This is a genomic window from Brevundimonas kwangchunensis (assembly GCF_039523815.1).
In the GTDB taxonomy this organism is placed as follows: Bacteria; Pseudomonadota; Alphaproteobacteria; order Caulobacterales; family Caulobacteraceae; genus Brevundimonas; species Brevundimonas kwangchunensis.
Window position 1 is genome coordinate 600,858 of record NZ_BAAAGA010000001.1, and the last position, 57,514, is coordinate 658,371.

46 protein-coding genes (1 of these 46 running past the window's edge) are annotated in these 57,514 nt (G+C 68.8%); 20 read left to right on the forward strand and 26 right to left on the reverse strand.

Features of this window, described 5'->3' with window-relative positions:
- Positions 1-181: 181 nt before the first annotated feature.
- The gene (locus ABDZ95_RS02935; protein WP_343790115.1) at positions 182-2,086 is read left to right on the forward strand and encodes a hypothetical protein; all 1,905 of its coding nucleotides are present in this window, start codon (positions 182-184) and stop codon (positions 2,084-2,086) included.
- 18 nt (positions 2,087-2,104) lie between these two features.
- On the opposite strand, the gene ABDZ95_RS02940 is transcribed toward ABDZ95_RS02935, so the two are convergent.
- Complete coding sequence (locus tag ABDZ95_RS02940; RefSeq protein WP_343790118.1) at positions 2,105-4,429, reverse strand: sensor histidine kinase; 2,325 nt, start codon at positions 4,427-4,429, stop codon at positions 2,105-2,107.
- Between the two features lie 173 nt (positions 4,430-4,602).
- On the opposite strand from ABDZ95_RS02940, the gene ABDZ95_RS02945 reads away from it, so the two are divergent.
- Positions 4,603-5,004, forward strand: a complete 402-nt coding sequence (locus tag ABDZ95_RS02945) for a metallopeptidase family protein (RefSeq protein WP_343790121.1) — start codon at positions 4,603-4,605, stop codon at positions 5,002-5,004.
- Between the two features lie 74 nt (positions 5,005-5,078).
- Positions 5,079-6,236, forward strand: coding sequence for a dual-specificity RNA methyltransferase RlmN (gene rlmN, locus ABDZ95_RS02950; protein WP_343790124.1), 1,158 nt, complete (start codon positions 5,079-5,081; stop codon positions 6,234-6,236).
- Here the strand turns inward: rlmN and ABDZ95_RS02955 are convergent.
- From ABDZ95_RS02955 to ABDZ95_RS02965, 3 genes are read right to left on the reverse strand one after another with little or no spacing between them, the layout of a single operon-like run.
- A complete protein-coding gene (locus tag ABDZ95_RS02955) occupies positions 6,193-6,657 on the reverse strand; it encodes a hypothetical protein (RefSeq protein WP_343790127.1) in 465 nt (154 codons plus the stop codon). The two genes, rlmN and ABDZ95_RS02955, sit on opposite strands and share 44 nt — an antisense overlap.
- The gene (locus ABDZ95_RS02960; protein ID WP_343790130.1) at positions 6,657-7,571 is read right to left on the reverse strand and encodes an acyl-CoA desaturase; all 915 of its coding nucleotides are present in this window, start codon (positions 7,569-7,571) and stop codon (positions 6,657-6,659) included. The genes ABDZ95_RS02955 and ABDZ95_RS02960 overlap by 1 nt, the downstream gene beginning before the upstream one ends.
- Positions 7,555-7,989 carry a hypothetical protein gene (locus ABDZ95_RS02965; protein WP_343790133.1) on the reverse strand — a complete coding sequence of 145 codons (435 nt, stop codon included), beginning with the start codon at positions 7,987-7,989 and terminating at the stop codon, positions 7,555-7,557. The genes ABDZ95_RS02960 and ABDZ95_RS02965 overlap by 17 nt, the downstream gene beginning before the upstream one ends.
- Positions 7,990-8,084: 95 nt before the next feature.
- Here ABDZ95_RS02965 and ABDZ95_RS02970 point away from each other — a divergent pair, with 95 nt between their 5' ends.
- From ABDZ95_RS02970 to ABDZ95_RS02980, 3 genes are all read left to right on the forward strand, one after another.
- Positions 8,085-8,399, forward strand: a complete 315-nt coding sequence (locus ABDZ95_RS02970; RefSeq protein WP_343790136.1) for a metalloregulator ArsR/SmtB family transcription factor — start codon at positions 8,085-8,087, stop codon at positions 8,397-8,399.
- Between the two features lie 96 nt (positions 8,400-8,495).
- Complete coding sequence (locus tag ABDZ95_RS02975; protein WP_343790138.1) at positions 8,496-8,939, forward strand: DUF350 domain-containing protein; 444 nt, start codon at positions 8,496-8,498, stop codon at positions 8,937-8,939.
- Positions 8,940-8,943: 4 nt separating this feature from the next.
- Complete coding sequence (locus tag ABDZ95_RS02980) at positions 8,944-9,768, forward strand: S1 family peptidase (RefSeq protein ID WP_343790140.1); 825 nt, start codon at positions 8,944-8,946, stop codon at positions 9,766-9,768.
- A 54-nt stretch (positions 9,769-9,822) separates the two neighbouring features.
- Here the strand turns inward: ABDZ95_RS02980 and ABDZ95_RS02985 are convergent, their stop codons facing one another.
- The 4 genes from ABDZ95_RS02985 to ABDZ95_RS03000 form a co-directional block, all read right to left on the reverse strand.
- Complete coding sequence (locus ABDZ95_RS02985) at positions 9,823-12,669, reverse strand: M16 family metallopeptidase (RefSeq protein WP_343790143.1); 2,847 nt, start codon at positions 12,667-12,669, stop codon at positions 9,823-9,825.
- A 93-nt stretch (positions 12,670-12,762) separates the two neighbouring features.
- Positions 12,763-13,650, reverse strand: a complete 888-nt coding sequence (locus tag ABDZ95_RS02990; protein WP_343791222.1) for a hydrogen peroxide-inducible genes activator — start codon at positions 13,648-13,650, stop codon at positions 12,763-12,765.
- 208 nt (positions 13,651-13,858) lie between these two features.
- The gene (gene katG, locus ABDZ95_RS02995) at positions 13,859-16,072 is read right to left on the reverse strand and encodes a catalase/peroxidase HPI (protein WP_343790146.1); all 2,214 of its coding nucleotides are present in this window, start codon (positions 16,070-16,072) and stop codon (positions 13,859-13,861) included.
- 91 nt (positions 16,073-16,163) lie between these two features.
- Entirely contained in the window at positions 16,164-16,964 is an 801-nt protein-coding gene (locus tag ABDZ95_RS03000; protein WP_343790149.1) for an EcsC family protein, read from the reverse strand.
- A gap of 108 nt (positions 16,965-17,072) precedes the next feature.
- Here ABDZ95_RS03000 and mdh point away from each other — a divergent pair, with 108 nt between their 5' ends.
- Positions 17,073-18,035, forward strand: coding sequence for a malate dehydrogenase (gene mdh / locus ABDZ95_RS03005; protein ID WP_343790152.1), 963 nt, complete (start codon positions 17,073-17,075; stop codon positions 18,033-18,035).
- A gap of 131 nt (positions 18,036-18,166) precedes the next feature.
- On the opposite strand, the gene ABDZ95_RS03010 is transcribed toward mdh, so the two are convergent.
- Positions 18,167-18,685 carry a type III secretion system chaperone family protein gene (locus ABDZ95_RS03010; RefSeq protein ID WP_343790155.1) on the reverse strand — a complete coding sequence of 173 codons (519 nt, stop codon included), beginning with the start codon at positions 18,683-18,685 and terminating at the stop codon, positions 18,167-18,169.
- Between the two features lie 53 nt (positions 18,686-18,738).
- Positions 18,739-19,845 (reverse strand): cell division protein ZapE, encoded by a 1,107-nt coding sequence (gene zapE, locus ABDZ95_RS03015; protein ID WP_343790158.1) that lies wholly within the window; start codon positions 19,843-19,845, stop codon positions 18,739-18,741.
- A 184-nt stretch (positions 19,846-20,029) separates the two neighbouring features.
- On the opposite strand from zapE, the gene ABDZ95_RS03020 reads away from it, so the two are divergent.
- Positions 20,030-21,076: an aspartate-semialdehyde dehydrogenase gene (locus ABDZ95_RS03020; protein WP_343790161.1), complete on the forward strand. Its 1,047-nt coding sequence runs from the start codon at positions 20,030-20,032 to the stop codon at positions 21,074-21,076.
- Positions 21,077-21,119: 43 nt separating this feature from the next.
- Positions 21,120-22,049, forward strand: coding sequence for an EamA family transporter RarD (rarD, locus tag ABDZ95_RS03025; RefSeq protein WP_343790164.1), 930 nt, complete (start codon positions 21,120-21,122; stop codon positions 22,047-22,049).
- Here rarD and ABDZ95_RS03030 read toward each other — a convergent pair whose 3' ends face one another.
- Positions 22,050-23,186 carry a serine hydrolase domain-containing protein gene (locus ABDZ95_RS03030; RefSeq protein WP_343790167.1) on the reverse strand — a complete coding sequence of 379 codons (1,137 nt, stop codon included), beginning with the start codon at positions 23,184-23,186 and terminating at the stop codon, positions 22,050-22,052. It lies immediately after the preceding gene.
- Between the two features lie 38 nt (positions 23,187-23,224).
- Positions 23,225-24,442: a serine hydrolase domain-containing protein gene (locus ABDZ95_RS03035; protein ID WP_343790170.1), complete on the reverse strand. Its 1,218-nt coding sequence runs from the start codon at positions 24,440-24,442 to the stop codon at positions 23,225-23,227.
- Between the two features lie 77 nt (positions 24,443-24,519).
- On the opposite strand from ABDZ95_RS03035, the gene ABDZ95_RS03040 reads away from it, so the two are divergent.
- Positions 24,520-25,128 (forward strand): TetR/AcrR family transcriptional regulator, encoded by a 609-nt coding sequence (locus tag ABDZ95_RS03040; protein WP_343790174.1) that lies wholly within the window; start codon positions 24,520-24,522, stop codon positions 25,126-25,128.
- Here the strand turns inward: ABDZ95_RS03040 and ABDZ95_RS03045 are convergent.
- Together ABDZ95_RS03045 and ABDZ95_RS03050 are read right to left on the reverse strand one after the other, a co-directional pair.
- Entirely contained in the window at positions 25,125-26,756 is a 1,632-nt protein-coding gene (locus tag ABDZ95_RS03045; RefSeq protein WP_343790177.1) for a M20/M25/M40 family metallo-hydrolase, read from the reverse strand. The two genes, ABDZ95_RS03040 and ABDZ95_RS03045, sit on opposite strands and share 4 nt — an antisense overlap.
- A 42-nt stretch (positions 26,757-26,798) precedes the next feature.
- The gene (locus ABDZ95_RS03050) at positions 26,799-28,004 is read right to left on the reverse strand and encodes a BaiN/RdsA family NAD(P)/FAD-dependent oxidoreductase (RefSeq protein ID WP_343790180.1); all 1,206 of its coding nucleotides are present in this window, start codon (positions 28,002-28,004) and stop codon (positions 26,799-26,801) included.
- Positions 28,005-28,053: 49 nt separating this feature from the next.
- Between ABDZ95_RS03050 and greA the strand changes: the two genes are divergently transcribed.
- From greA to ABDZ95_RS03065, 3 genes are all read left to right on the forward strand, one after another.
- Positions 28,054-28,530 (forward strand): transcription elongation factor GreA, encoded by a 477-nt coding sequence (gene greA / locus ABDZ95_RS03055; RefSeq protein ID WP_343790183.1) that lies wholly within the window; start codon positions 28,054-28,056, stop codon positions 28,528-28,530.
- Between the two features lie 55 nt (positions 28,531-28,585).
- On the forward strand, positions 28,586-28,735 hold the full coding sequence (locus ABDZ95_RS03060) for a hypothetical protein (protein ID WP_343790186.1): 150 nt from the start codon (positions 28,586-28,588) through the stop codon (positions 28,733-28,735).
- A gap of 224 nt (positions 28,736-28,959) precedes the next feature.
- A complete protein-coding gene (locus ABDZ95_RS03065; protein ID WP_343790189.1) occupies positions 28,960-32,265 on the forward strand; it encodes an amidohydrolase family protein in 3,306 nt (1,101 codons plus the stop codon).
- Between the two features lie 45 nt (positions 32,266-32,310).
- On the opposite strand, the gene ABDZ95_RS03070 is transcribed toward ABDZ95_RS03065, so the two are convergent.
- Both ABDZ95_RS03070 and ABDZ95_RS03075 read right to left on the reverse strand, forming a co-directional pair.
- On the reverse strand, positions 32,311-33,585 hold the full coding sequence (locus tag ABDZ95_RS03070; RefSeq protein WP_343790193.1) for an MFS transporter: 1,275 nt from the start codon (positions 33,583-33,585) through the stop codon (positions 32,311-32,313).
- Positions 33,582-34,499 carry an oxidoreductase gene (locus tag ABDZ95_RS03075; RefSeq protein ID WP_343790196.1) on the reverse strand — a complete coding sequence of 306 codons (918 nt, stop codon included), beginning with the start codon at positions 34,497-34,499 and terminating at the stop codon, positions 33,582-33,584. Before ABDZ95_RS03075 ends, ABDZ95_RS03070 begins: the two co-directional genes overlap by 4 nt.
- A gap of 165 nt (positions 34,500-34,664) precedes the next feature.
- Between ABDZ95_RS03075 and ABDZ95_RS03080 the strand changes: the two genes are divergently transcribed.
- On the forward strand, positions 34,665-35,573 hold the full coding sequence (locus ABDZ95_RS03080; RefSeq protein WP_343790199.1) for an AraC family transcriptional regulator: 909 nt from the start codon (positions 34,665-34,667) through the stop codon (positions 35,571-35,573).
- A 128-nt stretch (positions 35,574-35,701) separates the two neighbouring features.
- Positions 35,702-38,242 (forward strand): DNA ligase D, encoded by a 2,541-nt coding sequence (ligD, locus tag ABDZ95_RS03085; RefSeq protein ID WP_343790203.1) that lies wholly within the window; start codon positions 35,702-35,704, stop codon positions 38,240-38,242.
- Here ligD and ku read toward each other — a convergent pair.
- Positions 38,239-39,123 (reverse strand): non-homologous end joining protein Ku, encoded by an 885-nt coding sequence (gene ku / locus ABDZ95_RS03090; RefSeq protein ID WP_343790206.1) that lies wholly within the window; start codon positions 39,121-39,123, stop codon positions 38,239-38,241. The two genes, ligD and ku, sit on opposite strands and share 4 nt — an antisense overlap.
- Positions 39,124-39,190: 67 nt before the next feature.
- Complete coding sequence (locus ABDZ95_RS03095) at positions 39,191-41,257, reverse strand: TonB-dependent siderophore receptor (protein ID WP_343790209.1); 2,067 nt, start codon at positions 41,255-41,257, stop codon at positions 39,191-39,193.
- 49 nt (positions 41,258-41,306) lie between these two features.
- Between ABDZ95_RS03095 and ABDZ95_RS03100 the strand changes: the two genes are divergently transcribed.
- The gene (locus ABDZ95_RS03100; protein ID WP_343790211.1) at positions 41,307-42,479 is read left to right on the forward strand and encodes an acetyltransferase domain-containing protein; all 1,173 of its coding nucleotides are present in this window, start codon (positions 41,307-41,309) and stop codon (positions 42,477-42,479) included.
- A 9-nt stretch (positions 42,480-42,488) separates the two neighbouring features.
- On the opposite strand, the gene ABDZ95_RS03105 is transcribed toward ABDZ95_RS03100, so the two are convergent.
- The 5 genes from ABDZ95_RS03105 to ABDZ95_RS03125 all read right to left on the reverse strand — a co-directional run bounded on the left by ABDZ95_RS03105 (position 42,489) and on the right by ABDZ95_RS03125 (position 50,499).
- Positions 42,489-42,980 (reverse strand): hypothetical protein, encoded by a 492-nt coding sequence (locus tag ABDZ95_RS03105; RefSeq protein WP_343790214.1) that lies wholly within the window; start codon positions 42,978-42,980, stop codon positions 42,489-42,491.
- 203 nt (positions 42,981-43,183) lie between these two features.
- On the reverse strand, positions 43,184-46,528 hold the full coding sequence (locus ABDZ95_RS03110) for a S8 family serine peptidase (protein ID WP_343790217.1): 3,345 nt from the start codon (positions 46,526-46,528) through the stop codon (positions 43,184-43,186).
- Positions 46,529-46,859: 331 nt separating this feature from the next.
- A complete protein-coding gene (groL, locus tag ABDZ95_RS03115) occupies positions 46,860-48,506 on the reverse strand; it encodes a chaperonin GroEL (protein ID WP_343790219.1) in 1,647 nt (548 codons plus the stop codon).
- Between the two features lie 121 nt (positions 48,507-48,627).
- Complete coding sequence (gene groES / locus ABDZ95_RS03120; protein WP_123288102.1) at positions 48,628-48,915, reverse strand: co-chaperone GroES; 288 nt, start codon at positions 48,913-48,915, stop codon at positions 48,628-48,630.
- A 144-nt stretch (positions 48,916-49,059) separates the two neighbouring features.
- Positions 49,060-50,499: a tetratricopeptide repeat protein gene (locus tag ABDZ95_RS03125; RefSeq protein ID WP_343790222.1), complete on the reverse strand. Its 1,440-nt coding sequence runs from the start codon at positions 50,497-50,499 to the stop codon at positions 49,060-49,062.
- Between the two features lie 163 nt (positions 50,500-50,662).
- Between ABDZ95_RS03125 and ABDZ95_RS03130 the strand changes: the two genes are divergently transcribed.
- Both ABDZ95_RS03130 and ABDZ95_RS03135 read left to right on the forward strand, forming a co-directional pair.
- Positions 50,663-51,088, forward strand: coding sequence for a hypothetical protein (locus tag ABDZ95_RS03130; RefSeq protein ID WP_343790225.1), 426 nt, complete (start codon positions 50,663-50,665; stop codon positions 51,086-51,088).
- A gap of 276 nt (positions 51,089-51,364) precedes the next feature.
- Entirely contained in the window at positions 51,365-51,592 is a 228-nt protein-coding gene (locus tag ABDZ95_RS03135) for a hypothetical protein (RefSeq protein WP_343790228.1), read from the forward strand.
- Positions 51,593-51,671: 79 nt separating this feature from the next.
- Here the strand turns inward: ABDZ95_RS03135 and pgi are convergent, their stop codons facing one another.
- Positions 51,672-53,297, reverse strand: coding sequence for a glucose-6-phosphate isomerase (pgi, locus tag ABDZ95_RS03140; RefSeq protein ID WP_343790231.1), 1,626 nt, complete (start codon positions 53,295-53,297; stop codon positions 51,672-51,674).
- Between the two features lie 114 nt (positions 53,298-53,411).
- Here pgi and ABDZ95_RS03145 point away from each other — a divergent pair, with 114 nt between their 5' ends.
- Together ABDZ95_RS03145 and ABDZ95_RS03150 are read left to right on the forward strand one after the other, a co-directional pair.
- Positions 53,412-53,888: a hypothetical protein gene (locus ABDZ95_RS03145; RefSeq protein ID WP_343790236.1), complete on the forward strand. Its 477-nt coding sequence runs from the start codon at positions 53,412-53,414 to the stop codon at positions 53,886-53,888.
- 199 nt (positions 53,889-54,087) lie between these two features.
- Positions 54,088-54,480 (forward strand): GIY-YIG nuclease family protein, encoded by a 393-nt coding sequence (locus ABDZ95_RS03150; RefSeq protein WP_343790240.1) that lies wholly within the window; start codon positions 54,088-54,090, stop codon positions 54,478-54,480.
- Positions 54,481-54,859: 379 nt separating this feature from the next.
- Here the strand turns inward: ABDZ95_RS03150 and ABDZ95_RS03155 are convergent, their stop codons facing one another.
- Both ABDZ95_RS03155 and ABDZ95_RS03160 read right to left on the reverse strand, forming a co-directional pair.
- Entirely contained in the window at positions 54,860-55,546 is a 687-nt protein-coding gene (locus ABDZ95_RS03155) for a redoxin domain-containing protein (protein WP_343790243.1), read from the reverse strand.
- 24 nt (positions 55,547-55,570) lie between these two features.
- A protein-coding gene (locus ABDZ95_RS03160; protein WP_343790246.1) for a protein-disulfide reductase DsbD family protein crosses the window boundary here: on the reverse strand, positions 55,571-57,514 show its 3' portion. Its footprint extends 240 nt past the window's final position; only the last 1,944 of its 2,184 coding nucleotides appear in the window; its start codon lies off the right edge, out of view — the gene reads right to left on this strand; its stop codon occupies positions 55,571-55,573.

Sequence of the window (57,514 nt, forward strand, 5' to 3'; positions counted from 1 at the left end):
ACCGCCGCCTCCACCTGCGCCGATGGCGCCTCCACCCCCTCCGCCTCCGCCTCCGCCTCCTCCGCCGCCGCCGCCTCCCCCACCACCACCACCACCGCCTCCGCCCCCGCCACCTCCTCCTCCGCCGCCGCCGCCGCCCGGAGGCGCGCGTATTCAGCCGTTGGGAACGCCGCGGATTCTGGTGTCAGACAGCGCCACGATGGCCGGCGTGCGGGATCGCGTGGCCCGGAACACGACCTCCGCAACACGCTTCAAGGCGGTCGCCGACGCCTATGTGAACAACCCCAACATGTCCGGCATGAACCCGTGGCTTCTGGCGTTCATGGCACAGGCCAGCGGATCACCGGCGACGTCGAACTATTGCAGCGTCGCCGTCGCCCGGACCGATGCCTTCGTGCGGGAAGAAGAAACCCGGATCCTGGAGAACACCAACCCGCAGATCGCCGCGAACAGCTATCTGTACATCTCCGAAATCCTCGGCAGCGCCATGATGGTCTACGACTGGTGTCGCAGCCACATGACGCCAGCCCAGCGCGAGCGCTGGAAGAACTGGGGCAACCAGGCGGTTTTCAATGTCTGGAACCCGACCCAGGCGCGCTGGGGTAACCGGAGCGCCACCTGGTCAGGCTGGTCGATCAACAACCCGGGCAACAATTATTACTACTCGTTTATCGATGCGACGATGATGCTGGGTCTCGCCACCTATGGCGAGAACGACATGGCGCCTCAGTGGCTGGAGAAGTTCCGCATCGAGAAGGTCGAAAACCAGATGCTGCCGCACTTCAACAACCAGCTGGTTGGTGGCGGGTCGCGAGAGGGCACCGGGTACGGGACCGCCCTGATGAACCTGTGGCGCACCTACGACTGGTGGCAACGATCGACGGAGGAGCCGCTGGCGAACCGGACGCCGCACTCGCTGGCGTCGATGGCATGGATGCTTCATGCGATCGTGCCGACGGGCGACCGGATCCTGCCGACCGGCGACCACTCGCGGGACTCGGAGGCGCTCTTCTTCGACTATCACCGCACCTACCTGCTGGAGCTGATGAGTCTGAACCCCGGCGAACGACTGTCGGGCGTGGCGAAGACCATGCTCGGCCAGGTGTCGATCCGGGAGATGGGATACCATCCGCAGAAGGTCTTCGATCTGCTCTACGACGTTACCCCGATCGCCGCGCGACCGCTGAACTCCCTTTCGACCGCCTACTGGGCCAGCGGCACGGGCAGCTACTCGATGCGCAACGACTGGACCACCACCTCGGCCTACGCCAACTTCATCTGCGGCCCGATCGACGAGAGCCACGCCCACAACGACCAGGGCAGCTTCGTGCTCTTCAAGGGCAGCTGGATGGCCTATGACGCCAATATCGACGGTCATTCGGGCATCCTGCAGGAGCAGCGCTACCACAACTCGGTCCGCTTCCAGCTCGGGACGACCCATCTCGAACCTCGCCGATCGGGTTCCTGCAACATGGGAGGGCTGGCGAACACAACAAACTGGGCCTACGCCATGGCGCGGATCACGCCGATGTACGCTGCATCGGCAGGCATCCTGAAATCCGAGCGTGAGTTCGTGTTCATCAAGCCCTCGACGTTCGTGGTCTATGATCGAACGCAAGCCCAGAACGCCGGCATCCAGCGCATCTTTACGATGAACTTCCCGAGCGCGCCGACGATCAGTGGCGATACGGTCACTCTGGTCCGTGGGTCCAACCGGTTCGATATGACCCGGATCCTGCCTGCGGCCGCCGACTCCTCGGTCACCCTCTGGCGAAACGCAAACAGCGCCGACTTCTTCGCCGACGACACCGCTGCGCGCCTCGACGTCGTCGGCCGCGGCTTCGACTCGACCACCGAATTCCTGCACGTCATCGGCCTGGACGGCTCCGTGGCGGGCGCCGTCGCCTCCAACGCCGCCGGCCAGTCCGGTGTCGACATCAGCCTGGCGGACGGTCGCAGAGCCATCGTCCGGTTCAGCCAGAACGGAACCGGGGGGACCGTCGAAATCCGGTCGTCGAACGGCGCGGTGATCGAGACGACTGCCCTGCCGACCTCGATCCAGGCGCCGCCGCTGTTCGTGAACTGATTCCGGAGGCCGGGAGCGTCAACCCAGCCTGAGTTCCGGCGGGGCGGCGGCGCTCTCGGCTTCCAGCGGCAGGTGCAGGATGAAGGCGGCGCCCTTGCCGGGCTCGCTCTCGACCTCGGCCCAGCCGCCGTGCAGCTCGACCAGCGCCTTGACCAAGGCCAGGCCGACGCCCGGCCCGCCGCGCTCGCGCCGGACGAACCGGTCGAAGACGTGGGCCTGCAGGTGGTAGGGGATGCCGCGCCCGGTGTCCTCGACCCGGATGCGCACCTCGGCCGGACCGGCCTCGGCCGTCAGGGTCACCACACCCTCCTCGGCCACCGCGCGGGTGGCGTTGTCCAGCAGATGATCCAGCATCTGGCCGACGCGCTGGGCGTCGGCGCGGATGGGTTTGAGGTTGGTCGGGCAGGTGACCGTCAGGGTCGCACCGCGCCCCTCGATCCGTGCACGGACCTTGTCCGCCGCGGTGTCCAGAAGATCGCAGACGCGCACGTCGCCCAGCGTCAGTTCCATCTCGCCGGCGTCGATCTGGGCCATGTCCAGCACGTCGTCGATCGAGCTGGCCAGCTGGCTGGCGGCGATGCGGATGGCGCCGGCGTGCTGGCGGCTGCGCTCGGGCAGGTCGCCCTGGATCTCCAGCAGTTCGGAGTAGCCGACGATGGTCGTCAGCGGCGTCCGCAGCTCATAGGACACGCTGCCCACGAACTCGCGCTTCAGCGCCGTGCTCTCCTCCAGCGCCGCCGCCTTGGCGGCCAGCGCCTGCTCCAGCTCGCGCCGCGCGGTCACGTCGGAGAAGGCGACCAAGGTTGCGCCGTCCGGCAGCGGACGCGTCTGCCACGAGGCGATACGACCATCGGCGGTTCGGCCCTCGCCGGAGATCGGCACACGGCTTTCCGGGTCCGGATCGGCGACCCGCGCCTTCAGGCCCAGCCACAGGCTGGGATCCGGCAGGGTGGCCTGACACAGGGCCGAGATGGCGTCGAAGTCTCCGGCCGCGCGCAGCTGGTCGCCGCTGACACCCCAGAAGGCCTCGAACGCCTCGTTGTGCAGGCGGATGCGTCCATCCGAACCGAACACCGCAACCGCATCGTTCAGCTTGTCCAGCGTCGCCATCTGCACCTGCAGCTGGGCGTTGAACCGGCTGCGGAGCTTCAGTTCGTCGGTGATATCCGACAGCAGCAACAGCATGCCGCCCAGCGGGTGCGGCTGGCGCACGACGCGCAGGGTCCGGCCATCGGGCAGGGACCAGCTGTCATCCGGCGAGGCATGGGTGGAGCCGTAGAAGTCCAGCTCCTTCGCCTTCCAGCCGGCATAGTCGATCACCTCGGGCAGCAGGCGGCGCTGGCGCAGCTTGTCCAGCAGCTCGGCATGAGTCGGCCGCTCGTCAAGCCAGGCCGGGTCGATGCTGAACAGGGTCTGGAAGGCGGTGTTGTGGAAGGCCAGCCGTTTGGACGGACCGAAGATGGCGACCGCGTCGGCCAGATGGTTCAGCGTCTCGTCGTGGGCCTCGACGTGGCGGCGCAGGGTGTCCCGCGTCTCCTCGGCCTCGGTCATGTCCAGGGCGAAGGCCAACACCGCGCCCGCGCCGCCCGGGGCCGGCTCGGCCACGATCCGCCACGCGCGGCGACGCCCGCCGCCGGTGGTCCAGCGGAAGCCCTCCTGCGGCTGATGCAGCCGTCCGGCCTCGGCGACGATGGCGTCCGCGCCGCGGTCGAAGCTGAGCCCCTTCTCGCGGGCGACCTCGACGCTCTCGACCTTCATTTCGGCCAGCCAGGCGCGGTTGGCCCAGGCAAGACGACCTGCGGAATCGGTCACCCAGGTCGGCGCCGGCCAGGCGTCGGCCAGCAGGCCCAGTCCGCTCTCCGCCGCCGTGCCCACCAGACCCAGCCGCGACAGACGCAGCCAGGCGGCGCCGGCGGAGGACCGGCCCTCGACCGTCCACGCCCCGCCCGCGCCTTCCAGCACGGCGTCGAAACTCTCGCCCCGGTCCATCAGCGCATCGAGGCGCGGCCCGGCGACGCCGCGCACGGCGTCCAGCACCACAAGACCCGGATCGCCTGCCGGCGCGTCATGACTGGTCAGATCACGTACGATTGCATCCCACGTCGCCGGCGCGCCCAGCCGGACGGTGCGCCCGCCCGGTGTCAGCGCCAGTCGCACATCCTCGAAGGCCGCCAGCGCGCCATCCCGTTCGGCCCGGTCCACATCGGCGGCGGCCAGCGCAGCCTCCAGCGCCGTGTTGCGGACAGCCAGCTTCGCGCGCATCCGCGCCGCCCAGGCGCTGAGCGCCAGGGCCAGTCCCGCCGCCCCCGCGGTCGCGACATAGGCGATGTCGGCCTCGGCCATATCCGCTGACAGCTCCCGCGCTCCGATTCGGTAACCATACCTGATGGGGGGCGGGGGGCTAGGGATTAGGGATTGGGGAAGAGGGATTGGGAGGCGGGACGCACTGTCGCGGGCATAGGTCGCGGCGCCGGCGACTTCCCAACCCAATCCCCAATCCCTAATCCCTAACCCCCATGTGGAAAGACCAGCTCGCCCCCTCGCTCGACGACTTCGCCCGACTGGCGCGCGAGGCCTTCGACGCCCTGCCCGATCCATTCCGCTCGCTGGCGGGCGACGTGGTTATCCGCGTCGACGACTTCGCCGACGATGAAGTGCTGGCCGGGTTCGGCATGGAAGACCCGTTCGAGCTGACGGGCCTGTATCACGGCGTCGACATCGGCCTGCGCGACAGCATGGGTCCGGCCGCCGACCCCTCGCGCATCTTCCTGTACCGCCGCCCGATCCTCGACGAATGGTGCGAGCGCGGCGACGTGGGTCTCAGCGAGATCATCGCCCACGTCCTCATCCACGAGATCGGCCACCACTTCGGCCTCGACGACGACCAGATCCATCACATCGAGGATGAGGCGGACTGACGTTCGGCGGCCCGCCTTAAATCCAGCGCGATCTGTGGTATAAGGCCGGCTTCCCGTCATTCAGGATCACAGCCTTGAGCCTCACGCTCGACCTTTCGCGCACGACCGCCGACAAGCCTGCCGCCCCCGTCAACCTGTCCGGTCTGACGCGTGAGGGCCTGCGGCAGGCGCTGATCGACGCGGGCGTCTGCGATCCGGCCAAGGCGAAGATGCGCGCCAGCCAGATCTGGGGCTGGATCCACCACTACGGCGTCACCGACTTCGCCCTGATGAGCAATGTCGCCAGGGACATGCAGGCCAGGCTGGCCGAGCATTTCACCCTCGCCCGTCCCGAGATCGTCGAGCGTCAGGTGTCCAAGGACGGCACCCGCAAATGGCTGATCCGCACCGCGCCGGGCATCGAGGTCGAGGCGGTCTACATCCCCGATGTCGGCCGCGCCGGCGCCCTGTGCGTCTCATCCCAGGTCGGCTGCACGCTCAACTGCACCTTCTGCCACACCGGCACCCAGAAGCTGGTCCGCAACCTGACCACGGCCGAGATCGTGGCCCAGGTCCAGGTCGCCCGCGACGATCTCGGCGAATGGCCGTCGCCCAAGGAAGACCGCCGCCTGTCGAACATCGTGTTCATGGGCATGGGCGAGCCGCTCTACAATCTCGACCACGTCTCCGACGCCATCGACATCATCTCGGACAACGAGGGCATCGCCCTGTCGCGTCGCCGGATCACGGTCTCGACCTCCGGCGTGGTGCCGCAACTCCAGGCGCTGGGCGACCGCACGGCCGCCATGCTGGCCATCAGCCTGCACGCCACCAACGACGCCCTGCGCGACGTGCTGGTGCCGCTGAACAAGAAGTATCCTCTGGACCAGCTGATGGCCGCCATCCGCGCCTATCCCGGCCTGTCCAACGCGCGTCGCGTGACCTTCGAGTATGTGATGCTGAAGGGCGTCAACGACAGCCCGGAAGAGGCCCGCGCCCTGCTGAAGCTGATCGAGGGCATCCCGGCCAAGGTGAACCTGATCCCGTTCAACCCCTGGCCCGGCACCGACTACCAGTGCTCGGACTGGAAGACGATCGAACGCTTCGCCGCCATCCTGAACAAGGCAGGCTACGCCTCGCCCATCCGCACCCCCCGCGGCCGCGACATCCTAGCCGCCTGCGGCCAGCTGAAGTCGGAGAGCGAGAAGGTCAGGGCGTCGGCGTTGCGGAAGGCGGAGCAGGCGGCGGCTTAAGGCCGGCATCCAGCGTGCGTCGGAAGACCAGACCTCCCACCGCGCCTGAGATTCCGACCGCCAGCACGATCACTGCGTCGCCACGGTCTGTCATCGGTTCATGCAGAAGACCTGCCGCCAATGCGCTCGCCAAGCCAGCCGTCAGCATAGCGACCCCGTCGTTGGCGAGGCGGAGAGCCTTCGCCCCGAAGTAGGTTAGCGGACCCGCGCTAATCGCGCCGAAGAAGAAGCAGATCGAAATGAACGGCGTCATGATTAGAATTATGGCTCCCATGAATATCGCCTCGCCAACGGACGCGACGCGCATGCCTTGGGGCTGAACAACGGCGAGACACGTCAGAAGAACGGGAAGCAGCGTGGCGACCGAAATGCCCGTCGCCGCTGCCGCAGCAAGCATTGTCGCGCTGAACGACGGCTTCATCATCCCGCCTCCTGCAATGCCGTCCGCCGCTCCCCCATACCCTCCGGCGTCCGCACGTCCCACGCCAGTCCGAGCCGCTCCAGCAGCTGGATGAACCGGAAGCCCCAGTCGCTCTGGCCGGGATAGAGGCCGATCCGCGCCGAGCCGGGGAAGGCGTGATGGTTGTTGTGCCAGGCCTCGCCCATGGTCGGGATCGCCGCCCACGGCACATCGTGCGCCTGCACCCCCGCCTCCTTCACCAGCCAGGTCTGCGGCCCGCGCCGGTGCGCCAGATGGCCGACGAACCAGTGGCCGGTGACCGAGGCAGTGATCCGCGCGCAGACGCCCCAGACCACGAAACCCCAGCCGCCCATCAGATACAGGACGCCGGCGATCGGCAGCTGCTGCAGCATCCATGTCCGTTCGAGGAACCGGTAGAACCGGTCGCGCCCGACCTTGCCCAGGTCGAAGGCCGGCGGGCGATCCAGCTCCAGCCGGCAATGCATCTGCCAGATGGCGTCGATCAGCATGGGCCGCCGGTGCGCCAGATAGTCGTGACAGTCGGACCGCCGCTGGGCCCAGTCGCGCAGGTCGTGGGTCCGGATCACCCAGAACGGCCCGCTCATGCCCACGGCCGTGCCGATCCAGACCAGCATATGCTCCAGCCAGAGCGGGCATTTGAAGCTGCCGTGGATCAGCCGGCGGTGGAAACCGACCGAGTGGCCCAGCAACAGGGCGCCGCCCGTCCCGACCACGAAGATCGCCATCGCGCCCCAGCTTGCCGTCAGAGGCGCGAGCATCAGCGTCGCCGCCATCATCGATCCGTTCCACAGCGAATGAACCGGATCCCATCGCACCCGCCCCTCCACCGGACTGCATCCCGGCGTCTCGATCAGGCTGTTCACCGCGCAGGGGTCGTCATGCGTGTGCGACATCGACCCCTCCCCGGGCCCGGTTTCCGTAGGCCAGCTTCCACAGGATGTAGCCGGCCAGAAGTCCCGGCCCCGCCGCGATCACGAACGTCGTCGGGGTCCAGACGTCCGACAGATTGATCGCCCTCCCGGACGCGATGGCCAGCGGCAGGTGCGCCGCAAGCGGAGCGGCGATCCCGGAGACCAGCCCGCCGGACAGGATAAAGTCCTGCCGGCTCCTCATCCCCCGCACATGCATGAACCGCCAGACCGGCGCCGCCCCCAGCATCGCGCCCAGCATCCAGAACGGGAAGGCGAAGACGCCGAGCAACAGCCCCCAGAACCCGCCGATGAGCATGAACAGCAGGAAGCCGGTCGCAGCCGCCAGTCCGGTCGCCATCAGGATCAGCATGACCCTTACGCCGCTCCACACTCGTTTCATCGCCGCCCTCCATCACTGATTAGTATTTAAGACATCACTTAATCTCTTAAATCCCAGACTGGCAAGTGGTTCGCAAATCACTTAAATGTCGCACCATGCAACGCGTCTTCGAAGCCCTCTCCAGCCCCATCCGGCGAAAGATCCTCGCCTACCTCGCCCACACCGACCTGACGGCGGGCGAGATCGCGGCGCGTTTCGAGATCTCAAAGCCCGCCGTCTCCCAGCATCTGACCGTGCTGGAGAACGCCGGCCTCGTGACCAGCGAGAAGAAGGGCCAGTACGTCCACTACAGCCTGGCGCCGGAGAACCTGACCAACACCCTGAACAGCTATGTTCAGGAGGTCTGTCCGGTGGCCAAACCGCTGAAGAACGAGAGCGCGGCCATCCGGCGGAAACGCGCGCCGGACTGATCCAGAAACAATTGCTCACCAACTGTGGCGCCGGGACGCTTGCGGATTGGGGCGGAAAGCGGGCAATCCTCGGTGGTATCGGATCCCCGGAGCCCCATGGACTCGTCGTCCCTTTCCCGCGTGCTTGAAAGCGCCGAGGTGCAGGCCTTCGCGACCGGCTTCCCCACGACCATGGCCCATCTGGGCATCACCCTGGCGCTGATGATCGCCGGGGCCGTGATCTACGCCCTGTTCACGCCGTGGAAGGAGATCGCCCTGATCCGCGAGGGCAACTCGGCCGCGGCCGTGGCCTTCGCCGGGGTGCTGGTCGGTCTGGCCATTCCGCTGGCGGTCAGCCTCAGCGTCTCGACCTCGATCAAGGACATCACCCTGTGGGGCTTCGCCACCGTGGTGCTGCAGCTGCTGGCCTTCCGGATCGTCGACATCCTGCTGACCGGTCTGCCGCAGCGGATCAAGGAAGGCGAGGTCTCCGCCGCCGTCCTGCTGGTCGGCGCCAAGCTGTCGACGGCGCTGATCCTCGCCGCGGCCCTGACGGGCTGACGGCATGGGCTTTCGTCCGCCCGACTGGCTGATCTACTCGGCCGTGCTGGGTGCGCTTCTCGTGGCTTCACTGAACCGTCGTGAGAACGCCGACGCGCCGCCCGCGCCGCCGCCGCCCGATCCCATGGAGGGCGCCCTGTTGGGGCCGGTGACGCCTTTCGACCCGGCCGTGACGGTCCATGCGCCGGACATCCCCTTCCAGCCGAGTTCCGGCACCGCCTTCTCCATCGCCCGCGAAGGGACCTGGGTCACCGCCCGGCACGTCGTCGAAGGCTGCCGCAAGCCGGCGATCATGGTCGGCGGCGGACGCGCCGTGGCGGCCGACGTGCGGCTGGCGCCGCGAGCCGATATCGCGGTCCTGCTGACCGCTGGCGGGCCGTCGGCCATTCCCGTCAGCTCCGATGACCTGCGCGAGGGTCAGCGCGCCTTCCATCCCGGCTATCCGCAGGCGCGGGCGGGCGAGGTGACCTCGCGTCTGCTGGGTCGCGAGACGCTGAAGGTGCGCGGCCGCGGCGCACGTGAGGAGCCGGTGCTGGCCTGGGCCGAGGTCGGACGCACCGCGCGACTAGGCGGCACCCTCGCGGGCCTGTCCGGCGCGCCCGTGCTGGATCGTCAGGGCCGCGCCATCGGCGTGACCATCGCCGAGAGCCCCCGACGCGGCCGTATCTACACCACCGCGCCCGAAACCTTCGCCCCGGCCATCCGCGGCATCCAGAAGGCCGACGAGCCGCTGGCCGGCCGCATCATCACCGTCGACAACTACGGCCTCGTCGCCGACGACCTGCGTCGCGAACTCCGGGTCGCGCAGGTGGTCTGCCTGTCGGCCTGACACTAAGCCGAAATCCGGGCCCGGCTGGATTGCGTCCAACCGGGCCGATTTCGCCTATCGCAGCGCCGCCGAGTCGAGGTCCAGATCCGACAGCGGGATCACCTCGACGTTCGGGTGTTTCGCCCGGATCGCGTCGATGAACTGGGCGGAGTCGCCGACGATCACCAGGCTGGCGTTGGCCGCCGGCAGGTGTTCGGCGAAGGCCGACTGGACCTGATCCGGCGTGATGGCCTCGACCCGGCCGACATAGGCCGCCAGATCGCTCATCGGCAGGTCGTAGAGGGCCAGGCCCGCGACCGTGCTGGCCAGTCCGTCCACCGTCTCCAGACCGCTGCCGAAGCCGCCGGACAGGATGGCCTGACGGGTGGTCATCTCGCTCGCGGTCGGCTGGGTGTCCGACAGGCGCGAGAGCTCGGCCAGCACCAGCTCGGCCACCTCGGCGGCGGCGTCGTTGCGGGTCTGGGCCGAGGCGATGAAGGCGCCCATGTCCTGACGCACGCCCAGGTTCGAGCGCGTGCCGTAGCTCAGGCCGCGCTTGATGCGGATTTCCTGGTTCAGACGCGAGGTGAAGCTGCCGCCCAGCAGGGTGTTGCCCAGCGTCAGGGGGAAGAAGTCCTCGTTGCTGCGGGCGATGCTGCGCATGGCGACATAGACGGCGGCCTGACCGGCGCCCGGCTGGTCGATGACCACCACGCGCGGGGCCACGGCCTCACCGGCCGGATTCACGCGCGGCGCCGGAGCCGGCCCCGTGGCGCGCCAGTCGCCGAAGGCCTGCTCGGCCAGGGCGCGGGCCTGCTCGACCGTGATGTCGCCCGAGAAGACCAGGCGCGCGGTCTCGGGGCGATAGCGCGAGGCGTGGAAGGCCACGACGTCCTCGCGGGTCAGGCCCGGCAGGGAGGTCAGGGTGCCGCTGCCCGGCGCGCCATAGGCGGCGTCGCCATAGACCACGCGGCCGGCGGCCATGGCGGCGACCGGACCGGGCGAGCTGAGCGAGACGCGCAGGCCGTCCAGCGACTGGTCGCGCTGGCGCTCGACTTCCTCGGCGGCGAAGTCCGGACGGCGAACCAGATCGGCCATCAGGCTCATGGCGCGCGAGAAGACGTCCGACGGCGCATTGACAACGACGTTCGAGAAATCCGTGCCCGACGAGGCGCCGATCTGGGCGCCCAGCTGTTCGATCTCGGCGGCGATCTGCGGCGCCGAGCGACCGGCGGCGCCCTGGGTCAGAAGGCCGGCGGTCAGCACCGACAGGCCTGTCTTGTCGCCGTCGTCGGCCGAGCCGGCGATCAGGCCCAGACGCGCCGACACCAGCGGCATGCCCGGCTTGCGCGCGACATAGACGTTCAGGCCGTTCGACAGGGTGAAGGTCTCGACCGCCGGGGTGGCGACCTCGACCGGCGCGCCGGCCTCCGGGATCGGCGTCCGCTGCGCCTCGGGCAGCAGTTCGAACACGCGGCCGACCGGCGCCAGGTCGGCGACCTTCACCGGGGCGTCTACGTCGACGTTCTGCGCCGAGACCGGGTTGGCGTCGTCCGCCTTCAGATAGCGGATCGCGATGCTGCGCTCGTCGGTCAGATAGCGGCGGGCGACACGCTGGATATCGGCGATGGTCACCGCCTGCAGCGCCGCGACCTCGTTGTCGGCCGAGGCCGCGCCGCCGGTGTTGATCAGCGACCAGCCCAGGGCGCTGGCGCGGTCCTCGATGGTCTCGCGATCGCGCAGGGCGGCGGCGACCAGCTCGTTTTTCGCCTCGGTCAGTTCGGCTTCGGTGACCGGCGCATCGCGCAGGCGGGCAGCCTCGGCGCGCAGCGAGGCGAGACCGGCTTCGGGCGTCTCACCCTCGGCCATGATGGCGTAGGTCAGAACCGCGCCGGCCTGCTGGCTGGCGTCCAGGCTCGAGCTGGCCTGGGTGGCGATCTTCTGATCGTAGACCAGCGAGCGATACAGGCGCGAGCTCTCGCCGGTCGACAGGATGCCGTCCAGCACGGTCAGGGCCGCGCGGTCCGGATTGTCATAGCGCACGGCCGGCCAGGCCAGCACCACCGCCGGCAACGGCACGTTCGGGGCGTAATAGGTCGCCTCGCGCGGCCCGGTCGGCTCGGGCTCGCGCACGTCGTTGACCGGCAGCGGGCGGTCCGGATTGGTCAGCGGGCCGAAATACTGGTCGATCCAGCCGTCCAGCTGGGCCTGATCGAAATTGCCCGCCACGATCAGATAGGCGTTGTCCGGGCGATAGTAGGTGGCGTGGAAACGGCGCACGTCCTCGATGGTCGCGGCGTCCAGGTTCTCGATCGAACCGATGGTCGTGCGGCGATAGGGATGCTCCTGATAGATCGTCTCAGGCACGAAGACGCTGAACAGGCGGCCGTAGGGGCTGGCCAGCACGCCCTGCCGGTACTCCTCCTTAACGACGTCGCGCTCGCTCTCGAACACCGACTCGTTGACGACCAGCGAGCCCAGACGGTCGGCCTCGGCGAAGATCAGACGCTGGAGATGATTGGCCGGAACCGTCTCGTGATAGGCCGTCACATCGTCCGAGGTGAAGGCATTGTTGTTGCCGCCCACGTCCTCGGTCAGACGGTCGAAGGTCTCGTCCGGGAAGTTCTGCGTCGCCTTGAACATCAGGTGTTCGAACAGGTGCGCGAAGCCCGAGCGATCCTCCGGATCGTCCTTGGAGCCGACGCGGTACCAGACCTGCACGGTCACGTTCGAGGTCGAGGTGTCGCGCGCCGTGTAGATCTTCAAGCCGTTCGGCAGGGTCCGCTCCTGGAAGCCCAGCGGCGGAACGGTGATCCCCTGCGCAGCGGCGGCCGGGGCGGTCTGGGCCAGCGCGGGCGCGGCGGCCGGCAGGCCGAGAAGCAGCGCCGAGGCGGCGACGGTGAGGATCAGGCGGGACTTCATGGGACGGCGGCTCCGGACGCCCGGACCACCGGGCGGGCAGACCCTATCAGGGCCGGTTCGGGGCGCACCTTACAGAGTAGTAATGAAGCCGCGTCAGTCCAGCCGCAGCGCATCCGCAAGCAGCTGCGCCTCGCCTGCCCGGCTGGAGCCCGTGCGCCAGGCGACGACGATCTCGCGTCGGGGCGCCTTGGCCGCGATCGGACGGACCACCACGCCCGGCATGTCCGCCAGCCCGGCGCGCACCGCCATCTCGGGCAGGAAGCTGACGCCCAGCCCGGACGAAACCATCTGCACCAGGGTATGCAGGCTGGTGGCGGCGAAGACGTCGTCGCCTTTCGGCGCCTCGATGTCGAAGGCAGCCAAGGCCTGATCGCGCAGACAGTGGCCGTCCTCCAGCAGGATCAGGTCCTCGGCCTTCAGCGACCCCGGCGCGATCGGACCCGGCCCGGCCAGGGCGTGGCCCAGCGGGGCCGCCGCCAGAATCTCGTCGTCGCCGATCCGGGCATGGTCGATGCCGGCGGCGGTGTAGGGCAGGGCGATCACTGCGGCGTCCAGGTGGCCGCTCTTCAGCGCAGCGACCAGCCGGGGCGTCAGGTCCTCGCGAATGAACAGCCGCAGGCTCGGATAGTCCTGCTTGATGTCCGGCAGGCGGGCGGGCAGCAGGAAGGGCGCGACCGTCGGGATGACGCCCAGCCGGAACCGACCCGACAGCGGCTTGCCGGCATTGCGCGCCGCCTCGACCAGATCCTCGGTACGCGCCAGCACGTCCTCGGCCCGCCGCACCGCCTCGGCGCCGACCGCGGTCAGCTGCACATTGCCGCGCGTCCGCTCGACCACCGGCGCGCCGAGAATCTTCTCCAGCTCCTGCACCCCCGCCGACAGCGCCGGCTGGCTGACGTGCGCCGCCTCCGCCGCCCGACTGAACGAGGCGTGCTCGGCGAGCAGACGCAGGTACTGAAGCTGGCGAAGGGTGGGGAGCATGGAAGCGGACATAGGCGCTCCCTATGGTTTGAGTAAAGAGTATCGAGAATTCTGTTCCTCCCCCAACGGGGGAGGGGGACCATGCGCAGCATGGTGGAGGGGCGGCTGACCCGGTCTCGATTTAGCCAAGCCAGACCGGGTGCGCTGACACGCCCCTCCACCGCCGTACCGGCGGTCCCCCTCCCCCGAAGGGGAGGAACTTACTGCGCTACTTCAGATCGAACCGGTCCGCGTTCATCACCTTCACCCAGGCCTTCACGAAGTCCGTCACGAATTTCTGGCCCGCATCCGCCGAGGCATAGACCTCGGACAGGGCCCGCAGCTGGGAGTTGGAGCCGAACACCAGATCGGTGCGGGTGGCGGTCCAGAGTTCCTCGCCGGTCACCCGGTCGGTGCCGACGAAGGTCTCGTCGCCCTCGCCGTCGACCTTCTTCCAGCCGGTCTTCATGTCCAGCAGGTTGACGAAGAAGTCGTTGGTCAGCTGGCCCGGACGGGCGGTGAAGACGCCGTGCTTCGATCCGCCGTGGTTGGCGCCCAGCACCCGCAGGCCGCCGACCAGCACCGTCATCTCCGGCGCCGTCAGGCCCAGCAGCTGGGCGCGGTCGACCAGCAACTCCTCGGTCGGTACGTTGAACCGGACCTGCAGATAGTTGCGGAAGCCCTCGGCGCGCGGCTCCAGCACCGCGAAGCCCTCGACGTCGGTCTGCTCGGCCGAGGCGTCGGTACGGCCGGGCGTGAACGCAACCTCGATCGACTGGCCCGCCGCCTTTGCCGCCTGCTCGATCCCGACGGAGCCCCCCAGCACGATCAGGTCGGCGATCGAGACATTGAGACCCGACGACGCCTTCAGGTCCTCATAGACCTTGAGCACCTTCGCCAGGGACTTCGGATCATTGACGTCCCAGTCCTTCTGCGGCGCCAGACGGATGCGGCCGCCATTGGCGCCGCCGCGATGGTCCGAGCCGCGGTAGGTCGAGGCCGACGCCCAGGCCGTCGTCACCAATTCGGCGATCGACAGACCCGACGCCGCAATCTTCTCCTTCAGCGCCCGGATGTCGGCGTCGCCGATCACAGGACCCTGATGCGCCGGGATCGGGTCCTGCCAGATCAGGTCCTCGGCCGGCACCTCCGGTCCGAGATAGCGAACCTTCGGACCCATGTCGCGGTGGCACAGCTTGAACCAGGCGCGGGCGAAGGCGTCACCGAAATAGGCCGGGTCGGCCCGGAACTTCTCCATGATCTTCCGGTATTCCGGGTCGACCTTGAAGGCCATGTCGGCCGTGGTCATCATGGTCGGGACCTTCTTGCCGGGCGTGTGCGCGGCCGGGGCGAGGGTCTCGGGCGGATTGCCGACCGGCTGCCACTGCTTGGCGCCCGCGGGCGAGCGGACCAGCTCATACTCATGGTCCAGCAGCATGTCGAAATAGGTCATGTCCCAGGTGATGGGGGTCGGCGTCCACGCGCCCTCGATCCCGGACGTGATGGTGTGGTCGCCGATGCCGCTCTCGTGGCCCGACTGCCAGCCCATGCCCTGCTGGGCGATGTCCGCCCCCTCGGGCGAGGCCCCGACCTTGGACGCATCGCCCGCGCCGTGAGCCTTGCCAAAGGTGTGGCCGCCGGCGGTCAGGGCCGCGGTCTCCTCGTCGTTCATGCCCATGCGGGCGAAGGTCTCGCGGATGTCGCGGGCCGACTGCAGGGCCTCCGGCACGCCGCCGGGACCTTCCGGGTTCACATAGATCAGACCCATCTGGATCGCCGCCAGCGGAGCCTCCAGCGCGGCGTTGTCCTCGGGACGGATGCGGGTCTTGTTCGCCTCGTCGCCGACCCAATTTTCTTCCGTGCCCCAGTAGACGTCCTTCTCGGGCTCCCAGACATCGGCCCGCCCGCCGCCGAAGCCGAACACCGGCCCGCCCATGCTCTCGATGGCGACATTGCCGGCCAGGATCATCAGATCGGCCCAGCTCAGGTTCGCGCCGTACTTCTGCTTGATCGGCCACAGCAGGCGGCGGGCCTTGTCGAGGTTGCCGTTGTCCGGCCAGCTGTTCAGCGGTGCGAACCGTTGCTGGCCCGCGCCCGCGCCACCGCGCCCGTCACCGGTGCGATAGGTGCCGGCCGAGTGCCAGGCCATGCGGATGAAGAAGGGGCCGTAATGGCCATAGTCCGCCGGCCACCAGGGCTGGCTGTCGGTCATCAGCGCGTGCAGGTCGCGCTTCACAGCGTCATAGTCGAGCTGCTTGAAAGCCTCGGCGTAGTTGAAGCCGTCGCCCATCGGATCGCCCGACTTTCCCTGCTGGTGCAGGATGTCCATCGTCAGCTGGTTGGGCCACCAGTCGCGGTTGGTCCGGCCCAGCAGGCTGCGCAGCGCCGCCGGCTCCTTGTTGGGATCGTTGAGGGGGGTCGCGCCGCCAGCATTGCCGTCCATGGTCTCGTCTCCCTGATGTTGTGGGAGCCAGCCTATGACCACGTCGCGAGTAGGGGAAATCGATAAACTTTGTGGTCGCCAACAGCAGAAGTTATGGAACCGTGGCGCTTGAGAACTTTCCGCTCTCCGCCATCCACCGCATCCGGCAGGCCATGATGGCGGTCTCGCCCAGTCGCTCGACCAGCCGCCAGTTGACCACCGCTCCGATGGGCGCGCCGACCACGGGGATCAGCTGGGCCATCTTCGCCAGGTCGATGTAGTCCCGGTACTCGATCTGGAAGGTGCGCCAGTCGTACTCGGTGATCTCGACCGGCTGATCGATGTCGGCCAGCCAGTTCTCCAGATCCTTCAGCGCCTCGGGCCGGCGACGGGCGCTGGCGAAGGCGAGGTGGAAGATGTGCAGCACGAACAGCCGTTCGCGCAGCGATCCCCCGCCCCAGCCATAGGCCGCGACGATGTCGCCCAGCATCCGCACCTTGATCGCCATCAGGGCCGGGAAGTCGGCGGCGGCCAGCACGAAGCCGCCGGCGCCGGCCACACCGCCCTCGACGCTGGCGGTGTTGCGATAGACCCTGATCGCCGCGCGCGCCCGCAGCTCCCGCGTCGCCAGCGAGCCTTCGGGCGCCGGCTTCGCCTTCAGCAGGTCGCTGCCGAACAGGATGCCCTTGGTCATGGCCTCGACGCCGGCCGTCACGATCGTGTGCACCCGCTCGGGAATGATGCGGTTGATCCGGTCCTGCGTGCCGCGCGTCGCCTTGTCCCACAGGTTGGGCGGCCTCAGCACCTTCTCCCGCCAGGCGGCGACCTCGGCACGCACGGTCGTCTCGTCCGCGATGGCGATCAGGCCTTCGGGGACGTCGTCGGCGGGTACGATTTCGGCAGGCGGGGTCACACGAACTCCTGATCACGCGGCGTTACAGTTGCAGCCGGGGGCCTGCGGGTCTAGACCGCCGCCGACCGCGGTTCGCAACCGCACAACTTCCTCCCGGAGACAGACTATATGGCTCGCGCGAAGATCGCCCTTATCGGCGCCGGCATGATCGGCGGCACCCTGGCCCACGTTGCGGCGCGCGAAGCGCTGGGCGACGTGATCCTGTTCGACATCGCCGAGGGCACGCCGCAGGGCAAGGCGCTGGATATCGCCGAAGCCTCGGCCGTCTTCGGTCAGGACGTGGCCCTGAAGGGCGCCAACGACTACGCCGACATCGCCGGCGCCGACATCTGCATCGTCACCGCCGGCGTGCCGCGCAAGCCGGGCATGAGCCGCGACGACCTGATCGGCATCAATCTGAAGGTCATGAAGGCCGTCGGCGAGGGCATCAAGGCCCACGCCCCGAACGCCTTCGTCATCTGCATCACCAACCCGCTCGACGCCATGGTCTGGGCCCTGCAGAAGTTCTCGGGCCTGCCGAAGGAGAAGGTCGTCGGCATGGCCGGCGTGCTCGACTCGGCCCGCTTCGCCTACTTCCTCGCCGAGAAGACCGGCGTGTCGATCCAGGACATCCACGCCTGGACCCTGGGCGGCCACGGCGACGACATGGTGCCGATGGTGCGTCACTCGACCGTCGGCGGCCTGCCGCTGCCGGACGCCGTCGCCGCCGGCTTCCTGTCGCAAGCCGATCTGGACGCCATCGTCGAGCGCACCCGCAAGGGCGGCGGCGAGATCGTAGCCCTGCTGAAGACCGGCTCGGCCTTCTACGCCCCGGCGGAATCGGCCATCGCCATGGCCAAATCCTACCTGCTGGACCAGAAGCGCGTTCTGCCGTGCGCCGTGTGGCTGTCGGGCGAGTACGGCCTGTCGGACCTCTACGTCGGCGTGCCGGCCATGATCGGGGCCTCGGGCGTCGAGAAGATCATCGAGTTCACCACCAACGACGACGAGAAGGCGATGTTCGCCAAGTCGGTCGAGTCGGTCCAGGGCCTCATCCAGGCCTGCAAGGACATCGACGGCTCGCTGGCCTAAGGGCGCTGCCGCTCGCGACGCGGTCGCTCGCTGCTTGAGCGCCAGGGCGCCCTCAAGCAGTGAGCCGCCGGGCGGCGAACGATAGGTCAAAAAGAATGAAGGCCCGCGGATCGCTCCGCGGGCCTTTTCTCTTACTGGCCTGCCGGAGGCGCCGCAGGCGCGGCTGGCCCCGCCAGATACTGGGCGAAGGCGCGAAGCTGCTGCAGCCACACGACAGTCGGCTCGCGCAGTTGCTCGGCGCCGTTCGCGGTCAGCAGCACATCGTAGCGCGCCAGCACAGACGCCTCCCCGCCCTCGGTCTCCGGGGCGTACCAGGCGGCGGTCACATAGCGATTGTCGCGGTTCCAGGCCGTCACCTGCGCCTCGGTGATCGGGCCGGTGAAGGTGGCCGAGTACTGCACGTCGTCACACAGCGTCGCGCAGGCGTAGAAGGTCAGGCTCCAGGGCAGGGGCTGATCCGCGATCCGCACAATCTGCGCATTGCCGACCATGGTCGGCTCGCTGACCTGCCCGCCGAGGCCCGTCAGCCAGGTCCGGGTGTCGGCCACGGTTACGCCGGTGGACGCCGCGGCCGGGGCGGCGGTCTGGGCAAGAGCAGGCGCAGCCACGCCCGTCAGGGCGGCGGCGGCGATCAGGGCAGTAAGGCGCATTGAAGTTTCTCCCTCCAGTATCGGACCGATCCGACGCGAGCGCCGGAGCGGAATTAAGGCGCGGTCGGCTCCGTCCGCTCGCGCGCCAGCCAGTCGGCGCTGGCCATCTCGTTCAAACGTGACACCGTTCGTTCGAACTCGAAAGCGCCGACGCCTTCGGTGTAGAGCGCCTCGGGCGCGGCGGCGGCCAGCACGACCAGCCGGGTCCCGGCCTCGTACAGGGCGTCGATCAGGGTCACGAAGCGGCGTGCCTCGTGATGATTGGCCGGGCCCAGCACCGGCACGTCCTCGACGAAGACCGTGTGGAAGCGGTTGGCGATGGCCAGATAGTCCTGCGGACCCAACGGGCGCGAGCACAGCTCGGCGAAGGTCGCGCGCGCCAGTCCGCCATCGGTGCGATCGATGACGATGTCGCGGCCCAGCACGGTCAGGTGCGTCGGGCATTCCTGCTGCTCGCCCTTCAGCTCCTGCCACAGGGCCTCGAAGTCGGCGCGGCCGGCGGCGTCGTACCAGACCCGCGCGCCCATCAGCCGGTCCAGCCGCCAGTCGCGCGCGCCGGTCACCTGCACCACCTCGCAGGCGGTCTCTAGCATGCCGATGAAGGGCAGGAAGAGCTGACGGTTGATGCCGTTCAGATACAGCTGGTCCGGCGCCCGGTTCGAGGTGATGGCCACCACCGTCTTCAGCTCGAACAGGGCCTCGAACAACCGGCCCAGGATCATGGCGTCGGCGATGTCGGTGACCTGCAGTTCGTCGAAGCACAACAGGCGAGCTTCGGACGCGATCAGCTCGGCCACCGGGCGGATCGGATCGTCGCCCTTCGACTGACCGAACACGGCCTTGCGCGCCTTCGCATCGCCCTCGCGCCACTGGCGGATCAGGTCGTGCACCCGGGCCATGAAGGCGTGGAAGTGGGCGCGGGTCTTCCGCTGCTCGGGCACGCAGGCGAAGAACAGGTCCATCAGGATGGATTTGCCGCGTCCCGGGGGACCCCACAGGTAGATCCCCTTCACCGCCGGACGCGCGCCGAACAGGCCGCGTTTCTCCAGATCGCGCTCCAGCCGGCCGAAGGCCTCGACCACCGGAATCTGCGACGGATCGGGCGTCAGTCGGCCATCGGCCAGACGCTTGTCATAAGCGGCGCGAATGCGGGAAGACATCGAACTCGGGCTTAGCCGCCCCGGCCCTTCGTGAAAAGCGATTGCTTCGCGCCTGCGAAAGACTACATGCACGCTCTGAAGCGCAATATTGTCCGCCCCCTGTGATCGCCGGGGTGTCCGAAAGACCAACCGCCCTCAAGCAGCGAGCCGTCGCGCGGCGAGCGTCAGGGCAAGAGAGAATGTCATGGGTTATGTCGTCGCCGTCGTGGGCGCCACCGGCAATGTCGGTCAGGAAATGCTCAACATCCTGGAAGAGCTGAACTTCCCGGTCGACAAACTTCACGCCATCGCCTCGCGCAAATCCAAGGGCGTCGAGGTCTCCTTCGGCGACCGCACCGTGAAGTGCGAAGTCCTCGAGACGTTCGACTTCTCGACCGTCGACATCGTCCTGATGTCGGCCGGCGGCGCGATCTCGAAGGAATGGTCCGAAAAGATCGGCAAGTCGGGCGCCGTGGTGATCGACAACTCGTCCGCCTTCCGCATGGACCCGGACGTGCCGCTGATCGTGCCGGAGGTGAACCCGGACGACGTCAAGCTGACGTCGAAGAAGAACATCATCGCCAACCCCAACTGCTCGACCGCCCAGCTGGTCGTGGCCCTGAAGCCCCTGCACGACGCCGCGAAGATCAAGCGGGTCGTCGTCTCGACCTACCAGTCGGTCTCGGGCGCCGGGAAGGAAGGCATGGACGAGCTGTGGAACCAGACCAAGGCCATCTACGGCCTGGGCGACGCCACGCCGAAGAAATTCCCCAAGCAGATCGCCTTCAACGTCATCCCCTTCATCGGGTCGTTCAACGACGACGGCTACACCGATGAGGAGACCAAGATGTGGAAGGAGACGCACAAGATGCTGGATCCGGCCATCAAGCTGACGGTCACCTGCGTCCGCGTGCCGGTCTTCGTCGGCCACTCCGAGGCCGTGACGGTCGAGTTCGACCGTCCCATCAGCCCGGACGAGGCCCGCGCCATCCTGCGCGACGCCCCGGGCATCCAGGTGATCGACAAGCAGGAGGCCGATGGCTACGTCACGCCGATCGACGCCGCCGGCGAGTTCACGGTCTATGTCTCGCGCATCCGCAAGGACCACACCGTCGAGAACGGTCTGAGCTTCTGGGTCGTCTCGGACAACCTGCGCAAGGGCGCGGCCCTGAACGCGGTCCAGATCGCCCAGCTGCTCGACGAATCCGGCACGATCCAGCCGAAGAGCGGCTATCGCTCCATCACCGTCTGACCCCTTTCCGCACCGTCGGCTCCCCCCGGCGCTGGAGAAGATCATGGCCTCCCCTACCGGTCCGGATCAGGGCCGCGCCGCCCTGCTGTCCGCCTTCAGCTGCTATGTGCTGTGGGGCTTCATGCCCCTGCTGTTCATGGGCCAGCACGCGGTCGGCTTCGACGCGATGGAGATCCTCGCTCACCGCACCATCTGGGCGGCGCCGGTCGCCTTCGCCCTGGTGTGGTTCGCGCGCCAGAATGCCCAGGTCGTCGCCGCCTTCCGCAATCCGAAGATCATCGGCCTGCTGGCGATCTCCACGGCGCTGATCGGTCTGAACTGGGGCCTGTACGTCTGGGCCACGACCCATCACGCCACGCTGGAAGCCAGCCTCGGCTACTACATCAACCCGCTGCTCAACATGATCGTGGGCCTGTGGCTGTTCCGCGAGCGCATCGACCGCTGGGGCTGGGTCGCCATCGGCCTGGCCTTCGTCGGGGTGGTGCTGCAGGCGCTGGCGCTGGGCCGCCCGCCGTGGATCTCGCTGATCCTCGCCGTGACCTTCGCCAGCTACGGGGTCATCCGCAAGAAGGTGGCCGTCGACGCCCAGGCCGGCCTGTTCATCGAGTGCCTGCTGCTGGCCCCGTTCGGCGTGGCCTGGCTGCTGTGGCTGAACCAGACCGGCGCGGCCGTTGGTTTCGACGACCCGGTCCACGTCGCCTGGGCGCTGGCCAACGGCCCGGCCACGGTCCTGCCGCTGGTGCTGTTCGCCTGGTCCGCGCGCCGCCTGCCGCTGTCGACGCTGGGCTTCATCCAGTTCCTCGCCCCGACGATCCAGTTCGGCGTCGGCGTGGCCACGGGCGAGTCCCTGACCGCCCTGCGCGTCGCCTCCTTCGCCTTCATCTGGGGCGGAGCGCTGGTCTTCGCCGCCGCCGCCTTCTTCCGCCAGCGCGCGGCGCGTCAGGCGCTCAAGGCCTCGGCCGAGCCGATCTGATCACAGCGCCGAATACAGCGCCCCGATCAAGCGCTGGGCGCGCGGGTCGCCGATCAGATGCGGCGACTGGCGGGTCATCACATAGGCCGCCGACACGCCATTCGACGCGTCAGCGAAGGCCGTTGAGCCGCCCCAGCCGCAATGGCCGACGGCGTTCGTATCCGGCCCGAAGATTTTCAGCAGGTCGTTGCGGGTGAACCCGGCCGCCCAGCCCATGTCGAACGGCAGCACCTTGTCCCGCCCGCGGATGCGCTCGCGCGTCGCCTGCGCCAGAGTCTCCGCCGACAGCACCGACCGCCCCTCGAACGTCCCGCCATTGGCCAGCAGGCCCATGATCCTAGCGAGGTCGGCGGCGGTGGCGTGCATGTTGGCCGAGGGAATCTCGATCATCCGCCACTCGGCCGAACCGCGCCCGCCGGGCGACGAGCCCTTGTCGAGGAAGGCCGCCGTCTTGATCGGGTCCACACCGCCGAGGTCCGTCGCCTTCGAGGGTTTACGCATCTGCGCCACCCGCTCGTGCTCCGCCTCCGGCAGGCCGATCCACAGGTCGAGGCCGGGGAAGTCCTCGCGCAGGGCCGTGCCCATGGTCCGCCCGTCGACCAGCCGGAACAGCTCGCCCGCGAGATAGCCGATGACGATAGGGCTGTAGCCCGACGCCGTCCCGGGCGCCCACATCGGCGCCTGGGCGCACAGCCGGGCCAGCGCGGCCTCGCGGTCGAACCAGATGGCCGGATCCTCGGGCGTGTCGAAGCCCGGCAGACCCGCCTGATGGCTCATCATCTGGCCGACGGTGATGCCGTCCTTGCCCGCCTGTCCGAACACAGGCCAGTAGCTGGCGACCGTCGCCTCATAGTCCAGCAGGCCGCGCTCGACGCAGGTGGCGATCAGCAGGGCCATCACCGCCTTGCCGGTCGAGAACACCGGCGTCAGCGTCCGCTGGTCGTAGGGCACGGTCCGCGCCGCATCGGCCCAACCGCCCCAAAGGTCCACCACCGTCTCGCCGCCCACACAGACGCTGAACCGCGCGCCCTGCTCGTTCAGCCCCTCGGGCGCGTCGACGAAATTGGCGGCGAAGGCGTCCTTCACGGCGGCGAATTCGGGCGGGCAGACGCCCATGATCTCGGGGGAGGCGGTCATACCACCTCCCTACCGGCCGCCGCCCGCGCCGTCGACCGTCAGGCGGCCGACGCCATCGCGTGGAACTGCTGGATCGCGCCGTAACCGGCGAGGCCGTGGCCCTTCATAAGCCCCTCAAGCTCGACCATGTTGTGCTGGAGCAGGATCATCACCGAACCGTCCGTCGGGTCGGCCTGCCACCACCCGCCATAGGCGCCTGGCCAGCCGACCGTGCCTACGCCGCCCTTGCCGTGCATGACGCCCGCCGTCGCCGGATCGGTCACCACCGCCAGCCCCAGGCCGAAGCCGTTGCCTGGCGCGAAGGTCGGCATGCCCAGCGTCGTCGCCCGGGCGCGCTGATCGTCGGTCAGGCGGTTGGTCGTCATCAGGCCCAGGGTCTCGGGCCGGATGAGGCGCGCACCGTCGATGGCCGCGCGGTCGAGAAACACCCGGGCGAAGGCCAGATAGTCGTCCAGCGTCGACCACAAGCCCGCGCCGCCGGACTCATAGGCCATGTTCGCTGGTCGTTCGGCCACGGTCGCTCCACCCGGCGCGACGTCCAGCCGCTTCAGCCGACCCTCTGCGTCATAGCCGTACAGCCCCGCCCGCCGGTCCCGCTTGACCTCCGGCACCACGAAGCCGGTGTCCAGCATGCCCAGCGGCCTGAAGATCCGGCGATGCAGCAGCTCCCCCAGCGACACCCCCTCCATCCGGGCCAGAAGCAGGCCCAGCAGGTCGGTCGAATGTCCGTAGTGGAAGCTCGCGCCCGGGTGGTCGACCAGCGGCAGGGAAGCCAGGCCGGCGATCCAGTCGTCAGGCGTCCGGTCGCTGTCGATATCGCCGCCCAGAGCTTCGCGATACGCCTGCGCCAGCTGCCCCCGATGGAAGGCTCCATAGGTGAAGCCCGCGCGGTGGGTCAGCACGTCCTCGAAGGTGATCGCCCGCGCCGCCGGCGCTGTGTCATCCAGAGCGCCATCGACAGAGCGCAGCACGCGCATGTCCGCGAACTCCGGCGCGATGTCCGTGATCGGGTCGTCCAGCCGGAAGCGTCCTTGCTCCATCAGGATCATCGCCGCCATGGCCGTGACCGGCTTGGTCAGGGAGGCGATGCGGAACAGGCTGTCCCGGGCCAGCGGAACCCCGGCCTCGCGATCCTGCCAGCCGGCGATGGCGCAGGCCGCGACGCCACCCCGCCAGACCAACGTCGCCGCGCCCGCCATCTCGCCCGAATCGATCAGCCGCCCGAGCATCTCTGTCGCCTGTTGCGCCAACGTCACCTGAAGCCTCACCATAAAATGTGCGTGACTTATAAAATAATCTTTCCATAAAACAAGTGGCGCGTTAAACCCGGCTCATGACGGGTTCATCGAACGAAAGCGGACGGCGCGCGCCGAAGGGCGACAAGCGCCAGCGCACGCGCAAGGCTCTGCTGGAGGCCACCCGCGCTCTGATCCGCGAGCGGGGCTACGAGCGCACCACCCTGCAGGCTGTCGCCGAGCGGGCGGGCATGACCAGCGGCGCCATCTACGGTAACTTCAGGAACCGCGACGACCTCTTCATGGCCTTGGCCGACGTCTACTGGGTGCCGATCAAGCCGGTCATCCGCAAGGGGACAACCTTCGCAGAGAAAATGCGCGCCATCGCCGACGCGACCGTCGCCTCCATCCCGGATCGCGAAGCCGCCGCCTTTGGCCGGCTCAGTGGCATGGCCTGGGCCTTGGGTCAGGAAGACGTCCGCGCGCGTATCGCCGAGACCACCCGTCGCAGCTTCCACGTCGGCGCCGAATGGCTGCAGACCATCGCCGACGACGGCGGCCTGCCCATGCGCGCCGACCTTCTGGTCGTGGTGATCCATTCCCTCACCGAGGGCCTGCTGTTCCAGCGCTTCCTGACGCCCGATCTCGTGCCGGACGAGGCCTTCCACGCCGCCTTCGCCGCCCTGGCGGGCGAGCGGACAGCCTAGCGCCGACGATCCGCCGAGGCCTGACGCGCCGCCTCGAACTCCGAACCCTCGTTCCACTCCGGCCACTGGTCGCTGTCGGCCAGATCGCGGCCGACGGCGTACAGCAGGTTCACGTCCACGGCCGCCGCATCCATGCGCCAGTCGGGCGTCCATTCGTCCGAGGGCTTGTGATAGCGGTTGGCGACATAGTCGCGGCTGGCCTCGTTGTGGCCCGTGAAGCCGGCGATGCCGAACAGGGCGGGCACGCCGCGCAGGGCCAGCGGGAAGTGGTCCGAGCGATAGAAGCCGCCGGCTTGCGGCGCGGGATCGGGGATCAGGCGACGGCCGGCCTCGACCGCGCGACGCTCCAGCCACTGGTCCGTCTGGCTCTTGCCCGCGCCGATGACGACGATCTCGGGCGAGACCTCCGTGCCCGGCAGCAGGCTGTCGATATTGATGTTGGCGACCGTGGTCTCCAGCGGCCAGACCGGGTTGGCGGAATAGTATTCCGCGCCCAGCAGCCCGGCCTCCTCGGCGGTCCAGGCGGCGAAGACCACCGACCGCTTCGGCGCGCCGCCCTCCCGGAACAGGCGGGCCAGCTCCAGGATGGCCGCCACGCCCGTCGCATTGTCGACGGCGCCGTTATAGATGTCGTCGTCGCCCACCGGCGTCGCCCGACCGTAGGCGTCCCAGTGCGCGCCGTACATGACGGTCTGGTCCGGATGCTCCGTACCCGGAATACGCGCCAGCACATTGCGGCTTTCTATGTTGGCGTGGGTCTGACCGAAGTCGATCGACAGCGTCACCCCCTCCAGCGGCACAGGCCGGAAGGCCTCGCTGCGGGCCTGATCGCGCAGCTGCGCATAGTTCAGGCCGGCCGCCTCGAACAGGCGCTGGGCCACCTCGCCCTGGATCCAGCCCTGCGCCGGGACGCGTTCGGCCTCCCAGTTCTGGCGCACGATGTCGAAGTCCGGCGCGGTCGACGACCCCTCCAGCACCGACCAGCCGTAGCCGGCCCCGGCCGTGTCGTGGATCACCAGCACGCCCGCCGCGCCCTGCCGCGCCGCCTCCTGGAATTTGTAGGTCCAGCGGCCGTAGAAGGTCATGGCGTTGTCGTCGAACCGGCCGGCCACCGGATGGCCCTCGGGCGCGCCGAAGTCCGGGTCGTTGACGAGGACGAGGATGATCTTGCCCCGCACGTCGACGTCCTTGAAGTCGTCCCAGCCGCGCTCGGGCGCATCGACGCCATAGCCGGCGAAGATCACCGGCGCGTCCGTCACCGTGATCCGGTCCACCGGCCGGTCGCTGGCGACCAGCACGTCCGGCCCGCGCCGCAGGCTGATCTCCCCGCCCGGCGTCCGCGCGGTGATGGTGGCAGGCCCGTCCTGCTGCGTGCGGCTCAGATGCGCGACCTGCACCCACTGGCCGTCCGGCCCGCCGGGCTCCAGCCCCAGGGCCGTGAACTGCTCAACCAGATAGTCGACCGTCTTCTGCTCGCCCGGCGTCGCCACGCCGCGGCCCTCGAACTCGTCCGAGGCCAGCACGCGGGTGTGCTCGTTCAGCCGCGCCGGATCCGCCTGCTGCGCCAGCACGGGCGAGGCGAGGAGCAACATGGCCGTGGTCGAAACGAGGATCGATTTCAGGCGCATGGGTCTACTCCAACGGTTCGGGGAGGCGGCACCCTGCCCCCGTCAGGCCAGCCAGTCCAGCACCCCGTCCGCCGCGACCACGCCCGAGGCGAAGCTGGCCTGCAGCAGATAGCCCCCCGTCGGCGCCTCCCAGTCCAGCATCTCGCCGGCGACGAAGACGCCCGGCAGGGCCTTGAGCATCAGACCATCCGTGACCTGATCCAGCCTGATCCCGCCGGCCGAGGAAATCGCCCGCTCCAGTCCCTGCACCCCGGTCAGGGTCAGCCGCACCGCCTTGATCCGCTTCGCCAGCTTCTCGGCGCCCTCCGGAATCGCCCCGGGGATTTCCCGCAGCAGGCCCACCGCCGCCGGCGACAGCCCGCCCGCCTTTCTCAGCCAGTTGGAAATGCTGTCCTTGCCGCGCGGCTTAGCCAGCCGGGCCGCCAGCGCCGCCACATCCAGATCGGGCCGCAGGTCCACGACGAGCGCCGCCTGCCCGTCCCGTTCGATCGCGTCGCGCAGACCCGCCGACAGGGCATAGACCGCCCCGCCCTCCAGGCCGTAGGCGGCGATCATCGCTTCACCCCGAACCGTGCGCTCGCCGTGGGTTAGCGCGATATTCTTCAGCGGCTGCCCGGCGAACCGTTCGACCAGCACCGGGCTCCAGTCGACATCGAAGCCGACGTTGGACGGCCGCAACGGCGCGAGCTCGACGCCCGCCTTGGCCAGTTCTTCAGCCCAAGATCCGTCCGACCCCAGCCGGGGCCAGCTGGCCCCGCCCAGCGCCAGCACCACCGCATCGGGTCGTTCGACGCTTTGCCCCTCCGGCGTACGGAATACCCAGCCCTCGCCCTCGCGACCGACCCAGCGCGATCGCGTCCTGATCTCCACGCCCAGACCCGCCAGCCGCGCCAGCCAGGCCCGCAGCAGGGGCGAGGCCTTCATCGTCTTCGGAAACACCCGGCCCGACGAGCCGACGAAGGTCGGCTGCCCGAGCCCCTCGACCCAGCCGATCAGATGGGTCGGCGAAAACCGCTCCAGCCAACGGCCGACCACCGCCCCGGCCTCCGCATAGCGGCCGGTGAACGGCTCGATCGGCTCGGAGTGCGTCAGATTCAGCCCGCCGCGCCCCGCCATCAGGAATTTGCGCGCCACGGACGGCATGGTCTCGTGCACCACCACGCGCACTCCGGCGCCGGCCAGTCGCTCGGCGGCCATCAGGCCGGCCGGGCCGGCCCCGATCACATGCACGGTCTTCGGATCAGTCATCGGCTTCCTGTGGACCGGAACGCGCGCGACCGCCATACGCTCATTCCCCATGAGCGTCGCCTTCACCCGCGAGGAAGACCTGGAGGCCACGGCCGCCGATCTTCCCGACCGTCCGATTTCCCCGCACCCCAATCTGGTCACGCCCGCGGGTCTGACCGCGATCGAGGCCGCCCTGGCCGAGGCGCGCGCGGCCTGGACGGCGGCGCAGGCGAAGGGCGACATCGAGGCCGATCGCACCGCCATGGCGCGCGCCACCCGCGATCTGCGCTACTGGACCGCCCGCCGCGCCTCTGCCCAGCTGGTCGAGATCGAGGCCGACGGCCGTGTCCGCTTCGGTGGCTCGGTGACCATCGAACGCGAGGACGGCCGCACCCAGACGTGGCGGATCACGGGCGAGGACGAGGCCGACCCCGCCGCCGGCTCGGTCAGCCACGTCTCGCCCCTCGCCCGCGCCCTGATCGGCAAGCGCGTCGGCGACGAAGCGACGGTCGCCGGACAGGCCGTCGATATCGTCGCGGTCGATTGACGTTGCCGTCAGCGCGCTGACGAACCACATTACGGACGAACACAAGGATACGCCCATGGCCCGCAAGCCCAACTACAGCTTCGAACGCCAGGAGCGCGAACGCGCTGACGCCAAGAAGGCCGCCGAGAAGGCCGAACGCAAGGCCGAGAAGAAGGCCGAAGCCGCCGCTCGCAAGGAAGCCGGTCTGCCGCCGCTCGAGGATTAGGGTCTTCCGCTCATCCCCGCGGAGGCGGGGACCCGGCACATTCAGGAATGCAGCCCGGGCGCTTCGCAGCGTGCACCGGATAGCCCGTACCCGGCCCGCTGCCCGCACAGGATCCCCGCCTTCGCGGGGATGCGCGGCAGAGAGAGCTGACGCGGCTGGACACCCCTGACCCCCGATGCTCTGTTGACGGCCTGAAAAGTCTGTCTGCGTCCCGGGGGAAATCCATGAAGCGCATCCTGCTGGCCACGGCCGCCTCGCTGGCGTTCGCCGGTTCCTCATGGGCCCAGACTGCGGAGCCCGCTCCCGCCGAGGTCGCGCCGACCGCGACTGAAAATGCGGAAGCCGATGCGGACGATGCGAAGTGGGACGTCCAGAACCCGCCCGGCGCGTCGCGCGACATCCCCATCGACACCACCCGCGGCACCTGGATGGCGCTGGACGTCAGCCCTGACGGCAGCACCCTCGTCTTCGACCTGCTGGGCGACATCTACGTCATGCCCGTCGCCGGCGGCGAGGCCCGCGCCATCGCCAGCGGGGTGGCCTGGGACATGCAGCCCAAATGGTCGCCGGACGGCCGCCATATCGCCTTCACCTCGGATCGCGGCGGCGGCGACAACATCTGGATCATGGACGCCGACGGCTCCAACCCGGTGCAGATCTCCGACGAGTCCTTCCGCCTGCTGAACCAGCCGGAGTGGACGCCGGACGGCCAGTTCGTGGTGGCCCGCAAACACTTCACCTCGGCCCGCTCACTCGGCGCCGGCGAGCTGTGGATGTACCACCGCACCGGCGGCGGCGGCGTGCAGATGACCGAGCGCCGGACGCCGCAGAAGGACACGGGCGAGCCCGCCTTCTCGCCGGACGGCCGCTACCTCTACTTCAGCGACGACGCCACGCCGGGGAACACCTTCGAATATTCGAAGGACCCGAACACCCAGATCTACATCATCCGCCGCCTCGACCGGGAGACCGGCGAGATCGAACCCTACGTGACCGGCCCCGGCGGTTCGATCCGCCCGACGCCCTCGCCCGACGGCCGCTCGCTCGCCTTCGTGCGACGCGTTCGCTACCAGTCGACCCTGTATGTCATGGACATCGAGTCCGGCCGCGAAACGCCGATCTTCTCGGGCCTCGACCGCGACATGCAGGAGACCTGGGCCATCCACGGCGTCTATCCGGCCATCAGCTGGACGCCCGACAACCGCTCCATCGTCTTCTGGGCCGACGGCCGCATCCAGCGCGTGGACGTTGCCAGCCGCGAGGTGACGGACATCCCGTTCCACGTCGCCGACACCCGCCGCATCCAGGAGGCCGTCCGCTTCCCGGTCGAGGTCGCGCCCGACCAGTTCGACGTGAAGATGATCCGCTGGGCCCGCCCTTCGCCGGACGGCCGACGCGTCGTGTTCGAGGCCCTGGGCAACCTCTGGATCCGCGACCTGCCGACCGGCACGGCGCGCCGTCTGACGCGTCAGAGCGATCATTTCGAGCTCTATCCGAACTGGTCCCGCGACGGCCGGTCGATCGTCTACACGACTTGGGACGATCAGGACCTCGGCACGGTGCGCGTCGTCTCCGCCAGCGGCGGCGAGGGTCGCGTCGTGACCCGCAACCCGGGCCACTATGTCGAACCGACCTTCACCCCCGACGGCCGCACCATCGTCTACCGCACAGTATCCGACGGCTTCCTGACCTCGGCCTTGTGGAGTCGCGATCCGGCCGTCTATCGCATTCCTGCGGCGGGCGGCGAGGCCGTGCGCATCACCGATGAAGGCGAAGCGCCCCAGTTCGGCGCCAACGGCGACCGCCTGTTCCTGACCGGCCGCGACGGCGAGAACCGCGCCCTGATCTCGGTCGATCTGAACGGCGAGGACAAGCGCACCCACGTGACCTCGCAATGGGCCGGCGAGTTCGCCATCTCGCCCGACGGAAACTGGATCGGCTGGACCGAGCGCTTCAACGCCTATGTCGCGCCCTTCGTGGCCGCCGGACGCCCGATCAACGTCAGCCCCGACGGCAAGGCCCTGCCGCAGGCCCGCGTCACCCGCGACGCCGGCGAGTGGCTCAGCTGGTCGGGCGACAGCCGCCGCCTGCAATGGTCGCTGGGACCCGAGCTGTTCACCCGCGACCTGAACCAGTCCTTCACCTTCGTCGACGGCGCGCCGTCCGAGCTGCCCAGGCCGGACGAGCACGGCATCAACCTCGGCTTCAGCGTTCCGACCGACCGCCCCGAGGGCCGCATCGCCCTGACCGGCGCGCGCCTGATCACCATGAACGGCGCCGAGGTCATCGAGAACGGCGTCGTCGTTATCGACGGCAATCGCATCGAGATGATCGGCCCCATGGCCTCCACGACCATCCCGGCCGGGATCCCGACCCTCGACATGACCGGCAAGACCATCATGCCCGGTCTGGTCGACGCCCACTGGCACGGCTCGATGGGCTCGGACGAGATCATCCCGCAGCAGAGCTGGGTCAACTACGCGGCCCTGGCCTTCGGCGTGACCACGCTGCACGACCCGTCGAACGACACCAGCGAGATCTTCGCCCACTCGGAGATGGGCCGCGCGGGCCGCGTCGTGGCCCCCCGCATCTTCTCGACCGGCACCATCCTGTACGGCGCCACCACCGCCTTCACCGCCCAGATCGACAGTCTGGACGACGCCCGCTCGACCCTGCGCCGGATGCAGGCGGTCGGGGCGTGGAGCGTGAAGAGCTACAACCAGCCCCGTCGCGACCAGCGTCAGCAGATCTTGGCCGCCGCGCGCGAGCTGAACATGATGGTCGTCCCCGAGGGCGGCTCCCTGTTCCAGCACAACATGTCGATGATCGTGGACGGCCACACCACCATCGAGCACTCGGTGCCCGTCGCCCGCCTGTACGACGATGTGCACCAGCTGTGGCGCCAGACCGGCGTCGCCTACAATCCGACCCTGGTCGTGGCCTTCGGCGGCAGCTACGGCGAGAACTATTTCTATCAGGAGAGCCCGGTCTGGGATCACCCGATCCTGACCCAGTACGTGCCGCGCCGCATCCTCGACGCCCGCGCCCGTCGCCCGGTCACCGCGCCGATGGAGGAGTGGAACCACATCGCCATCGCCCGCGAGGCGACCCGCCTGTCGGAACAGGGCGTCAGCATCTCCATCGGCGCCCACGGCCAGCGCGAGGGCCTCGGCGCCCACTGGGAGATGTGGAGCCTGGCGCTGGGCGGCATGAGCCCGCACGACGCCCTGCGCGCCGGCACCCTGAACGGCGCCCGCTCGCTGGGCATGGACCGCGACATCGGTTCTCTTGAAGCCGGCAAGCTGGCCGACATGATCGTGCTGGACGCCAACCCGCTGGAGAATATCCGCAACACGACCTCGATCTCGCACACGATCGCCAACGGCCGCGTCTACGACAATCGCATGAACGAGATCGCCCCGCGCCAGCGCGAGCGGGCGCCCTTCTGGTTCGCCCAGGAAGGCGGCGAGGCCTGGTCCGCCGGCGCCACCGAGGCCGACACCCACGGCCATAGCCACGGCAACCACTAGGATCGATGAGAGGGCCGGGCGCTCCGTAATTCGGAGCGCCCGTCTTCAGCCGGCAGGCGCCTGTCGCGCGATCCTCGCCCCGGCGATCAGGAAGGCCGCGGCGGTCAGAACGCTAGCGCCCGGACCGATCAGCAGCCCCAGGCCAAGGCCATTGGCTATCCCGGCCGCGGTCGCCTGATCGCTGATCAGGCCGACAAGCACCGGAGCCAGCGCCGGACCGGCAAGCCCGGAAGCGACCATGCCCAGACTGGTGGCCATCGCCTCCTTGCCGGGGCCGGCCACCCTGTGCGCCGCGCCGAACAGCCACGGGAGCATGAAGGCGAAGGCCAGCATGCCCGGCACGAACAGGGCGATCGCCAGCCGCCCGTCGGGAACGAAAAGCGCGGCGGCCGTTGTCACCGCGCCGACGGCGAACAATGCGGCGGGCAGAACGAGCAGGTTCCTGCCGCCTGCCCGAATGGCGCGATCGAACAACCGCCCGCCGACGAGGGTTCCCGCGATCCCCATCAATCCTTGCAGCAGACCGAACGACAGCCCGACCTCGCTGGTAGTGAAGCCATGCGTGCGGATCAGGAACGGGGCCGTGAAGGTATAGAAGGGCGCCGAGGCGAAGCCGACAACGAACGCCGAGACGATCAGCCAACGGAAGGCCGGGTCGGCGAGCAGGCGCAGGGCGGCCCGCAGATAGGGTTCGGTCCGCTCCGTCGTGCGCCTGGCAGGCGAGGTGGGTCCGACGACCCACCAGCTCAGCAGCGCGGTCCCAAGGCCGATCGCTCCGGCGCCGATAAAGGCGGTCCTCCAGCCGAAGGCCTCGTCGATCATCCCGCCACCGACGAAGCCGATCATGGTGCCCAACGGAATGCCCATGGCGAACAGGCCGATGGCCAGACCGCGTCGCTCGGGCCGGATGCGGCGGGCGATCAGGGCGTGGCCTGCGGGCGTGCCTCCCGCCTCGCCGACGGCGACGCCCAGCCGGGTCAGGGCCAGCACCACAAACCCGCCCGCCAGCCCGCCCAGGGTGGTCATCGCACTCCACAGCAGAAGGCACAGAACCAGCACCAGCCGGGGCGATCCGCGATCGGCGGCGCGCGCGAGAGGCAAGGCCAGAAGGGTGTAGCAGACCGCAAACGCCAGTCCGGTCAGCAGGCCGATCTGGGTGTCGGTCAAGCCAAGATCGGTCCGGATCGACTCGGCGAGGATGAAGGGCAGGATGCGGTCGATCTGGCTCAGGCTGCTGACCAGTAACAGGGTCGCCAGAAGCGCGCCGGTGCGCCATCCGCTGGTGTAGCCGGAGGCGGAACGGAGGGTCAGGTCGGTCATCCGAAGCGGACCCCGGTCAGGTCTTCGGACACGTCCCACAGGCGCGCGCAGGCAGCCTTGTCCAGCGAGGGGGCGGGTGCTCGGGACGGCGCGGGATAGCCGCGCGTTTCGCTGAGGCCGCCCGGGCCGTAGTAGCCACCGGGCTTCGCCTCCCGCGCCGTGGCGGCGAACAGGGTCGGCAGCGCGCCCTGCGCCGGCGACTGCATCATCAGGGCCCGGAGGATGCGGAACGGCAGCGGCACCCTGCCGCCGGCGCCCGGCGCGTTCTCCAGCAGTTGCGTCTGCGACAGACCCGGGTGCGCGGCCAGACTGTCGACGCCCCAACCGCCGGCCTCGCTGCGGCGCTGCAGTTCGAAGGCGAACATCAGGCAGGCCAGCTTGGACTGCGCATAGACCGGCATCGATCGGTACCGTCGCAGGGCCTGCAGGTCGTCGAAGTCGATCCGCCCCTGTCGCGCGGCGATGCTGGACAGGGTCACGACACGCGCGTTCCGGCCCTTCCGAAGCTGGGGCAGCAGATGGCCGGTCAGGGCGAAGTGACCCAGATAGTTGGTCCCGAATTGGATCTCGAAACCGTCGGCCGTCTCCATTCGCTGCGGCGGACGCATGACCCCGGCGTTGTTGATCAGCAGGTCGAGGCTGTCGATCTGGCTCTTCAGCCGGTCGGCGAAGGCCGCGACCGAGGCCAGACTGGCGAGGTCGAGTTGCTCGAACCGGACGCGGGCGGAAGGCGTGTCGCGATGGATGGCGGCGATGGCCTCGGCCCCCTTCTTCGGATTGCGGCCAGCGACGATCACCTCCGCCCCGGCGCGGGCGAGAGCAAGGGCGTCTTCATAGCCGAGGCCACCTGTTCCGGTGACCACGGCGGTTCGGCCTCTCTGGGGAGGAATGCGGGATGCGGTCCAGTTCGTCATGCTCGGCTCTCGCTGGCGGTGATGGGTCATTCCCTCCAGCGTGACGGATCGCGCGTCGGAGCGAATGTCCGATGCGCCGAGTGTCTTGCCTGATCCTCCAGCGACGATTGTCGGCCGCGGAGCGTCGGGTTAGCGTCGGGAAGTTCAGGCAAGGAAGGTTCGACCATGACCCGTTCGCTGGCCCAGACGATCACCGACGTCATGGATGCCCATCAGATCGACAGCGGCGCCCTGTTCACGCGCGTGCCGGGGCTTCGGCTTCTGCGGTCGAAAGACAGGGTGGCGCCGCACAACATGACCTATCGCCCCTCCCTGTGCATGGTGGCCCAGGGCGCCAAACAGGTGATGGTCGGGGATCGGACGGTCACCTATGGCGACATGCAGGCGCTGGTGGTGACGGTCGAGGTCCCGGTGCTGAGCCAGATCGTCGACGCCTCGCCGGAGCGGCCCTATCTGGCGGCGACGCTGGAGCTGGATGCGGACATCATCCTCGACCTGGTCAGCCGGCTGGATACAGCCAGCTATGCCACCGGCAAGCCGGGCTTCGGCATGATCGTCAAGGACATGGACGAGACAATCACGGGCGCGATGCTGAGGCTCCTCGACACGGTCGGCAGGCCCGAGGCCGTGGAGATCCTCGCCCCGGGCGTTCTGCGCGAGATCGCCTACTGGATGCTGACCGGACCGGCGGGCGCCAATGTGGCCCGCATGGTCCTGCCGGACGGTCAGCCGCTCCGGATCGCCCGCGCGGTCCACCATCTGCGGGACAATTTCGACGCGCCGCTCAGCGTCGCCCAACTGGCCGCCGTCGCCGGGATGAGCCCGTCGTCCTTCCATCAGCACTTCAAGACGATGACCTCGATGTCGCCACTGCAGTACCAGAAACAGATGCGCCTTCTGGAGGCGCGCCGGCGGATGGTGTCCGAGGGCGAGCGCGCAGCCGAGGCCGGCTTCTCCGTCGGCTACGAAAGCGCCTCACAGTTCAGCCGCGAGTATGCCCGCCTGTTTGGCGTCCCGCCCCGCCGTGACGCCCTGCAGGCGCGGGCGGTGCTGCCGACGGCGATAGACGCCTGAACCTGTCTTGCCTTACCCGGTGGCTCACCTCAAACGCCCCGGCAGCCAGTGGTGGATGAAGAACCTCCGGCAACAGGCTGAGCGATTCCCGTTCCGGCGCGTTTAACCGCGTCGCTGGAGGAATCGCGGTGCGCGGAGAGCTGGAGACCTACAAGGCCAAGCGGAATTTCGGGATCACCCCCGAACCGAAGGGCCGCAAGGCGCGCGGCCGCCGCAAGAGCCTGACCTATCTGATCCAGCGCCATGCGGCGACGCGGCTGCACTACGACTTCCGCATCGAGGCGGACGGGGTGCTGAAGTCCTGGGCCGTGACCAAGGCCCCCTCGCGCGATCCGGCTGTGAAGCGGCTGGCGGTCGAGGTTGAGGATCACCCGCTCGACTATGGCGCGTTCGAGGGAACCATCCCCTCGGGCAACTACGGCGCCGGCACGGTCCAGATGTGGGATCGCGGCACGTGGGAGCCGCAGAACCCCGACACGCTCGAGGCCGACTTCCGCCAAGGCTCGGTCAAGATGATCCTGCACGGCGAGCGGCTCGAGGGCGGCTGGGCCCTCGTCCGGCTGAAGGGTGATCGCGGCAAGCCGTCGAAGCGCAACAACTGGCTGCTGATCAAGGAGAAAGACGCCTTCGCCGTCCCCGGCGAGGGCGACGCCAATATGGAGATCGACGCCTCGGTCGCCACCGGCCGTTCGCTGGCCGAGATCGCCGACGGCCGCAAGCAGTGGACGTCCTCGAAGCCGGTCGCGAAGGCCGGGCCGAAGAAGCCCAGGGCCCAACCGCGCGAGGCGGCTCTGAAGAAACCCGCCCCCTTCACCCCCATCCAGCTGTGCAAGGTCGCCGACCATCCGCCGCGGGGAGAGGGCTGGGCGCACGAAATCAAGTTCGACGGCTATCGCGTCCAGATCGCCACCGGCGGCGGCAAGGCACGCCTCTACACCCGACGCGGCCACGACTGGTCGAACAAGTTTCCCGAGGTCATCGCCGACGCAGCGCACTGGCCCGACGGCGTGGTCGATGGCGAGCTCTGCGCGCTGGACGCCGACCACATGCCGGACTTCTCGGCGCTGCAGGCCGCCATCTCGGAGGAAAAGACCGACAAGCTGGTCTTCTTCGCCTTCGACCTGCTGTCGGAGGGCCTCGACGATCTGCGCAAACTGCCGCTGGCCGGTCGCAAGGCGCGGCTTCAGGCCCATATCGATCGCATCCCGAAAGCGGCCGGCAAGCGCATCCGCTACGTCGACCATTTCGCCACGTCCGGGACCGCCATTCTGGAAAGCGCCTGCCGGATGGATCTGGAAGGCGTTATCTCCAAGAAGCTGGATGCTCCGTACACGGCCGGCCGCTCCTCGACCTGGCTGAAGTCGAAGTGTCGGGGCCGGGACGAGGTGGTGATCGGCGGCTGGTCGTCGGAAGGCGGGACCCGCTTCCGGTCCCTGCTGGTCGGGGTGCGCGAGAAGGACGGCCTGCGCTACCTCGGCCGCGTCGGGACCGGCTACTCCCAGCCCCTGCTGAAGACCCTGCTGCCGGCGCTGAAATCCGCCGCCGCCGACCGGTCTCCCTTCGCCGGCCCGGCGGCCCCGCGCGGCGGCAAGGACATCCACTGGGTGAAGCCCGTGCTGGTCGCCGAGCTGGAACACGGCGGCTACACCGAATCCGGCTCCCTGCGGCAGGCGGCGTTCAAGGGTCTGCGCGACGACAAGGCGGCGAGCGAGGTCACCGACGCCCCGACCCCGCCGGTCAAGCCGACGTCGAAGACCACGACCGGCAAGGCCCGCACCGTGGTTGCGGATGTCGCGATCTCCAGCCCCGACAAGGTCCTGTGGCCCGCCGCCGACGGCTGCGACGCGGTCACCAAGGCCGACCTCGCCCGCTACTACGAACGCGTCGCCGAGCGGATGCTGGAGCATGTCGCCGACCGCCCCATCTCCATCGTCCGCGCCCCCGACGGCATCGACGGCCAGCGCTTCTTCCAGCGTCACGCCATGCCCGGCTCGAACCCGCGTCTGAAGCTGATCGATGTGAAGGAGCGAAAGCCCTATGTCGGCGTCGAGGACGTCGGCGGCCTCGTCGCCCTCGCCCAGGCCGGCGGGCTGGAGCTGCACCCTTGGGGCTGCCGTCCCGGCGATCCGGAAACGCCCGACCAGGTCACCTTCGACCTCGACCCCGACGAGGGCCTGGACTTCGCCGACGTCATGGCGGCCGCGAAGACGGTGAAGGCCAAGCTGGAGGACCTGGGCCTCACGCCCTTCGTGAAGACCGCCGGCGGCAAGGGCTTGCATGTGGTCGTCCCCATCCGATCCGACGGTCGCAGCCGGGTCGAATGGGACCAGTGCAAGGCCTTCGCGAAAGCCGTGGCCGAGGCGCTGAAGGCCGATGATCCGGATCGCTTCACCACCACCCTGGCCAAGAAGGCGCGGGGCGGGAAGATCTTCATCGACTATCTGCGCAACGGCCGGATGGCGACCGCCGTCGCCCCGTGGTCGCCGCGCGCCCGGCCCGGCGCCACCATCGCCCTGCCGCTGAACTGGAGCCAGGTCCGCAAGGGTCTGGACCCCCGCGCCTTCACCATCGCCGAGGCGGTGGCCCTGCTCAAGAAGCCCGATCCCTGGGCCGACTTCCGCAAGTCCGAGGCCAGCCTGAGGCCCGCCATTAAGGCGATGGGACTCTAGGCCGCCTTCTTCTTCGACGTCGTCTTGCGCGCGGGCGCCTTTTTCGCCGCCGGCTTCTTCGCCGGCGCGGCCTTCTTCGCCGCCGTCGTCTTGCGCGCGCCTGTCGCCGATCCCTTGAGACTGCTGCGCAGGGCGGCCATCAGGTCGATGACGTTGGTGTCCTCCGGCTCAGGCGCTTCGACCAGCGCCTTGCCGCCCTTCTGCCTGGACTTGATCAGCGCCTTCAGCGCCTCGTCGTAGCGGTCGCGGAATTTCGACGCGTCGAACTTCGAATCCTTCTGGCCGATGATCTTCTCGGCGATCTCGACCATCTCACGGTCGGCCTTCACCGCCGGGATGTCGTCGAAATAGTCGTCGGCCTGCCGGACCTCGTCATAGGCCCGCAGGGAGTAGGCGATCAGTCCCTTGCCGCAGACTTCAAGCGCCAGCTGACGCTCCCGGCCCCGGATCACGACCGAGCCGATCGCGGTCTTGCCCGTCTCCTTCATCGCCTCGCGGATGACGGCGAAGGCCTCGGCGCCCACGCCCTTCTCGGGGACCAGATAGAAGGGGCTGTCATAGTAGCGCCGGTCGATGTCGTCGGCGTCCACGAACTGCTGGATGTCGATGGTGCGGGTCGCCTCGAGCTTCACCTTCTCGAAGTCGGCGTCGTCCATCAGAACGTACTCGTCCTTCGACACCTCATAGCCCTTCACCAGATCCGACCGCTCCACCGGCCCGGTGTCGGGATCGGTGGCCACCATGCGGATGCGGTTGTTCGTGTCCGGATTGATCAGGTGGAAGCTGACGTGCGCCGTCGACGACGTCGCCGTGAACATGGCCACCGGGCAGGTAACCAGCGACAGCTTCAGATGTCCTTGCCATGTCGGCCGCGCGACCATCGGTCTTCTCCGCATCAGATCGCGGAGTCCAACGCAGGGACGCGGCCGGGGTTCAACCGACCTCGCCCTACAGCTTCACCGTCAGCGACGCCCGCACCGATCGCGGGGCGCCCCGGCTGATCCACAGGGCGCTGTAGGAGCTGGCGGCGTAGTCCTCGTCCAGAAGGTTGTCGACCTCGACCCGCGCCGTCAGGTTGGGCGTCAGGTCATAGTCCGCCGCCGCCTTGACCTTCCAGTAGGCCGGCAGGCGGATGCCGTTGGCGTTCAGATCCCCAGCCCGCTCGCCGACATAGGCCGCGCCGGCCATCACTGACCACTCGCGGCCGTCCGGCTGCGAGAACCGGCCAACGGCGAACAGCGAGCCGGAATGCTCCGGCACATTGAGGACCGTGTCGCTGGCGAAGGCCGCGTCGTCGGCTTCCGCATCCGTCCAGGAATAGTTGGCGATCACCTGCCAGGCGTCCGCGATCCGCACCGAGCCGTCCAGCTCCACCCCGCGCGTGGTCAGCTTTCCGACCGGGGCGAGGTAGTTGGGATCGACCGGATCGGTCGTCAGGATGTCGGTCTTCTCGATATCGAAGAGCGTCATCGCCAGATCGACGCCCTCCCAGGCGCCGCTGACGCCCAGTTCGTAACCCTCGCCGGATTCCGGCGCGAAGCCGTTCCCGTCGCGCCCCGTGCCCGAGTTCAGGACGAACGACTGGCCCCACCCCGCATGCAGGGACAGGGCGTCGGTCAGCCGATAGCGAAGCCCGACCCGGCCATCCAGCGGGTTGTCCGACGTCTCGCCCACCGCGCCGGTGCGGTTGTTGCGGATCGTCTGGGTGTAGTCGTCGACCCGCAGGCCCGCGATCAGGCTGAGGCGATCTGTGACCTCCCACAGGTCCTCCGCGTGGAAGGTGACGACCTTGCGGGTTTCCAGATTGTCCGTGAACGGAGCAGGGTCCGGAGCAACCTGCCCATAGACCGGTGTGAAGACATTGACAGCATAAGGCGCGGCCGCCGACGGATTGCGACGCAGCCAGCGCTCGCCGTACTCCAGCTCATAGGCCTTCACTCCGAACGCGGGCCGGTGGACGCCCAGGCCTGTCTCGATCCGGCCCCGCACCTCCAGCCGCGCGGACAGGTCGTCGACGGTGAAGTCGCGCCCGCGCCGTTGCCGCCAGAGACTGTCTCCGACCAGTCGCGAGTGATCGCTGGACAGGCCTTTCAGCGACCCGCCGCGCCACGCCACGCCGCCGACCAGACTCCAGTCATCGCCCAGCCAGTACTCGCCCGACACCTGATGCCGCTCGTTGCGGAAGCGGGTCGTCCCGTCGCCCGGCTCGCCGTAGTAGTTCTCCCGCCGCAAGGCCAGGGCGTCGCCGTTCAGTCCCGGCACGCCCCGGTCGAACAGGGTATCGAAGGTCGTGAACTCCCCGACATAGGTCAGGCGCAGCGCCTCGCTCGGCCGCCACGTCAGCGACGGCGCCACCACCGTCCGGTCCAGGAAGACGTGGTCGCGCCAGCCGTCGCTGGTCTCGCCCGCCACCACGATCCGCCCGGCCAGGGTCTCGCCGACCAGAGGCCCGGTCAGGTCCAGCTCGCCGCGCGTCAGGCCGAACGAGCCCACGGTCGCCGTGAAGCGCGCGTCTGTCTCGAACTGCGGCGTCTTCGAAACGAGGTTGATCCGGCCCGCCGGATCGATGTCCCCGAACAGGGCGCCGGCCGGACCCTTCAGCACCTCGACCCGCTCGGTCGTGGCGGGGTCCCTCGGCGGCGCCATGCCCCGGTTCGCGAGGAAGCCGTCGACATAGTATTCCGCCCCGCCGTCCGGCGTGCCGAGGAAGCCGCGGATGGCGAAATTGTCCATCACCCCGCCGCGGTTGTTCTGCTGGCTGACCCCGCTGACCAGCTCCAGCGCATCGACCAGCCGGGTCGCGCCGACGGCCTGCAGCAGGTCCGCCTCCACCGACCGGCTGGACGGCGACATCCGCTCCGTCGCCGCGCTGGCGCCCAAGGTGGCATCGCGCGCCGTGCGGCTGCCCAGCACCACGATCTCGCCCAGCATGGCGGGTTCGGCCTGGTCCGCCTCGGCCGGAGGCGTCGCGGCGGCCAGCAGGCAGAGGCTGGCGCAGCTCGTCAGCAGGGACACGGGGAAACTCCATTTGTGATGTTATACTATATCGGCTAGACGCTCCCGCATGTCGCTGTCAACCGCTCCGCTTTCGTCGGCTCCCCCCGCCGCCTCCACCGCCCGCATCCCGTCGATCGACGCGCTTCGCGGTCTGGTGATCCTGCTGATGCTGGTCGACCATGCGCGGGAGTTCTTCTTCATCCACGCCCAGGTGCCGGACCCGATGGACGTGGCGACGACCTCGCCGGCCCTGTTCTTCACCCGTCTGGCGGCCCACCTGTGCGCCCCGGTTTTCGTCGCCCTGACCGGCCTCGGCGCCTGGCTCTATGCATCGAAGAAGGGCGGGGCGTCAGCGGCCTCCGGCTTCCTGTTCAAGCGTGGTCTGTTTCTCGTCTTCCTCGAATTGACGGTCGTGAACTTCGCCTGGAATTTCGACGTCCTGCCGCCGACGATCTTCCTGCAGGTGATCTGGGCGATCGGCCTGTCGATGATCGTGCTGTCGGCGCTGGTCTGGCTGCCGCGCCCGGTCCTGATCGCCGTCGGTCTGATCATCGTGCTGGGCCACAATCTGCTGACGCCCATCACCATCCCCGAGGGCCAGCCCGGCCACGCGATCTGGGCCGTCCTGCATGATCGCGGCTTCATCCAGATGCCGTGGGGCGGACAGGTGCGAACCTCCTATCCCCTGCTGCCGTGGATCGGCATCGCCGCGCTCGGCTACGCCATCGGCCCGTGGTTCAAGGCGCCGGCCGCGCGCCGACTGCGCGACCTGACGATCCTGGGGCTGTCGATGCTGGCCCTGTTCGCCGTGCTGCGCGCCATCAACATCTATGGCGAGCCGCTGCCGTGGTCGGTCTGGCCGACCCCGCTGCAGACGGTGATGAGCGTCTTCAACCTGACCAAATATCCGCCGTCGGCCGACTTCATCCTGCTGACGCTCGGCGTCGGGACATTGCTGCTGGCCGCCTTCGAGGTGATCTGGCCCCGGCTGATCCGTCTGCTCGCCGTCTACGGCGGCGCGCCCCTGTTCTTCTACCTGATCCACCTCTACGGCCTGCATCTGGCCGCCCGCGCCTGCCTGGCGATCTTCGGAGCCAATCAGGGCGAGGTCTTCGGCGTGCCAAACGTCGGCTGGGTCTGGGCCATCGCGGTGCTCGCCGCGATCCCCAGCTGGTTCGCCTGCCGCTGGTTCGCCGGCGTCAAGCGCCGCAGCGGCCAGTGGTGGATGAAGTACCTGTAGGCCGCCCGCCTATCGCAGCACCCACGGCGCCAGCGTGGCCAGCCCCGCGAGCTCCATCCGCCACAACAGGGCATAGCGAACCACGCACCCTTCGCCCGCTCCGGCGCGGAACAGATAGAGGGTCATCGCGCGGTCGTGCCGGGTGAAGGCGCCCGACGGGGTGACAGCCGCGCCGCCCGGCGCATGACGTTCGGCCATCAGTGGCGGCGGCGAAGTCCAGCCTGCGCTCTCGAGCACGCGTGTCGCCTCCGCGAGGGTCAGGCAGCCGTCGCCGGTCACGACCGGGGAGATGAACGCCGCCATCGTTCCGGTATCGACCCTCGGCCGACCCTCCGCCGGCGCGACGCGAACGTAGTCGGCGCCGTTGGGGAGGCGGATCTGGGCGTGCCGGTCCTGCCGCGGCTGCACTGCGCCGCGCGCGCCGACGATCCGCTCGACCTGCTCCATCGTGGGCGCGTCCCTCAGTGCGGACAGGCCGACGAACATCGGATCAGCGAACATCGACACCTCCGGCCGAGATAGCGGCGCCGACGCGGGGCCGGCTTCGGATCGCCCGGGACCGGCCGGAGCGCAGCCGGCCATGACCGCCAGAAGGCCGGCCAGCGCGAGAGACAAACACCGGGCCATGCGAGCCTCCTGAAAGAGAAAGGGCGGGCGGAGCCTGCCAGCTCCGCCCGCCCCGATCCACCGGAACCGTCCGGTCCCTAGAAGTTGACGACCAGTCGGACGTTGCCGGTGTGGTTGTCGTACTTCGAGCCCAGCTCGCCCGAGTAGCCGACTTCCAGCGAGACGTTGCGGGCGACCTCGGCGGCCAGACCGCCGTCGACGACGAAGGCCTTGTCCGAGCGCGGCGCACCGCCGACCACGAAGGCGTTGCTGCCTGGGAAGGCGAACTGCGCCGAGGGAGCCAGGTCGCCGTCGACCACACGGAAGCCCATGGCGCCGCGCAGTTGCAGGTTCATCGGCAGGTTGGCGCTGCTCGAGGCGAAGCGAACACCGGCCGTGGCGATGTTCATGTCGGCCTCGGCCACTTCACCCGTCAGGGCCAGGTTGCCGCCGGCCTCCACCACGCCGTCATTGGTCGAGCGCAGGTGCACCAGCTGCAGGAAGGGCTCGGCGGTCGTGCCGTTCGCCACGCCCGGGAAGCCGAGGTCGACGAAATACTGCTGCGTCGAATAGTCGGTTTCACTGCGCAGTTGCTGGCCCAGACCCGGCGTCGTGATCGAGCGGCGAACGTCGGCGTTGTGGTCCGAATAGACCACGCCGCCGCCCACGCGCCAGTTCGAGCCGCGATAGGCGCCATACAGGCCGAAGTGGCTGTTGTCGGCGTCGATGTTCGAGGCCGCCGTGGTCTGCACCTCGGTTTCGCCCCAGCCGCCGAACACGCCGAAGGTCAGGTTGTTCGACAGGCCGAAGTCGGCGCCGATCAGGTAGGTGTCGGTCGTCTGCTCGGCGCGCGCGACGCCGTAGCCGGTCCGCTCGCCTTCCGAACGACGGGCGTCGCCCCACACCGAGATGCCGACTTCCGGACGATTGGCGCCGGCGACGATGCGGCTGATGGCGGCTTCACGCACGCTGCGGCCGGAATCGATCAGGCTGCCTTGGATGCTGGCATAGGCCTCGCCGCTGATTTCGGTCAGGGCGGTGCGGCCCTGCTCCAGCGTCAGCTGGCTCAGGCTGTTCAGCACGACGTTGTTGGTCGGCAGGGCGTCGATGGCGCCGCCCACGGATCGCATGTTGTCCGTCGTCGCTGCGGCGCTGAAGGCCATGCCGCGCGAGACGGTCAGGCGCACCGCATTGGCGCTCGGCGTCAGGCTGAACGACATGAACGGCAGGGTCAGGCCGTTGGTCTGCACGCCGCTGAAGCCGCCGGTCACGCCGCCGGTGGCGGTCAGGATCGTGTAGGTCTGGCCCACCTGATACAGGCCCGGAAGCGCCAGCACGTTCACCGTGCCACCGTTCAGGGTCGCCGCGCCGGTCACGGCCAGCAGGCCGGACGAGTTGGCCGGACGGGTCGCCACGTTGAACGTCGAGCCCGCGTTCTGGACGTAGGAGCCGATCACGTTCAGGCGGCCCAGATCGGTCACCGACAGGCCCGGGGTGATCGAACCGCTGACGATGGTGTTGGCCAGGGTGCCCGTGCCGAACAGCGAGCCGGCCGCGCCGATGGTGGTCAGGCCGCCGTTGATCGTGCCCGTCACGATGGCCGAGCCGCCCGTCACGTTCAGCGGCGTGTTGTTCAGCGTGCCGCCGATCATCAGCGTGCCGCCGGTCACGTCGACCGCGCGGGTCAGGGCGTTGGCGCCGGTCAGCTCCAGCACGCCCTGCTGCACGGTCAGGCCGTTGAAGGTGTTCGAGCCGGACAGGCGCAGCCAGCCCTGACCGGTCTTGGTCAGACGGCCGACGCCCGAGATGTCGTTGCTCCAGTCGTCCCAGGCGTCGCCGGTCCAGACCTTCGCGCCGCCGGCGCGGTTGGTCATGTTGACCGTGCTGTCCTTGATCAGCTGGCCCGGACCGTTGATCGCCTTCTGCAGGTCGACGATGCCCCAGCCGTAGATCGGGTCGACGCCCGGCGCGCCGATATCGCGCGCCGTCGTCAGCATGATGTCGCGAACGAAGGTGCCCTGCAGATAGGGATAGCGTTCGAACAGCAGTGTCAGGGCGCCGGTCACGTGCGGCGCGGCCATCGAGGTGCCGGTCAGGGTCTTGAAGGCGTTGGTCGTGATCTCGCCGGTGGCGATTTCACGGAAGCCGATCGGCTGGCCCAGATCGTTGAAGATGATCTCGTGACCGGCCAGGGTCGTGCCGCCGGCATTGCTGAAGACAGCGTTGGTGCCGAACTGGGCCGACCAGATGGTCGTGCCGGCGGCGGCCACGCACCATTGGGCTGCGGCGCCGCAGATGCTCGAACCGGCGTTGATCGTGCCGGCGCTGTTGATGTTGGCGACGGCCACCCAGTACGGCTCGTACTCGGGCATCCAGCGCGGCAGGCTGGCGGTCAGGCCTGCGACGTCGTTGGGCGTATTGCCCGCCGACCAGACCTGCAGGATGCCGGCCGCCGAGGTCTGCTGGGCCGTGGCGAGGAAGATCGGATCCAGGAACGCCTTGTTGGCCAGGTAGGCCGCGTCGAGGTTCGCGACCGTCGGCGTGCGCAGGGTGTAGCCCCAGCTGTTGTTGATCACCTTGACGCCTGAAGCGACGAAATCGCGATAGACGTTGGTCCGGGCCTGCAGCGACATCTGCGGCATCTGCGAGTAGCAGGCGCCGGCCGGGCAGTTCAGGCCGGCCGCCTCATAGACCAGCGAGTCCAGGTCGCTGATGCTGTCGGCGAACAGGCGCGCACTGACGATGCTGGCGTTGTAGCCCACGCCGTGGGTGCCGTTCTCGTCGCGATTGCCGGCGATGGTGCCCGCCACGTGGGTGCCGTGGCCGGTCCGGTACATGAAGCGGTTGCCCGACACGCCCACATAGGTCGGCAGCAGGCCCGTGTAGATGTCGTTGCCGTCGTAGACGTAGAAGTCACGGGCGCTCTCGTCGCCCTGGGTGTAGAAGCAGCCCGTCAGGTTCATCACGCCATTGGTCGGCGCGCACAGGCTGCCGTCGGCCAGCACGTCTGCAGCGGTGATCGACAGGTTGTTCTTGCCCGTGAATTCGGTGTGGCGGAACTCGACGCCGTCATCCAGAACGCCGGCGCGGATGCCCGCGCCGGTCAGGCCGCGCGCATAGGCGTATTGCGCATTCATCTGACGCAGGCCGTAGTCCTGCATGAACTCCGGCGTCATCCAGCTGGCCACGTCGCCCACGCGACCCGGCTCGACATAGCCGGCCGGCGGCAGGCGAACGGCGCCGGCGACCGGTGGCGTGTAGGCCAGTGGGCCGAAGTCCACGTGCCGCTCCTCGCGCAGCCCGCCGTGATGCAGGGTGGCGGCGATCTGCTCGGCGCCGGAAACCTCCTGGGCGCTGGCCGGGGCCGCGCCGAACACGGCGATGGCGCCCAACGCCGAGGCGTACATCAGCGACTGGCGACGGGACATCGAGAGAGCGGGCATCCGGAATCCTTGAGCAAAAAACCGATCTGGACACACGAAAGACCGCGCCTCCCCCCTCGTCTCGCGCGGCGAGAACGGGCGAGAGATGAAGCGGCCTGATCGCGAAGGGTTTCGTCAGGACGAACGCGTTGAACCGGACTGGAAAAACCCCCGAACCATTGGTGGACGACGGCCCACTTTGTGACAAGACAATTACAACCTTGGATCAAAAATGTGATCGCATTGCGCTGTTTTGCCGCCAGCCAGTCGAGGCGCGAGGTGCAAGAAAAAAGGCGCCCCGGTTTCCCGGAGCGCCCTCTTCTGTTTCAGCCTGTCGACTGAACGGCGGACCCTAGAAGTCCATGCCGCCCATGCCGCCCATGCCGCCGCCCATGTCGGGGGCTGCGCCGCCCGACTTCTTCGGCGCATCGGCCACGGCCGCTTCGGTCGTGATCAGGATGCCGGCCACCGAGGCGGCGTCCTGCAGGGCCGTGCGGACCACCTTGGCGGGGTCGATGACGCCCATCTTGACCAGGTCGCCGTACTCTTCGGTCTGGGCGTTGAAGCCGAACGACGGGTCGTTCGATTCCAGCACCTTGCCGACGACGATCGAGCCCTCGACGCCTGCGTTCTCCGAGATCTGACGGATCGGAGCCTGCAGGGCGCGGCGGATGATGGCGATGCCGGCGTTCTGGTCGGCGTTGTCGCCGGTCAGGCCTTCCAGCTTCTTCGAAGCCTTCAGCAGGGCGATGCCGCCACCCGGGACGATGCCTTCGTCCGCGGCCGCGCGGGTCGCGTTCAGGGCGTCGTCGACGCGGTCCTTCTTCTCCTTGACCTCGACCTCGGTCGAGCCGCCGACGCGCAGGACGGCGACGCCGCCGGCCAGCTTGGCCAGACGTTCCTGCAGCTTCTCACGGTCGTAGTCCGACGTGGTGGCTTCGATCTGGGCCTTGATCTGCGAGACGCGGGCCTCAATGGCCTCCTTCTCGCCGGCGCCCTCGACGACGGTCGTGTCGTCCTTGGTGATCGAGACCTTCTTGGCCTTGCCCAGCATGTCGAGCGAGACGCTCTCCAGCTTGATGCCGAGGTCTTCAGAGATGACCTGGCCGCCGGTCAGGACGGCGATGTCCTCCAGCATGGCCTTGCGGCGATCGCCGAAGCCCGGAGCCTTGACGGCGGCGACGCGCAGGCCGCCACGCAGCTTGTTGACCACCAGGGTGGCCAGGGCCTCGCCCTCGATGTCCTCGGCGATGATCAGCAGCGGACGGCCCGACTGCACGACGGCTTCCAGGATCGGGAGCATCGGCTGCAGCGAGGTCAGCTTCTTCTCGTGGAGCAGGATGAGCGGCTCCTCGAGGATGGCCTCCATCTTGTCCGCGTTGGTGATGAAGTACGGCGACAGGTAGCCGCGGTCGAACTGCATGCCCTCGACGATGTCGACGGTGGTTTCGGCGGTCTTGGCTTCCTCGACGGTGATGACGCCGTCATTGCCGACCTTGGCCATGGCCTGGGCGATCAGGGCGCCGACTTCGACGTCGCCGTTGGCCGAGATGGTGCCGACCTGGGCGATCTCGTCGTTCGAGGTGACCTTCTTGGAGCTGTCCTTGATGTCGGCCAGGACGGTGACGACGGCCTTGTCGATGCCGCGCTTCAGGTCCATCGGGTTCATGCCGGCGGCTACGGCCTTCAGGCCTTCCTGAACGATGGCCTGGGCCAGAACGGTGGCGGTGGTGGTGCCGTCGCCCGCCTTGTCGTTCGTCTTCGAAGCGACTTCGCGGATCATCTGGGCGCCCATGTTCTCGAAGGCGTCTTCCAGCTCGATCTCTTTGGCGACCGACACGCCGTCCTTGGTCGAGCGCGGCGCGCCGAAGGACTTCTGGATCACGACGTTGCGGCCCTTGGGACCGAGGGTGACCTTCACCGCATTGGCGAGGATGTTGACGCCGCGCAGCATCTTGTCGCGCGCGTCGGTGTTGAATTGTACGATCTTGGCGGCCATCCGGCTGCTCCTTGAAATGAGTGCTAGTGAAGAGTGAGCGAAGGGGTGAGCGAAAGAGGAGCGGCGGCCAGGAGCAGAAACCGCTCACTGGCACTCCGCTCACTTTTCACCCGACCGAAGCTCAGCTCAGGACGCCGAGAACGTCCGATTCCTTCATGATGATCAGGTCTTCGCCGTCGATCTTGACCTCGGTGCCCGACCACTTGCCGAACAGGATGCGGTCGCCGGCCTTCAGCTCGAGAGCGTTGACCTTGCCGCTGTCATCACGGGCGCCCGGGCCGACCGAGACGACTTCGCCTTCCTGCGGCTTTTCCTTGGCCGTGTCCGGGATGATGATCCCGCCCTTGGTCTTGGATTCCTCTTCCACGCGCTTCACGAGCACGCGGTCGCCGAGCGGACGAAACGCCATTTGGATGTCTCCCTTGAGAATATCATCGCGTGCGCCCGGACCGGACCACCGTTTTGGCAGCCGCCATGCCCGAGTGCTAACGCGCCCGGCAGGTAAGACGGGGTACCCCCAGCGTCAAGCCGGGCAGCAGTAAAATAGACGGCGTCAGTCGGCCGCGGCGGACACGGCCCAGGCCGCTTCGACCTGACGGCCGAACAGGGGACCGGCTCCGCGGACGCGATTGCGCCAGTCCCGGCCGCGCACATCCTGCCCCAGAAGTTCGTTCAGCCCGGCGCGCACACGCACCAGAGCCTCGTCCGGCCTATCGCGGGCGACCAGGAAGGCCGCGTAGTGCTCGGTCGTCGCCAGGCTGTCCGCATGGGCCGGCGGCAGGCGCGAACCGGCGATCGTCGCGGCGCGCTGGTACAGGGTCTCCGCCTCGGCGTCCTTGCCCAGCCGCGCCAGCACCAGGGCATAGCCGTCCAGCGTCTCCAGCAGGTCCGGACTGTCCGCGCCGATCCCGGCCTCCAGCGTGGCCAGCCCCTCGCGGAACGGCGTCTCCGCCTCCGCCCACTTCTCCTGATCGGCCAGCGCATAGCCGAGATTGGCCCTGGCTACCCCGGTGAACGGATGGTTCGGCCCGACGATCTGCAGCGCCAGATCCAGCGCCTGCCGGAACGGCGCCTCGGCCTTCTCGCCCTGCCCGGTGATGTGCAGGAACCAGCCATAATTGGTCAGGCACTGGGCCAGCAGCACCGGATCGTTGGCCTGCTCCGCAATCGCGACCGCGCGCACGTACAGCGGCTCGGCCTGATACGCCCGCCCCGTCCGGCGCAGGGAGTTGGCCAGATTCGACAGCACGATGGCGACGTGGAAATCGTCCGGCCCGTACAGCACCTCGTACATGCCCAGCACCTGCCGGTAGAAAGGATCGGCCTCGGCATGGCGGCCCTGCGCGGTCAGGGCGTTGGCGACCAGATTGGCGCTGTCGGCGGTCTTCTCGTGCACGGGTCCGAACAGGGCCTGCCGGCGGGTCAGGCTGTCCCGCGCCGCCGCCTCGGCCTCGGTGTTGCGCCCCAGCGCGTCCAGCACCCGCGCCTCGTCATAGATCAGGGTGGCGATCTCCTCGGGCAGCGGCGCCGGCGCGCCGTCGAGCAGGGCGCGCGAGCGCCGCAGATCCGCCAGCGCCGGCTCGTACTCGCCCGCCTCGAACCGGACGCGCCCGCGCGTCGACAGGGCCAGGGCGACGACGGGCGCATCGGGTCCTTCAGCGTCCATAATGACCTTCAGGGCCGCCTCCGCCGCCGCGCGGGCGCCGGGCAGGTCGCCGGCATTGTTCCGCGTCTCGGCCAGGCGGATCAGGTTCATCGACACTGTCGTCGCCGGACCGCCGTCCTGAAGGATGGCCGCGACCGGATCGCTGTCGGCCGAGATCCGGACATCACCGCGCATCTCGCCCTGCCGCGGAGGCGGCGGAGCGGCGGCTGCTGGCGGGGGAGGCGGCGGCGGAGGCGGCGGGGGAGGCGGCGCGACCTGCGCCAGCGCGCCCGTCGCCGACACCAGCAACGCCCCCAGCGCCAGACCGATCTTTAAACCTGCTCGCACGCGACCACCCTCGCTGAACCGCGTTCTCAGGAAGCCGCATCGAAAGCGGCCTGACAAGATGAACCGAACCTGAACAGCACGTCCCCGACCCGTTCAGGCCTGACGGTTCATGACTGTATGCAAGCCCGGCGCTCCCCCGCCGGCCTGACAGAAAGGAACGACCATGAAGACGCTTTCGAAAATCGCTCTCGCAGCCCCGGTCGCCGGCGCCATGGCCGTGACCCTGATGGCCGCCGCTCCGGCAGAGGCCCAGAGCCGCGACAACCGCAGCCGTGACGCCGTCGTCGGCGCCGTGGTCGGCGGTCTGGCCGGCGCCGCGCTCGGCAACGGCGACGGCACCTATATCGTCGGCGGCGCCCTGGCCGGTGCGGCGCTCGGCGCCACCGCCAGCCGCGGCGGCGACGACTGCGGCTACTACCGCGGCGGCCGCTGCTACCGGAACCAGGGCCACTGGGAGCGCGAGCACGGCATCAACAGCCGCGACCCGCGCTGGGAACAGCGCCGCGACTACCGCGAGAACCGTCGCGATCGCCGCGATGACCGTTGGGACCGCCGTGACCGCGATTACCGCTACGACCGTCGCTGGTAAGCGAGACACCCTTCATCCGGCCGCGTGAGTAGGGTCGGATGCGTGGGCGAGGAAGGCGGGCTCCGGAAACGGCGCCCGCCTTTTTCATGACGGCGATGCTGCCGTAATTAGCACCCGATAAAGCAACGCTTGGCCGTGCGCGGATACGCACTTGGTTGCCTCAAGACATGTTGCTGTATTTATTAAAGTTATTTCCCAATTTCGCTTTACAGGCTTGTTCTGACGCCGATGGTTCTCCGGCTCGCGGTTTTTGCGAGCGTCTGGAGGAGCACCACAATGAAAATCGATAAAACCGCAAAAGCGGCCGTCGTCGCGATTGCGATCGCCGTGTCATCGATCTCCGCCGCCGTGCCGGCGTCTGCAGGTACACCGGTCAAGGACTGCGCGGGGGATGCGGCCCGGTTCAGGCTGAGCAGCTATTTCCACAGGGTCACCGGTCTGAGCGGATTCTTTGGGTTCGCCTTCGACGCATCGTCGAACCGCAAGTACTTCTCCTGCAAGTAACGCAGGACGACATCAACGGTCATTCACGGCGACGGCGGCTCGGTGGGCCGCCGTTTCTGCGACCTCGCCCGAAGCGGCCTCACACCATCAGCCGCTTCATCAGCTCGGCCGTCGACGGATCCAGCCCGGCCCCGGGCTCCCCGGCCTCGACGTCCTTCAGGATCGCCTTCGCCAGAACCTTGCCCAGTTCGACGCCCCACTGGTCGAAGCTGTTGATGTCCCACACCACGCCTTCCACGAAGGTCTTGTGCTCATAGAGCGCCAGCAGGGCGCCGACGGCCTCGGGGCTCAGGGCGTCCATCAGGATGGTGGTCGAGGGCCGGTCGCCCGGGAAGGTCTTGTGCGGCGCCAGCCGGTCCGCTTCGGCGTCCGACGCGCCCGCGGCGATCAGCTCGGCCCGCGCCTCCTTCTCCGTCTTGCCGACCATCAGCGCCTGCGCCTGCGCCAGCGCATTGGACCACAGCGGCGCATCGCCCTCGCGGTCGTCCATGGCGGCGTCGGAGGTATGGCCCACGACCACGAACTCGGCCGGAACCACCGTCGGGCCCTGATGGATCTGCTGGAAGAAGGCGTGCTGGCCGTTGGTTCCCGGCTCGCCGAACACCACCGGTCCCGTGGCGGTGTCGACGGCGGAGCCGTCGCGTTTCACCCGCTTGCCATTCGATTCCATCTCCAGCTGCTGCAGGAAGGCCGGCAGGCGGCGCAGGCCGTGGGCATAGGGCGCCACGGTGCGCGCGTTCCGGCCCATGCCCTCGACGTTGTAGATCTGCGCCAGCGCCAGCAGCACCGGGGCGTTCTTCTCCAGATCCGCCGTCAGGAAATGCTCGTCCATCGCCCGGGCGCCGTCCAGCACACGCTCGAACACGTCCCAGCCCAGCGCCACGGCGACCGACAGGCTGACCGACGACCACAGCGAATAGCGGCCGCCGACCCAGTCCCGGAAGCCGAAGGTCCGGCCGCAGCCCCAGGCCTCGGCCTTGTCCGGCGCGGCGGTCACGCCCACCAGATGGCGCGGCAGGCGCTTGGCCGACAACGATTCCGACAGCCAGGCCTTGGCCAGTTCTGCGTTGGCCAGTGTTTCCTGCGTGGTGAAGGTCTTGGACACCACCACGACCAGAGTCGTCTCCGGATCCAGCCCGCTCAGCGCCTCGGCCATGTCGCGCGGATCGATATTGGCGACGAAGCGCAGGTCGATAGTCGGCTCCAGCGGACGCAGGGCATCCCACAGCAGGCGCGGACCCAGATCCGAGCCGCCGATGCCGATATGGACGATGGCCGTGAACGGCTGGCGCGCCCCGCCGGTCTCGGCGCCCGAGCCGATATCGGTGGCGAACTGGGCGATGGCGTCGCGGGTGGCGGTCACCTCCTTCGACACCGGCTCGCCCAGCGCGTGGAAGTCGGCGTCGTCGGCCGCGCGCAGGGCCGGATGCAGCACCGCGCGGCCCTCGGTGTTGTTCACGACCTCGCCGCCGAACAGCGCCGCCCGGCGTCCCTCGACATCGCAGGTCCGCGCCAGATCCAGCGCCGCTTCAAAGCCTTCGGCGCTCCACGACTGCTTGGACAGGTCCAGATAGAGCCCTGCGGCCTCCACCCCCATCCGCTCGATCCGGCCCGGATCGACGGCGAACTGGTGGACGATGCGCGAGCTCGAATCCTTGCGCGCGACGGCGCGAAGCATGTCCAGGGCCTGGGAGCGGGCGGTCATGGGCGGGTCTCGAACTTCAGGAGGGTAAACCCTCGTTTACGGGTCGGGCGTAAGCCGGTTCAACGTCGAATGCACGATTCGACCCAAACAAATGGTTCGCCCAAGAGGTTTCCCATGTCCTGCGGCGTCGCCCTCGCGATCTCCCTGCTGCTCGCAGACCCCAATGTCGCCGCCGCCGCGGCCCAGCCGCCGGTCGCGCCCGCCGCGCCGCTTTCGGTCGCCTCCGAGCCCCTGTTCGCCGACATCGTCGCCCGCTCCGGCGGCCTTCGCGATCTCGTCCGCGGCTGGATGGAGACCGGAGCCGCCGACCAGACCGGCTTCTTCGCCAGCGAGACCTTCACCGGCTTCCGCACCCGGACGACCGAACTGGCCGCGCTGGACATGCAGGGTCACCTGATCCTCAAGGAGCGCGGCACGGACAGCGACCTGAAATGCATCCTGCGCGGCATCTCCGAGGACATGCCGAAGAAGGTCGAGGCCGTCGAAACCGCCGCCTCCCCCGCGGAGCGCCGCGTCGCGCTGGACGAACTGGCCTACCTCCTCAACGACAACGTCGAGGTCATCACGGCGCCGCCGGCGCCGCCGGTGTAGGGCGAGCTCCCTCTCCCTTCCCCAACACCGTCACCCTCGGGCTTGACCCGAGGGCCGGACGTCGTGGCAAGCTGTACCTGTCCGCCGGCCCGCGACCTCAAACCCACACAGAGCCCTCCTCACCTCCGATCCTCGGGTCAAGCCCGAGGATGACGGCGTTTGATATTGACTCCAGCGCGCGCTCAAACAACTCTCGGTTATGTCCCGCGAGCGCCCGTTCATCGCGACCTACATTGAGGCCAGCCGCCCCTTCGGCGTGATCTACATCGGCTCGACCAGCAACCTGATCCGCCGCAGCTTCGAACATCGTGAAGGCCGCATCGAGGGCTTCACCAAACAACACGGCTGCGGCCGGCTGGTCTGGTACGAGCCATATGAGTTCATGACCACGGCCATCCGACGCGAACGCGCGCTCAAGCGCTGGAACCGCGCCTGGAAGACGCAGTTGATCGAGCAACGCAATCCGGACTGGGCAGACCTCCACCCCTGGCTCATCGGCGAGGCGTCCGATCCGCGCCTTCCGGACCCGAACGACGGGGGCGTCGCGAACTTCCTCAAACGGTTGGAAGACGGCGAGCTTGGCGACGAGTAGTTGTGCACCGTCACCCACCCCATGTACCGTCACCCTCGGGCTTGACCCGAGGGCCGGACGTTGCGCCGACTATGCGTGTCCGAAGGGCCGCGCTCTCAATCCGACGCAGAGCCTGCTTCAACATCCGATCCTCGGGTCAAGCCCGAGGATGACGGAGTTTGCTGGCCGACCGTGGAACAAGGTCTGTCATCGCCCTGTGCACTTGCCGCCATCCCACACGCCGTCACCCTCGGGCTCGACCCGAGGGCCGGACGTTACGGCGAACTGTGCGCGTCCCCCGGCCCACGATCTCACCCCGACGCAGAGCCTGCTCCGACCTCCGATCCTCGGGTCGAGCCCGAGGATGACGGTGTTCAGTGAGGGGAGAGGGCGACCCCACCTACGTCCCCACCGTCTCCGGATATTTGATCGCGCACCCGTAAGGCGTCGCGAACGCGGTCGCGACCGGGCGGCCCGCTTCCAGATCGGTCAGGGCCGCGCGGACGAAGTTGTTGGCGCCTTCCAGATCCTCGACCTTGTTGGTCGGCTTGTCGTCGATGCCGCCGACGAAGCGCAGGGTGCCTTCTGCATCGATGATGCGCATGTCCGGGGTGGTTTGCGCGCCGTAGCGCTTGCCGACCTCGCCGGTCGGGTCCAGCAGCAGGTAGGACGAGGCGGCGTTGTTCCGCGTGCGCCATTCGCGCGCCGCATCGCCCTCGACATAGCCCTGGGTGCCCGGCGCGGACGAGATGATGGTGATCCACACCACGCCGTCGGCCACGGCCTCGCGCTGCAGGGCCTGCATGGCGCCCGTGTAGTGCTTTTTCACATAGGGGCAGCCCTCGTTGGTCCACTCCAGGATCACCGTCTTGCCGCGGAAGTCGGCCAGCGAGCGTTGGGTCCCTTCGGAATCGACCAGGGTGAAGGCAGGAGCGGGCTGACCAGCCATCGGCGTCTGACCCGGGGCGGCCGCCTGTTCGGTGGTGGCGGCTTCAGTCTTCGGAGCCGGCTCGGCGGCCTGTTGCCCGCAGGCGGCGAGGGTCAGGGCCGACAGGGCGGCGAAGGTGATCGTCAGGCGGTTCTTCATGGCGGTCTCCGTTTCTCAGGCAGGTCAGGAAGCGGGGGCGGCGTCCTCGAGGGCCTGGACCACCAGCCCTCCGGTCAGCAGTTGCGGCAGGATCCGGGGCTCGTCCGACCCCGGCGAATAGAGCAGGTACAGAGGAACGCCCGAGCGTCCGTGACGCTGCAACTCGGCGGTGATGGCGTCGTCGCGGCGGGTCCAGTCTCCCACCAGATAGACGGCGTTCGTCGCCTCCATCGCCCGTTTCACCTCATTGGTGGCCAGCGAGGTGCGCTCGTTGATCTTGCAGGTCACGCACCAGTCGGCGGTGAAGTTGACCAGCACCGGCCGGCCCTCGGCGCGGGCCGCCGCGACGGCCTCGGCGGACCAGGGCGCAGACGTCAGGGCCTCGCCGCCCTCCGCCGGTGCGGTCGGGGGTGCAGTCTGCTCCGGCGCCTTTGCGGTCAGAACCATGGCGGCGCCGGCGAGGATCAGCATGGCGATCGCGGCGACCAGCGGCATCAGGCCACGGCGACCATGCATCCGCTCCGTCTGGGCCACGCCGAACAGCCACAGGGCGAAGGCCAGTAGCAGGCCGGCGACGAACAGCAGGCCCAGCCCCTCGGCCCCGGTCTGGCGGCTGAACACCCAGGCCAGCCACAGGGCCGTGCCGTACATCGGGAAGGCCAGCAGGGTCTTCAGCCGCTCCATCCACGGACCGGGACGGGGCAGGCGGCGCAGCAGGCCGGGCGACAGGCTGACGATCACGAAGGGCAGGGCCAGCCCCAGCCCCAGCATCAGGAAGACGATCAGCGCCATCGGCCACGGCATCACCAGCGCGGCTCCCAGCGCGAAGGCCATGAATGGGGCGGTGCACGGCGCAGCCACCACCACCGCCAGCGCGCCGGTGAAGAAGGCGCCGGCGCCGCCGGGCAGGCGCGACAGGGAGCCTGAGCCCGCGCCCTGAAGGCCCGCGCCGATCTGGAATACATTGGACAGGTTCAACGCCACCGCCAGCATCAGCAGGGCCAGGCCGGCCGTGACCGGCGGCGACTGCAGCTGGAAGCCCCAGCCGACCGCCTCGCCCGCCGCGCGCAGACCCAGCAGAACGCCGGCGAGGATCAGGAAGGCTGCCAGCACCCCTGCGAGGAAAGCCAGACCGTCGCGCCGGGCGTGGGCTGCGTCATGCGCCGAGGCCGTCAGCGAGGCGGCCTTCATCGCCAGAATGGGGAAGACGCAGGGCATCAGGTTCAGGATCAGCCCGCCCAGCAGGGCGAACAGCGCCGCCTGCACGAAGGTCGCGATCCCGGTCGGGGCCGCCGCGGCGGTCGGGCTGGCGCCCTCTTCGGCGGGGGCCAAGTCGCCCGAACCGGTCGCGCCGGGCAGGGTTTCACCGGGCGTCGCGCTGATCTCGAAAGCGCCGAGACGGGTCGCCAGAACGCCGCCCATCGGCCCGGTCAATCCGCCCGAGCGAATCTTGCCGCCGGCGGTAACGACCAGCGTCAGGCCCTGCGGCCCCCATGAACCGGACTGCGCCGCAGCGTGATCGATGATCCCGCCCTCGAACGGGAAGAAATAGACCGGCCCGGGGTCCTGACCCGCCAGCGGACCGCCCGTGGCCGTCAGGGTGATGACGCCGTCGCGCACCGTGGCGCGGGCCTCGATGCCGGCCGGGCGGGGCGATTGTTCGAGGATGGTCTGGATGGCCGCGCCATGCGTCGCCGTCAGCGGCGCCGCGCCCTCGCGGATCGGCAGGTCGAGGCGCAGGGTCAGCTCGTCCGGCACGCACATCTCGTCGCTGCAGACGAGGAACAGGGCCTCGACCTCCAGCGACACGGTCGTGCCCGGCCTCAGGTTCGCGGGCAGTTCGATCGGGACGGGCAGATAGACCACGTCCTCATAGCCATAGTTGACCAGGGTCTGCAGGCGCTGGCGGTCGGGCAGGGGCCAGACGATGTCGCCGGCGGTGATCCCCGACGGCAGGGACCAGGTCAG

Excerpts from the sequence above, each read along its gene's own strand:
- ABDZ95_RS02940 (WP_343790118.1), bottom strand. The coding sequence starts at position 4,429 with ATGGCCGAGGCCGACATCGCCTATGTCGCGACCGCGGGGGCGGCGGGA.
- ABDZ95_RS02945 (WP_343790121.1), top strand. The coding sequence starts at position 4,603 with ATGTGGAAAGACCAGCTCGCCCCCTCGCTCGACGACTTCGCCCGACTG.
- ABDZ95_RS02955 (WP_343790127.1), bottom strand. The coding sequence starts at position 6,657 with ATGAAGCCGTCGTTCAGCGCGACAATGCTTGCTGCGGCAGCGGCGACG.
- ABDZ95_RS02960 (WP_343790130.1), bottom strand. The coding sequence starts at position 7,571 with ATGTCGCACACGCATGACGACCCCTGCGCGGTGAACAGCCTGATCGAG.
- ABDZ95_RS02965 (WP_343790133.1), bottom strand. The coding sequence starts at position 7,989 with ATGAAACGAGTGTGGAGCGGCGTAAGGGTCATGCTGATCCTGATGGCG.
- ABDZ95_RS02970 (WP_343790136.1), top strand. The coding sequence starts at position 8,085 with ATGCAACGCGTCTTCGAAGCCCTCTCCAGCCCCATCCGGCGAAAGATC.
- ABDZ95_RS02975 (WP_343790138.1), top strand. The coding sequence starts at position 8,496 with ATGGACTCGTCGTCCCTTTCCCGCGTGCTTGAAAGCGCCGAGGTGCAG.
- ABDZ95_RS02980 (WP_343790140.1), top strand. The coding sequence starts at position 8,944 with ATGGGCTTTCGTCCGCCCGACTGGCTGATCTACTCGGCCGTGCTGGGT.
- ABDZ95_RS02985 (WP_343790143.1), bottom strand. The coding sequence starts at position 12,669 with ATGAAGTCCCGCCTGATCCTCACCGTCGCCGCCTCGGCGCTGCTTCTC.
- ABDZ95_RS02990 (WP_343791222.1), bottom strand. The coding sequence starts at position 13,650 with ATGCTCCCCACCCTTCGCCAGCTTCAGTACCTGCGTCTGCTCGCCGAG.
- katG (WP_343790146.1), bottom strand. The coding sequence starts at position 16,072 with ATGGACGGCAATGCTGGCGGCGCGACCCCCCTCAACGATCCCAACAAG.
- mdh (WP_343790152.1), top strand. The coding sequence starts at position 17,073 with ATGGCTCGCGCGAAGATCGCCCTTATCGGCGCCGGCATGATCGGCGGC.
- ABDZ95_RS03010 (WP_343790155.1), bottom strand. The coding sequence starts at position 18,685 with ATGCGCCTTACTGCCCTGATCGCCGCCGCCGCCCTGACGGGCGTGGCT.
- zapE (WP_343790158.1), bottom strand. The coding sequence starts at position 19,845 with ATGTCTTCCCGCATTCGCGCCGCTTATGACAAGCGTCTGGCCGATGGC.
- ABDZ95_RS03020 (WP_343790161.1), top strand. The coding sequence starts at position 20,030 with ATGGGTTATGTCGTCGCCGTCGTGGGCGCCACCGGCAATGTCGGTCAG.
- rarD (WP_343790164.1), top strand. The coding sequence starts at position 21,120 with ATGGCCTCCCCTACCGGTCCGGATCAGGGCCGCGCCGCCCTGCTGTCC.
- ABDZ95_RS03030 (WP_343790167.1), bottom strand. The coding sequence starts at position 23,186 with ATGACCGCCTCCCCCGAGATCATGGGCGTCTGCCCGCCCGAATTCGCC.
- ABDZ95_RS03040 (WP_343790174.1), top strand. The coding sequence starts at position 24,520 with ATGACGGGTTCATCGAACGAAAGCGGACGGCGCGCGCCGAAGGGCGAC.
- ABDZ95_RS03045 (WP_343790177.1), bottom strand. The coding sequence starts at position 26,756 with ATGCGCCTGAAATCGATCCTCGTTTCGACCACGGCCATGTTGCTCCTC.
- ABDZ95_RS03050 (WP_343790180.1), bottom strand. The coding sequence starts at position 28,004 with ATGACTGATCCGAAGACCGTGCATGTGATCGGGGCCGGCCCGGCCGGC.
- greA (WP_343790183.1), top strand. The coding sequence starts at position 28,054 with ATGAGCGTCGCCTTCACCCGCGAGGAAGACCTGGAGGCCACGGCCGCC.
- ABDZ95_RS03060 (WP_343790186.1), top strand. The coding sequence starts at position 28,586 with ATGGCCCGCAAGCCCAACTACAGCTTCGAACGCCAGGAGCGCGAACGC.
- ABDZ95_RS03065 (WP_343790189.1), top strand. The coding sequence starts at position 28,960 with ATGAAGCGCATCCTGCTGGCCACGGCCGCCTCGCTGGCGTTCGCCGGT.
- ABDZ95_RS03070 (WP_343790193.1), bottom strand. The coding sequence starts at position 33,585 with ATGACCGACCTGACCCTCCGTTCCGCCTCCGGCTACACCAGCGGATGG.
- ABDZ95_RS03075 (WP_343790196.1), bottom strand. The coding sequence starts at position 34,499 with ATGACGAACTGGACCGCATCCCGCATTCCTCCCCAGAGAGGCCGAACC.
- ABDZ95_RS03080 (WP_343790199.1), top strand. The coding sequence starts at position 34,665 with ATGACCCGTTCGCTGGCCCAGACGATCACCGACGTCATGGATGCCCAT.
- ku (WP_343790206.1), bottom strand. The coding sequence starts at position 39,123 with ATGGTCGCGCGGCCGACATGGCAAGGACATCTGAAGCTGTCGCTGGTT.
- ABDZ95_RS03100 (WP_343790211.1), top strand. The coding sequence starts at position 41,307 with ATGTCGCTGTCAACCGCTCCGCTTTCGTCGGCTCCCCCCGCCGCCTCC.
- ABDZ95_RS03105 (WP_343790214.1), bottom strand. The coding sequence starts at position 42,980 with ATGTTCGCTGATCCGATGTTCGTCGGCCTGTCCGCACTGAGGGACGCG.
- ABDZ95_RS03110 (WP_343790217.1), bottom strand. The coding sequence starts at position 46,528 with ATGCCCGCTCTCTCGATGTCCCGTCGCCAGTCGCTGATGTACGCCTCG.
- groL (WP_343790219.1), bottom strand. The coding sequence starts at position 48,506 with ATGGCCGCCAAGATCGTACAATTCAACACCGACGCGCGCGACAAGATG.
- groES (WP_123288102.1), bottom strand. The coding sequence starts at position 48,915 with ATGGCGTTTCGTCCGCTCGGCGACCGCGTGCTCGTGAAGCGCGTGGAA.
- ABDZ95_RS03130 (WP_343790225.1), top strand. The coding sequence starts at position 50,663 with ATGAAGACGCTTTCGAAAATCGCTCTCGCAGCCCCGGTCGCCGGCGCC.
- ABDZ95_RS03135 (WP_343790228.1), top strand. The coding sequence starts at position 51,365 with ATGAAAATCGATAAAACCGCAAAAGCGGCCGTCGTCGCGATTGCGATC.
- pgi (WP_343790231.1), bottom strand. The coding sequence starts at position 53,297 with ATGACCGCCCGCTCCCAGGCCCTGGACATGCTTCGCGCCGTCGCGCGC.
- ABDZ95_RS03145 (WP_343790236.1), top strand. The coding sequence starts at position 53,412 with ATGTCCTGCGGCGTCGCCCTCGCGATCTCCCTGCTGCTCGCAGACCCC.
- ABDZ95_RS03150 (WP_343790240.1), top strand. The coding sequence starts at position 54,088 with ATGTCCCGCGAGCGCCCGTTCATCGCGACCTACATTGAGGCCAGCCGC.
- ABDZ95_RS03155 (WP_343790243.1), bottom strand. The coding sequence starts at position 55,546 with ATGAAGAACCGCCTGACGATCACCTTCGCCGCCCTGTCGGCCCTGACC.